The organism is Chromobacterium fluminis (assembly GCF_011602385.1).
Taxonomy (GTDB): domain Bacteria; phylum Pseudomonadota; class Gammaproteobacteria; order Burkholderiales; family Chromobacteriaceae; genus Chromobacterium; species Chromobacterium fluminis.
This window is the reverse complement of sequence record NZ_JAAOMA010000037.1, coordinates 1-48,630: the sequence shown is the minus strand read 5'-3', so window position 1 is coordinate 48,630 and position 48,630 is coordinate 1. Positions and strand designations below refer to the sequence as shown.

At 61.5% G+C, this 48,630-nt stretch carries 33 protein-coding genes and 1 tRNA gene; 24 read left to right on the top strand and 10 right to left on the bottom strand.

The window, feature by feature from the left end; translation table 11 throughout:
• Positions 1 to 596: 596 nt before the first annotated feature.
• Positions 597 to 1,871 carry an enterobactin transporter EntS gene (entS, locus tag HA052_RS20660; protein ID WP_166453381.1) on the bottom strand — a complete coding sequence of 425 codons (1,275 nt, stop codon included), beginning with the start codon at positions 1,869 to 1,871 and terminating at the stop codon, positions 597 to 599.
• Positions 1,872 to 2,341: 470 nt separating this feature from the next.
• Positions 2,342 to 3,943, bottom strand: coding sequence for a phytoene desaturase family protein (locus tag HA052_RS20655; RefSeq protein ID WP_166453380.1), 1,602 nt, complete (start codon positions 3,941 to 3,943; stop codon positions 2,342 to 2,344).
• A gap of 149 nt (positions 3,944 to 4,092) precedes the next feature.
• On the opposite strand from HA052_RS20655, the gene HA052_RS20650 reads away from it, so the two are divergent.
• The 5 genes from HA052_RS20650 to katG all read left to right on the top strand — a co-directional run bounded on the left by HA052_RS20650 (position 4,093) and on the right by katG (position 8,945).
• Entirely contained in the window at positions 4,093 to 4,518 is a 426-nt protein-coding gene (locus HA052_RS20650; RefSeq protein ID WP_166453379.1) for an Lrp/AsnC family transcriptional regulator, read from the top strand.
• A gap of 598 nt (positions 4,519 to 5,116) precedes the next feature.
• Positions 5,117 to 5,677, top strand: coding sequence for a DUF2975 domain-containing protein (locus HA052_RS20645; protein WP_141111338.1), 561 nt, complete (start codon positions 5,117 to 5,119; stop codon positions 5,675 to 5,677).
• Positions 5,678 to 5,686: 9 nt separating this feature from the next.
• Positions 5,687 to 5,920: a helix-turn-helix domain-containing protein gene (locus HA052_RS20640; RefSeq protein ID WP_019100941.1), complete on the top strand. Its 234-nt coding sequence runs from the start codon at positions 5,687 to 5,689 to the stop codon at positions 5,918 to 5,920.
• 12 nt (positions 5,921 to 5,932) lie between these two features.
• A complete protein-coding gene (locus tag HA052_RS20635) occupies positions 5,933 to 6,481 on the top strand; it encodes a methylated-DNA--[protein]-cysteine S-methyltransferase (protein ID WP_166453378.1) in 549 nt (182 codons plus the stop codon).
• A gap of 253 nt (positions 6,482 to 6,734) precedes the next feature.
• Positions 6,735 to 8,945 carry a catalase/peroxidase HPI gene (gene katG, locus HA052_RS20630; protein WP_166453377.1) on the top strand — a complete coding sequence of 737 codons (2,211 nt, stop codon included), beginning with the start codon at positions 6,735 to 6,737 and terminating at the stop codon, positions 8,943 to 8,945.
• Between the two features lie 146 nt (positions 8,946 to 9,091).
• Here the strand turns inward: katG and HA052_RS20625 are convergent, their stop codons facing one another.
• Positions 9,092 to 9,526, bottom strand: a complete 435-nt coding sequence (locus tag HA052_RS20625) for an outer membrane protein assembly factor BamE (RefSeq protein WP_166453376.1) — start codon at positions 9,524 to 9,526, stop codon at positions 9,092 to 9,094.
• A 43-nt stretch (positions 9,527 to 9,569) separates the two neighbouring features.
• On the bottom strand, positions 9,570 to 11,234 hold the full coding sequence (locus HA052_RS20620; RefSeq protein WP_166453375.1) for a YadA family autotransporter adhesin: 1,665 nt from the start codon (positions 11,232 to 11,234) through the stop codon (positions 9,570 to 9,572).
• A gap of 632 nt (positions 11,235 to 11,866) precedes the next feature.
• Here HA052_RS20620 and HA052_RS20615 point away from each other — a divergent pair.
• From HA052_RS20615 to HA052_RS20600, 4 genes are all read left to right on the top strand, one after another.
• Entirely contained in the window at positions 11,867 to 12,436 is a 570-nt protein-coding gene (locus HA052_RS20615) for a GNAT family N-acetyltransferase (protein WP_166453374.1), read from the top strand.
• A gap of 204 nt (positions 12,437 to 12,640) precedes the next feature.
• Positions 12,641 to 12,898, top strand: a complete 258-nt coding sequence (locus tag HA052_RS20610; protein ID WP_166453373.1) for a YjhX family toxin — start codon at positions 12,641 to 12,643, stop codon at positions 12,896 to 12,898.
• 68 nt (positions 12,899 to 12,966) lie between these two features.
• Positions 12,967 to 13,473, top strand: coding sequence for a GNAT family N-acetyltransferase (locus HA052_RS20605; protein WP_166453372.1), 507 nt, complete (start codon positions 12,967 to 12,969; stop codon positions 13,471 to 13,473).
• Positions 13,474 to 13,873: 400 nt separating this feature from the next.
• A complete protein-coding gene (locus HA052_RS20600) occupies positions 13,874 to 15,547 on the top strand; it encodes a GMC oxidoreductase (protein ID WP_206118981.1) in 1,674 nt (557 codons plus the stop codon).
• A 36-nt stretch (positions 15,548 to 15,583) separates the two neighbouring features.
• Here HA052_RS20600 and HA052_RS20595 read toward each other — a convergent pair whose 3' ends face one another.
• Positions 15,584 to 16,786 carry an FAD-dependent oxidoreductase gene (locus HA052_RS20595; RefSeq protein WP_166453371.1) on the bottom strand — a complete coding sequence of 401 codons (1,203 nt, stop codon included), beginning with the start codon at positions 16,784 to 16,786 and terminating at the stop codon, positions 15,584 to 15,586.
• A gap of 136 nt (positions 16,787 to 16,922) precedes the next feature.
• On the opposite strand from HA052_RS20595, the gene HA052_RS20590 reads away from it, so the two are divergent.
• From HA052_RS20590 to HA052_RS20545, 10 genes are all read left to right on the top strand, one after another.
• Positions 16,923 to 17,747 (top strand): AraC family transcriptional regulator, encoded by an 825-nt coding sequence (locus tag HA052_RS20590; protein WP_166453370.1) that lies wholly within the window; start codon positions 16,923 to 16,925, stop codon positions 17,745 to 17,747.
• A gap of 545 nt (positions 17,748 to 18,292) precedes the next feature.
• A complete protein-coding gene (locus HA052_RS20585) occupies positions 18,293 to 21,103 on the top strand; it encodes an ATP-binding protein (RefSeq protein WP_166453369.1) in 2,811 nt (936 codons plus the stop codon).
• Positions 21,104 to 21,223: 120 nt separating this feature from the next.
• Positions 21,224 to 24,451 (top strand): hybrid sensor histidine kinase/response regulator, encoded by a 3,228-nt coding sequence (locus HA052_RS20580; RefSeq protein WP_166453368.1) that lies wholly within the window; start codon positions 21,224 to 21,226, stop codon positions 24,449 to 24,451.
• 72 nt (positions 24,452 to 24,523) lie between these two features.
• Positions 24,524 to 25,177 carry a response regulator gene (locus tag HA052_RS20575; protein ID WP_166453367.1) on the top strand — a complete coding sequence of 218 codons (654 nt, stop codon included), beginning with the start codon at positions 24,524 to 24,526 and terminating at the stop codon, positions 25,175 to 25,177.
• A 651-nt stretch (positions 25,178 to 25,828) separates the two neighbouring features.
• Complete coding sequence (locus HA052_RS20570) at positions 25,829 to 26,416, top strand: fimbrial protein (RefSeq protein WP_166453366.1); 588 nt, start codon at positions 25,829 to 25,831, stop codon at positions 26,414 to 26,416.
• A gap of 40 nt (positions 26,417 to 26,456) precedes the next feature.
• Positions 26,457 to 27,197: a fimbria/pilus periplasmic chaperone gene (locus HA052_RS20565; RefSeq protein ID WP_166453365.1), complete on the top strand. Its 741-nt coding sequence runs from the start codon at positions 26,457 to 26,459 to the stop codon at positions 27,195 to 27,197.
• Positions 27,198 to 27,288: 91 nt separating this feature from the next.
• On the top strand, positions 27,289 to 30,009 hold the full coding sequence (locus HA052_RS20560; RefSeq protein WP_166453364.1) for a fimbria/pilus outer membrane usher protein: 2,721 nt from the start codon (positions 27,289 to 27,291) through the stop codon (positions 30,007 to 30,009).
• Positions 30,010 to 30,019: 10 nt separating this feature from the next.
• Positions 30,020 to 31,717, top strand: a complete 1,698-nt coding sequence (locus HA052_RS20555; protein ID WP_166453363.1) for a ShlB/FhaC/HecB family hemolysin secretion/activation protein — start codon at positions 30,020 to 30,022, stop codon at positions 31,715 to 31,717.
• 71 nt (positions 31,718 to 31,788) lie between these two features.
• The gene (locus HA052_RS20550; RefSeq protein ID WP_166453362.1) at positions 31,789 to 34,851 is read left to right on the top strand and encodes a two-partner secretion domain-containing protein; all 3,063 of its coding nucleotides are present in this window, start codon (positions 31,789 to 31,791) and stop codon (positions 34,849 to 34,851) included.
• Positions 34,852 to 34,962: 111 nt separating this feature from the next.
• A complete protein-coding gene (locus HA052_RS20545; RefSeq protein ID WP_166453361.1) occupies positions 34,963 to 36,081 on the top strand; it encodes a fimbrial protein in 1,119 nt (372 codons plus the stop codon).
• A 468-nt stretch (positions 36,082 to 36,549) separates the two neighbouring features.
• Here the strand turns inward: HA052_RS20545 and aguA are convergent, their stop codons facing one another.
• Positions 36,550 to 37,686 carry an agmatine deiminase gene (gene aguA / locus HA052_RS20540; protein WP_240937445.1) on the bottom strand — a complete coding sequence of 379 codons (1,137 nt, stop codon included), beginning with the start codon at positions 37,684 to 37,686 and terminating at the stop codon, positions 36,550 to 36,552.
• 228 nt (positions 37,687 to 37,914) lie between these two features.
• Between aguA and HA052_RS20535 the strand changes: the two genes are divergently transcribed.
• Together HA052_RS20535 and HA052_RS20530 are read left to right on the top strand one after the other, a co-directional pair.
• Positions 37,915 to 38,859, top strand: a complete 945-nt coding sequence (locus HA052_RS20535) for a LysR substrate-binding domain-containing protein (protein ID WP_166453360.1) — start codon at positions 37,915 to 37,917, stop codon at positions 38,857 to 38,859.
• A 173-nt stretch (positions 38,860 to 39,032) separates the two neighbouring features.
• Entirely contained in the window at positions 39,033 to 40,739 is a 1,707-nt protein-coding gene (locus HA052_RS20530) for an amidase (RefSeq protein WP_166453359.1), read from the top strand.
• Between the two features lie 339 nt (positions 40,740 to 41,078).
• Here the strand turns inward: HA052_RS20530 and HA052_RS20525 are convergent.
• Positions 41,079 to 41,154: transfer RNA gene (locus HA052_RS20525), tRNA-Ala, on the bottom strand.
• A 168-nt stretch (positions 41,155 to 41,322) separates the two neighbouring features.
• Here HA052_RS20525 and HA052_RS20520 point away from each other — a divergent pair.
• Genes HA052_RS20520 through HA052_RS20510 form a run of 3 tightly spaced genes read left to right on the top strand, consistent with a single transcriptional unit; the run spans position 41,323 to position 43,675 of the window.
• Positions 41,323 to 41,949, top strand: a complete 627-nt coding sequence (locus tag HA052_RS20520) for a glutathione S-transferase family protein (protein ID WP_166453358.1) — start codon at positions 41,323 to 41,325, stop codon at positions 41,947 to 41,949.
• Between the two features lie 24 nt (positions 41,950 to 41,973).
• The gene (locus HA052_RS20515) at positions 41,974 to 43,509 is read left to right on the top strand and encodes an anti-phage dCTP deaminase (RefSeq protein WP_166453357.1); all 1,536 of its coding nucleotides are present in this window, start codon (positions 41,974 to 41,976) and stop codon (positions 43,507 to 43,509) included.
• Positions 43,502 to 43,675, top strand: a complete 174-nt coding sequence (locus HA052_RS20510) for a hypothetical protein (RefSeq protein WP_166453356.1) — start codon at positions 43,502 to 43,504, stop codon at positions 43,673 to 43,675. The genes HA052_RS20515 and HA052_RS20510 overlap by 8 nt, the downstream gene beginning before the upstream one ends.
• 83 nt (positions 43,676 to 43,758) lie before the next feature.
• On the opposite strand, the gene HA052_RS20505 is transcribed toward HA052_RS20510, so the two are convergent.
• The 3 genes from HA052_RS20505 to HA052_RS20495 all read right to left on the bottom strand — a co-directional run bounded on the left by HA052_RS20505 (position 43,759) and on the right by HA052_RS20495 (position 48,272).
• Entirely contained in the window at positions 43,759 to 44,190 is a 432-nt protein-coding gene (locus HA052_RS20505) for a hypothetical protein (protein ID WP_166453355.1), read from the bottom strand.
• 610 nt (positions 44,191 to 44,800) lie between these two features.
• On the bottom strand, positions 44,801 to 45,424 hold the full coding sequence (locus HA052_RS20500; RefSeq protein ID WP_166453354.1) for a YopT-type cysteine protease domain-containing protein: 624 nt from the start codon (positions 45,422 to 45,424) through the stop codon (positions 44,801 to 44,803).
• A gap of 190 nt (positions 45,425 to 45,614) precedes the next feature.
• Positions 45,615 to 48,272, bottom strand: coding sequence for a cytochrome c peroxidase (locus tag HA052_RS20495; RefSeq protein ID WP_166453353.1), 2,658 nt, complete (start codon positions 48,270 to 48,272; stop codon positions 45,615 to 45,617).
• Between the last annotated feature and the right edge of the window lie 358 nt (positions 48,273 to 48,630).

Below are 48,630 nucleotides of genomic sequence, written 5' to 3'. Positions count from 1 at the left end.
GCGCCGGCGGCGTTCTGGCCCCAGAACCTCGATGGAGGATTTGTTAGTGTGAGTCATAAACACAGTCGTATGCCTATCCCTTAGTTTAAGGGGGAAACGGTGTCCTGTGTTTCAGGGGGCTCGTCCAGTGGGTAACTTGGCCCCATTGCTCTTGTCTGTGGATAAGCCTAGCTCCCTAAAAGAAAACATGTATCCGACGCGCCCCAGGTCCCTTCAAGCCTGCCGACGGGTGGCAGGCCCGAGGTCTTAAGCGGCTGCATGTTCGAGCAGCGCGACGTTAGCGCACTGCGAGTTCAGCCGCGCCTCGGGCCTGACAGGCCCCGGCGGGAAGCCGTAGGCCAGGTTTGCAGGGCGGCCTTTGGGGTGAAGGGGAATTTGGCCGAGCAAATTCCCCTTCCTGCCTGCCGGGCAGCCCCGGCAATCAAATCCATCATCCGCGTAGCGGAGTCAAAACCCTCATTTCACCTACAAATGGCTTACCTCTCCTAACAGGTTCCGGAAGGAAGCCCCCGCCCCCACAACAAATGCAAAAAGGGCGAAAACCCCAACCGAGGTTTCCGCCCTGCAAGCACATCAGCGTCCGCAAATCCTAGAAACTAGGACCCCGCCCCCTGCCGCGCCGGCACCCCGGCCGCCTCCGCAGCCGCGCCGCCGGCCAAACGCCGCAACGACCCAAAAGCCCCGCACATCGCCAGGCTGGCCGCCGCGGCCGCCGCGCCGAACCAGCCCACCGCCGTCAACGGCGCCAAGGCCCGCGCCAACGCGCCCAGGCCCAAAGCGCCCAGGCCGTCGCCCACCACATCCTGCGCGTTCCACAGGCTGTTCACCCGGCCCAGCAAATGGTCCGGCGTATTGCCCTGCACCAAGGTGAATTGCAACAAGGACGCGATGGAACCGAAATACCCCAGCAAGGCCAAGGCCAGCAGGCCGTAAGCCAGATGATGGACCAGGCCCAGGGACGCGATGCTCAGCGACGAAGCCAGCACGCAGCTCAACATCACCGCGCCGGGACGGCTCAAACCGCCCACCCAGCCGCTGGTGAACGCGCCTATCATCGCGCCCAGCGGCACCGCCGAATACATCAGGCCCACTTCGAAAGCGCCGCCGCCGTAACCGTCCTCCGCCAGCGAGGGATACAACACCCGCACCGCGCTGAGCAAGGTTTGCAGCGTGCCCACCGCCACCACCGCGCCCACCACCTTGTTCTGCCACAGGAACTGGAAGCCCTCCAGCAAGGAACGCAACGGATGCGCCGGCTCCCCGCCCTGCGGCTTCAAGGACGGCAAACGCGTCAACGGGATCAAGGTGGCCAAGGTGCCGACACCGGCCAACAGATAGTTCCAGTTCACCCCGGCGGCGGCGATGATCAGCCCCCCAAGCAGAGGCGACAGCACGCCGCCTATGCGCATGGTTAGCATGCTCAGCGCGCCGGCGGCCGGCAGGTTGTCACGGCCAACCAGCACCGGGATGGACGCCATCAGCGAGGTGATGCCGATACCGCTGAAAAAACCGTCCCAGGCCGACACCACGTAGAGCGCCAGCACCGAGGGATGGGTCATGAAGCCGTTGAGCGCCAGCGCCAGAAAGCCCAGACCGCACAGCGAGCGGCCCAGCAGGATCAGCCGGCGTCGGTCCATGCGGTCCGCCAACACGCCGCCGCACATCAGGCCGGCGAACATGCCGACGCCGTCCAGCGCCATCGCCGCGCCCACTTGCAGCGTAGAGCCGGTGAGCTGATGGATTTGCACCGGCACCGCCACCATCAGGATGCCGAAGGCGAACACCGAGATCATGCGGGCGATGAAGATGGAGCGGAAATGCGGGTTGAGCCTGAGCAGGCTGAAATCGACGAAGATGGGCGACTTTTTCATGACAGGTTTTTTTGATCTCGACAGAGGTGGAGGCCGCGCGACAGGCGCCGGCGCGGCCGGCAAGAGGGTGTGCCGTTATGGATGCCGCATGGTAACATCAGAAGTCTGTATTAGGAATCATTTGCATTTGATCATGTCAATCAGCCTCAGCCACGGCTGACGCTGAGCGCCGGCCAGCGACGCCGCCAACCCCGGCATCCCGGCCAATCCATTCAACTACGCGCCGCACCTGACGGTAAACCTGGGCTTCAAGCAACGGCGGGATCACGGCTTGTTTGTCGGCGGCGGCCTGAACCGGGCGGGCCGTTGCTACCCCGACATCACCAACGAGCGCAGCCGCACCGCCGGTCTGACCATGAATCACCCCTTCTAATGAGTCCCTCTTGATAGCCCTTTTGCCCGTCGGCTCGCGTCGCGGGCTTTTTCTGCCTGGCGCGCGGGCCCGCCCCGCAAGGTTTTGAATAGGCGTCTCACACCATGCGGCGCCCCAGGTCGCGCAGCACCTCGCGCGCCGCGTTGTGGCCCGGAGCGCCGGTGACGCCGCCGCCGGGATGAGCGCCGGCGCCGCAGGTGTACAAGCCGGGAATGGGGCCGCGGTAGTCGGCGTGGCCCAGCATGGGCCGCGCCGAGAACAGCTGATCCAGGCCCAGGGCGCCGTGGAAGATGTCGCCGCCCACCAGGCCGAAGGTGCGCTCCAGGTCCAGCGGGCTCATGATCTGCCGCCCCAGCACCGCGGCCTTGAAATTGGGCGCGTAGCGGGTGACGGTGTCTATCATCAGGTCCGCCACTTCCTCGCGGTGATCATCCCAACTGGCGCCGTCCGGCAATTGCGGCGCCACGTGCTGGCAAAACAGGCTGGCCACATGCTGGCCCGGCGGCGCCAGCGACGGGTCCAGCGTCGACGGAATCAGCACTTCCACGATGGGCCGGCCGGACCAGCCGCGCTCGCGCGCGTCGTGATGAGCGCGCTCCATATAAGCCAGGCTGGGCGCGATGATGATGCCGCTGCCGTGATGTTCCGCCTGCGTCTTGCCCGGCAAACAGCTGAAATCCGGCAGCTCGGACAGAGCCACGTTCATGCGGAAAGTGCCGGAGCCGCAACGCCAGCTTTGCATCCGGCGCAGAAAATCCGCCGGCAGCGCCGCCGGGTCCAGCAGCTGGGTGTAAAGCAGCCGCGGATTGAGATTGGACACCACCACCCGCGCGTCCAGCCGTTCGCCGCGCTCCGTCACCACGCCCACCGCCCGGCCCTTGTCCAGCAGCACCTCGCGCACCGCGCTGTCGGTACGAATCTCCGCGCCGCGCTCGCGCGCCGAGCGGGCCATGGCCTGGGTGATGGCGCCCATGCCGCCCAGCGCGTGGCCCCACGCGCCTTTGCGGCCGTTGACCTCGCCGAACACATGATGCAGCAAGACATAGGCCGAGCCCGGCGCGTACGGGCTGGCGTAGTTGCCCACCACGCTGTCGAAGCCGTAGACCGCCTTGATCGGATCGCTGTCGAACCAGCCGTCCAGATAATCGCCGGCGGACTTGGTGAACAGGTCCAGCAACTCGCGCTGCTGCGCCAGTTCCAGCTTGCCCAGCCTCCGCCCCAGCCGGCCGGCCTTGAGCAGCTCCGGCAAGGCGTTCAGCCAGCCGCCCGCCACCGCGTTGGGCGGCGTTTGCAACACCAGCTCGCGCAGCAGTTCGGCGGCGGCGTCCAGGTGCCGCGCGTAATCGTCCAGCCTGTCGGCGTCGCGGCGCGAGAAGCGCGCCACCTCGGCGGCGGTGCGGCCCGGCCCCACTTTCAGATAGCCGCCGTCGTCCAGCGGCAGAAAGTTGGACAAGGGCCGCTCCACCACTTTCAGGCCGTGGCGCGCCAGCTCCATGTCGCGGCTCACCTTGGGGTTGAGCAGCGACACGGTATAGGCGGCCACCGAATTGCGAAAACCGGGGAGAAACTCCTCGGTCACCGCCGCGCCGCCCACCACGCCGCGCCGTTCCAGCACCGTCACCTTCAGCCCGGCCCGCGCCAGGTAATGGGCGCACACCAGGCCATTGTGGCCGCCGCCCACGATGATCGCATCCCGCATCGCTCCGCTCCTCGTCTCAGGGGAAGCCTCATTCTCGAATCAAGTTCGGCAAATTGCAGCGCGCATAGCGACGAACTGTCGGATATTATTGATCGCATTGACGAAAAGTCCGGCATAGCGCCAAATCGCCCACCCCGCACGGAGCCGCCATGGACGCCACCGATCAGCAATTGCTCGCGCTGCTGCGCGAAAACGCCCGCGCGCCCACCGCGGAATTGGCGCGCCGGCTGGGCCTGTCCCGCACCACGGTGCAAAGCCGCATAGAGCGACTGGAACGCGGCGGCGTGATTTTGGGCTACAGCGTGCGCACCAGCGCCGCCCACGACGCCGCCCAAGTGCGCGCGCTGGTGATGATCAGCGCCGCGCCGCGCTTGAGCCCGTCGATAGAAAGCGCCTTGCGCCGGCTGCCCCAGGTCCGCACCCTGCACTCGGTCAGCGGCGTCCACGATTTCATCGCCGGCGTGGAAGCCCCCGGCGTGGCCGAGCTGGACGGGCTGGTGGACCGCATCGGCGCGCTGGACGGCGTGGAACGCACCAGCACCGCCATCCTGATGACCACGCGGATAGACCGCTGAATCGACCAGTGCGGTCAAGGCGTGAAACGGCCTCGACATTGCCGTTCTCAATCCAGCGCCGTCTCCCCTGCACGCCGCCAAGCCCCACGCCAGCAAAACGCACAGCAAGCGCGCGCGCCGGCCGCGGCCCAGCGTCTTAAGCATGCGCCGGCGCCAGACATTCGGCAGCCGGTCCAGGCCGAGGTTCCAGCCCGCCGCTTGCTTGATTTGCATCGCTCATCATCAAACCTCTTTCGTTCATCCGGCGCGCAAACACGCCAGGCCTCGCGGAGAGCACGCGAGGGCAAGCTCGCCTTCACGTGAAAGTTGATGACTGTATTACATAAATTAATTGCTGTTAAACAATAATAAATTGTTGTTGCTCATGTATCCAATGCGCAACACATCTCCAATCCGTCTAAAAGCCGCGCCCAGCCTGGGCTGCGGCTCACGACGCCCCCACACAGCGGCAAGCCCAAGGTGTGTGCTAACCGCAACCTTGCGCAAATCAAACTTGCACAGCAAAAAATTATCGTTTTACAATAACAAATAATTGTTTAGCGATACTTTCTCGACACCATTTTTCATCGTCTTTCCAACCAACCGCTAAGGAACCCTCATGAACTCCACACGATTGAGCCGCTATTGCGCCGCCATGGCCTACATCACCGTCTTGGGCATAGGCGCCATGCTGCTGTTCAATATCTTGTTCTGGCTCTTTCCCAAGTCCATTATCGACGCCGGCTTGACCATCTCCGTGGACACCGTCAGAGGGTTTTACGGCTCAAGCGAATTCGATCTCCCGAGCCTGCCGCTGTGGCAACGCGCCGGCGGCGCAGTCCTTTCTTGCGTCCCCCTGCTGATCCTGGCCCAAGGCCTGAACGCCTTGCGTCGCCTGTTCAAGCTTTATGCCCAAGCGGAATATTTCACGGAGCGCTCCGCCGCGCTGTTGTCCAAAGTGGGTTCCAGAGTCGCGCTTTGGGTGTTGGCGGACCTCGTCTCCCAGCCGCTGATCAGCGCCTGGCTGACCATGATGCGGCCGGAGGGGCAGCGGCTGATCGCCGTCAGCTTCCACGCCGAAAACCTGGAAAGCCTGTTCATCGCCGCCGTGGTCATGATCATTGCGCGCATTCAACGAGAAGGCATTACGTTGGCGTGCGAAAATAAGCAATTCATCTGAAAGCGACACATGCCCATCAAAATTCATCTGGACATGCTGCTCGTCCAGCGCAAGGTCAAATCCAAGGACCTGGCCCAGGCCATCGGCATCACCGAACAAAATCTGTCGCTGCTGAAACAAGGCAAGGTCAAGGGCTTCCGGCTCTCCACCCTGGAGGCGATCTGCCTGTATCTGGACTGCCAGCCGGGCGACTTGCTGCAACTGGTGCCGGCTGAGCCGGACGCGGTCGACGACGGCGAGTAAGCCGGCTTAACCATGTCCCAAGCCGTTCACACCGATGCCGCCCGCCAGGCCGGGCCCTTGCTCTTGCGCCGCTTCGACACCCCGCTCGGCGCCATGGTCGCCTGCGCCAGCGAGCTGGGACTGTGCCTGCTGGAATTCACCGATCGGCCTATCGTGAACGCGGAACTGGCGGCGCTGCGCCGTCTGCTGTCCGCCGAAATCGCCGAGGGCGACAGCCCGCTGCTGCGCCAGGGCGAACGCGAGATCGGCGAATACTTCGCCGGCTCGCGCCGCCGCTTCGAAGTGGCGCTGCATCTGCCCGGCACCGCCTTCCAGCAGGCGGTCTGGCAACTGCTGCTGAGCGTGCCCTACGGCCTCACCCGCAGCTACCAGGAACAAGCCGCAAGGCTAGGCCGCCCGCAATCCGTCCGCGCCGTGGCCGCCGCCAACGGCGCCAACCGCCTCTCCGTCATCGTCCCTTGCCACCGGGTGCTGGGCAAAGACGGCGCGCTCACCGGCTACGGCGGCGGGCTGGCGCGCAAGGCTTGGCTCCTGGCGCACGAGCGCGAGCGCGCCCTCTAACCATCCGCCCACGCCTTGCAAACCCTTAGAACCTGTTCAAGGTCCACTGTGCTTCCGCGGGATTCGTTAAAACCGCTTCTTAATTCCCAAAGCCAGGAACTATGCGGCGCGCCTAATGAACTAACTATCGCCAAAGCATGATTGATTGACGGAAGCCATAGGACTGATTGAAATTGCTCAATGGCTTCCAGCGGCAAGCTTCACTAAGCTGATCCCAGCAAGTCATTGAACCCCTTGACCTAAGGAGTCTGTCATGAGTAGCCCGTCCAAGTGCCCATTCCACCAAACCGCCGGCAATCCCGCTGTCGTGAACGCCCAATCCAACCGCGACTGGTGGCCCAACCAGCTCAATCTCAACATCCTGCATCAACACGCGCCAGCTTCCAATCCGCTGGAGCCGGACTTCGATTACCCCGCCGCCTTCCAAGAGCTGGACTACGCCGCGCTGAAAAACGACCTTAAAGCGCTGATGACCACCTCTCAGGACTGGTGGCCGGCGGACTGGGGCCATTACGGCGGCCTGTTCATCCGCATGGCCTGGCACGACGCCGGCACCTACCGCACCGCCGACGGCCGCGGCGGCGCGGGCACCGGCAACCAGCGCTTCGCTCCGCTCAACAGCTGGCCGGACAACGGCAACCTGGATAAAGCGCGCCGTCTGCTGTGGCCGATCAAGCAAAAGTACGGCAAGCAGATCTCCTGGGCAGACCTGATGATCCTGGCCGGCAACGTGGCGCTGGAGTCCATGGGCTTTAAAACCTTTGGTTTCGGCGGCGGCCGTCAGGACATCTGGCAGCCGGAAGAAGACGTCTACTGGGGCGCGGAAACCAAATGGCTGGCCACCAGCGCCGAAGCCAACAGCCGCTACTCCGGCGACCGCCAGCTGGACAATCCGCTGGCCGCGGTGCAGATGGGCCTGATCTACGTGAACCCGGAAGGCCCGGACGGCAATCCGGACCCGCTGGCCTCCGGCCGCGACGTGCGCGAAACCTTCGCCCGCATGGCGATGAACGATGAAGAAACCGTGGCCCTGGTGGCCGGCGGCCATACCTTCGGCAAAGCTCACGGCGCGGGCGATCCGGCGCTGGTGGGCCCGGAACCGGAAGCCGCGCCGCTGGAGGCGCAAGGCCTGGGCTGGATCAACCGCTTTGGCGACGGCAAGGGCGAATACACCACCACCAGCGGCATCGAGGGCGCGTGGAAACCCAACCCGACGCAATGGGACAACGGCTATTTCGACACGCTGTTCGGCTACGACTGGGAACTGACCAAGAGTCCGGCCGGCGCCCACCAGTGGGTGGCCAAGAACGTCAAGCCGGAACACCTGATCCCGGATGCTCACAACCCGGCGAAAAAACACCCGCCGATGATGACCACCGCCGATCTGTCTCTGCGCTTCGACCCGATCTACGAGCCCATCGCCCGCCGTTTCCATCAAAACCCGGCCGCTTTCGCCGACGCCTTCGCCCGCGCCTGGTTCAAGCTGACCCACCGCGACATGGGCCCCAAGACCCGTTACCTGGGGCCGGAAGTGCCGGCCGAGGATTTGATCTGGCAAGACCCGGTGCCGGCGGCCTGTCAACCGCAGATCAACGGCGCCGACATCGCCGCGCTCAAGGCCAAAGTGTTGGCCTCCGGCCTGTCCGTCAGCGAACTGGTCTCCACCGCCTGGGCCTCCGCCTCCAGCTTCCGCGGCTCGGACAACCGCGGCGGCGCCAACGGCGCCCGCATCCGCCTGGCTCCGCAAAAAGACTGGGCGGTGAACCAGCCGGCGCAACTGGCCCGCGTGCTGAAAGCGCTGGAAGCCATTCGCCAGGACTTCAACGCCGCGCAGAGCGGCGGCAAGCAAGTATCGCTGGCCGACTTGATCGTGCTGGCCGGCGGCGCGGCGGTGGAAGCCGCCGCCCAAGCCGGCGGCCACAAGGTCAGCGTGCCGTTTGCGCCGGGCCGGACCGACGCCAGCCAGGAACAGACCGATGTGGAGTCCTTCAGCGTGCTGGAGCCGCAGGCGGACGGTTTCCGCAACTATCAGAAGCAAGCCTACTCTTTGCCGGCGGAAGCGCTGCTGGTGGACAAGGCGCAGCTGCTGACGCTGAGCGCGCCGGAAATGACGGTGCTGGTGGGCGGCCTGCGCGTGCTGGGCGCTAACGTCGACAATGCGCCTCACGGCGTGTTCACCACCCGTCCAGGCGTATTGAGCAACGACTTCTTCGTCAACCTGCTGGACATGGGCGTGGCCTGGCAGCCCGCCTCCAGCGCGGGCGAGTTGTACGAAGGCCGCGACCGCAAAACCGGCCAGCTCAAGTGGACCGGCAGCCGCGTTGACTTGGTGTTCGGCTCCAACTCGCAGCTGCGGGCGCTGGCCGAGGTCTACGCTCAAAACGATGCGCAGCCGAAGTTTGTCCGCGACTTCGTCGCCGCCTGGAACAAGGTGATGAACCTGGACCGTTTCGATCTGAAATAAGCGCGGTTCGCATTCGGCAAGCAAAGCGCGGTCCATCTGGACCGCGCTTTTTTGGGGCCCGGCGCCGCCGCTGCGCGCATGAAAAAACGAACCGTCGGTCAAGGCGGTTCGTTTCATTTCGCTCGGCTCCGGGCCTCGCGCTGAATTCAGACAGCGGCGGCGATATCGGCGCAGGACTCCTGTCGCCAGATCACGGATGCCACCTTCATCCGCTTGTCGAACAACAGCTTGTACTGGCAAACCCGGGCTTGCTCGCCGCCCTTGGGGCTCAGGTTCAATACGTAATCCCACTCACGCACGCCAACCATGCCCTCCGCGAAGTGCGGGCGGCCGATCAGGCCGTAAACCTGCTCCTTGCTCAGGCCCGGCTGAACCTTGGCCAAATTTTCGAGATTGGGCACGCTGCCTTCCGGCTGCCAGCCATTGTGTTCAATGCTGGGCCATGTCGGGCTAGCCTGCTCGGCCAGATGGCCGTCGTCTGTGATCTTGCTCAGGCGGCTAGTGCCGCAGCCCATCAAGGCCGCGCCGGCGGCCGCCAGCAACAGGTAGCGGAGAGAGCCGCCGAATACCGGTTTTTTCATCATCTATCTCATTCAATATCAGCTGATTGATCTTGTTTGCCGCTTACCACTGGAAGCCCGCGCCCAGGCTGGCGCCGCCTTGACCACGGGTATTGGTGGAACCGGAGAATTTCACCACCCAGCGGCCGTTGTCGGACAGCGAGGACAGCCCCACCGCGATGGCGGACTCGCCGCCGGTGGTTGCCGTGGCCACGGCCAACATGCTCTTGCCGGGCAAGAAGGCTTGCGGCAGACCGGCTATGGCCATCGCGCCGGCCGCGGCGCCAAACGCGTCGCGGCGCGTATCGGACAGATCGGACCGGAGCTGCTTGAATTGCTGCTGATTGTTGAAGTTGGCCGCATTCAGCTGATCCACGTTCACCGCGTCCGTGCCCTGTGCGCCCGCCGCCACATTGTGAATGGTCACCGGTCTGCCGCCATCCCCGCCCACCAGAGTGACGTCGTTGCCGGTGGCCGTCGTCGTTGTCCGGCCAGTGGGGTCCGAATACTGCACCGGCCCGCTTTTCTGCAGACGATCGATCGCATCGCCGACATTGTTCACGGTATTGCCGTAAACGGTGTAGTTCGGGCCGCTCACCGCGCCGGTTTGAGCGTTGTAGGACGCGCCGCCGCCCAAGGCCGCCGCGGTGCCGGCGCCGACATTGTCCACCTTGGCGCTCACGCGCTGCACCGCCTGATTGGTCGCGTTCAGCTGGCTGCCGTTCACCGCGTCCGTGCTGGTCCCGCTCACCCGGCCGGCGGCGACATTGCTGATTTGGCGCTCATTGCCCGCGCTGCCCACACTCACCACGCTGGAAGGGGCCGCGCCGGCATAGTTGTAGGTCACGCCGTTCACCACGCCGCTGGCGGTGGGGTTGGCCGCCGCGGTCCGGCTGTTGGCGCCCAAGGCAACATCGTTGGCGTTGCTGGCCTGGGCGTTGCTGCCTATCGCCAACGCATTGTTGGCGGTGGCGGCGGCATTGTTGCCCACCGCCACCGCATTACTGGCGTTGATGTTGGCGCCCGCATTATTGCCGATGGCCACATTATTGCTGCCGAACACGTTCTGGCCGGCCTGACTGCCGGCGGCGAAGTTGCCGTTGCCGGTCACGCCGCGGCCGGCAGAAGTGCCCACCGCGGTATTGTTGCTGCCGCTGACATTGGAGCCGGCGGAGGAACCATTGGCGGTATTGTTGCTGCCGTTGATGTTCCAGCCGGAGAAGGTGCCGCTGCTGGTGTTGTAGCTGCCGGTCACATTGCGATTGGAGTTGTTGCCCAAGCCGGAGTTGAAATCACCCTGGATGTCCTGAGCCGAGTTGGCCCCGCTGCCAGTGTTGCCGGTGCCGGTGACGTTGCGGATGGTGTTGATGCCGGCGCCGACGTTGGCGTCGCCGGTAACGTTATAGCCGGAGTCGTTGCCAATGAAGGCATTATTGTTGCCCTGCACGCCGGTGCCCGCGTTCTGGCCAATCGAGGTGTTGTAGCCGCCGTTCACATTCACGCCGGCGGCGGCGCCGAACGCCGAGTTGTTGGTGCCGGTCATATTGCTGCCGGCGCCCACGCCATAGATCGAGTTATTGCTATTGGTCGCCACTCCCGGATCCACCGAGCCCGCGCCGTAGACATTATTGCTGCCGACGCCGGAGATCGTGTCGGCGCTCGCCAAGGCGGACCAGGAACAGACCACGGCCAAGCTGATTGCGCTCAAGGCCAGGGAAGGCAAGGACAAACTCTTTGCTGCAGATACTTTATGACTCATTTCACAGACCACATTCTTCAAGATTGATGGAATTCACCTAAGGCAAGTCTTTGCAGGCAAGCGCGCCTCCAGCTCCAGATTTCGGACGGGATAGGCGCAAAAACGCACATCCCGGCCTGAAACCCATGGCCGACCGCGGTTCGGTCCAGGGGCGCGGCGAGGCTCCGCCGGCGGCGCTGGCTTGTCCCTGCATCCAGGCACTCCGTTCACAACAAACCGCGCTCGAGAAGGACGAGTACTTGAAATTCCCTCTTCGGCGCGGCCGGGATCACGCTATGCCTTTGATTTTTATGAATCCTAACATTCTGTTAATATCTGTGAAAATTGAAATAATTGAATCGATTAATTCGTTTTAGCTATCAATCTGCTTAGTCGATAAAAAATTCAAACAGAATATCCGACGGCCGCGCGCCGTTCCGAGAACGTGTTTACGATCTCGCGAGCAAGAGCGAGACAAGGCGAAAACGGCTGAGAAAGCGGAATGTACGCGTGGTACATGAGCATCTCGAAGCCGGCACTCATCGCACAATCTCTCTACCGATGCGCAGCAGATCGTAAGCAGGTTCTGAGATAATGTCGTTTTTGCTTCCGTCATCCACACCATGCCCCGCCGCCCATCCCCCTTGCCTATTCGCCGGCTAAGCCCACGCGACATCCCCGCCAATTGGCTAGACGCCTTTCAGCGCCGTCAGGATGTCCGCCTGGTCTACCGCGCCGGCCCCGCTGGCCGGCAGTGCGTGGCCGAGCCCTTCATCGACGACTGGTCGCCGGCGGAACGGCGCGAACTGGCGCGGGAGATGGCGCGCATCGCCGCCGACGGCGCGGTGTTGGCGCTGGAAATCGAAGGCGGCCTCGCTGGTTTCGCCGCCGTAGACCCGCAGGCCTTGGGCCCGGACGGCGGCTACCGGCAACTGAAAGAGCTGCAAGTGGACCGCCGCTGGCGAAACCGGGGCCTGGGGCGCGCGCTGCTGGCCGCCAGCGCCGCCGCCGGCCGCGAACTGGGCGCGGACGCGCTCTACATCTCCTCGCACTCCGCCGTTGAAACCGTCGCCTTCTACGAGGCCTGCGGCTGCGCGCCCGCCCACTGGCTGCACGCGCCGCAACTGGCGCTGGAGCCTTTCGACTGCCAGCTGGAACTGGCGCTGGCCGCCCAGGCTGTTGATTTTATTTAGCTATCCGCATAGAATTTTGGCCTGCTCCTTTGATTGAGCGCCCTTCTTTTTTCTTCGCACAAGGCTTTGCATGTTGGAGATTGCAGCAATCCGATAACGCCGCCCGCTTTGCCGCTGGCCGTTATCAAAATGCCCCTTAGCTGGTAGCGCCCGCATCGCGGCGGCTGCCCGTTTTCGCATTTGATTGCCGAATGATCATCCAATATGAATATCTCCAAGCCGGAGCAAAGGACTTTGCACGTCCTAGCCAAAGGCGGCCGCATCGCGCACCTGCGCGACGACGCGGGCCGTATCTCCACCGTTGAATGCTATACCCGCGAAGGGTATCTGCTGTCCGATTGCACCCTGCTCGTGTTCCAGAAGCTCAGGGCCAAGCGCCTGATCCGTTCCCAAAACGGCCAGCCTTACCAAATCAACAAGGCCGGTCTGCGCGCCGTGCGCGGCCAACTCGACAACCAATGACCACCGCCGCCAGGCTGCCGAATGCACAAGGCGGCGGCGCTGGCGCGCTCCAATCCAAGGAAAACGCGATGACACTCACTCTGAGAAACGAACAAGCCCGCGACATCGACGCCATCTTCGAACTGACCCGGGCCGCCTTCCTCGCCGAAGAACACTCCAGCCATACCGAGCAGTTCATCGTCAACGCGCTGCGTCGCAGCGGCCAGCTCACGCTTTCCCTCGTGGCGCTGGACGGCGAACAGCTGCTGGGCCACATCGCCGCCTCGCCGGTGCTCATCTCCACCGGCGCCGCCGGCTGGCACGGCATCGGTCCGGTATCCGTGCATCCGGCACGGCAGGGCCAAGGCATAGGCAGCCTGTTGATGAGAAAAGCGCTGGCCGCGCTGCGCGAACTGGGCGCGCAAGGCTGCGTGGTGCTGGGCGATCCCGGCTATTACGCGCGCTTTGGCTTCCAGCCTCGGCCGGGCCTGATTTTGCCGGGCGTACCGGCTGAATACTTCATGGCGCAAAGCTTTGGCGCGCCGTCGCCGGCGGGCAGCGTCAGCTACCACCCGGCGTTCGAAGCCATCGCCTAAACGGTTTGGCGAGCCGGCCCGCGCCGCTGCGGCGGCCGGGCTGGCTGGGACAAGGCTCCGCGGGGTTCTGAAACCTGCCCGACACCACGGCTTTCTTTATCATCAAATGAATAAATTAATTGTTTTGAAAATGATTTAATGTCAATTAAATAAATGTCACAAATGACAGTATCGCCCCTCCGCCTAGCCAGACAAAAATCTTAGCGCTTACTTAATAAGCAAACTGTTTGGCCGCAATGGCCACCTTGAGCCTGTCCAAAACTTCGCGCCAAGGGAGAGACAAGGCGAAAACCATTGAGAAAGCGAGATGGCCAAGTGCTCCATGAGCATTTCGAAAAGGTACTCACCGTGTACGCGCAGCAGATAGTGAACAGGTTCTTAAACATGAAAGGGCGATCCCATGGCTTACACCCCGGACAATGAACAACCTTCTCCGCTCGCCGCGCAATTGAACCGACGCCAGCTCTTGCTGGGCGCGGGCGCAGGCGCCGCCGGCCTGATGCTGCCGGCGTCCTCCTCGGCTTTCTTCGGCACGGACGCGCTCCAGCTGGCCAAGTACCAGCGGCTGATTCCCGAACTATTCCAAGCCGTGCCGCGTCCACCCGCCTACACCCCGAATCTGGTGATAGGCTCCGGCTTTGGCGGCGCCGTCTCCGCGCTGCGCCTGGCACAGGCCGGCCAGCAGGTCACGGTGCTGGAGCGCGGCCATCGCTGGCCCAATGCGCCGCGACGCGACATCTTCTCCAACGACACCCTGCCGGACGGACGCGCGTTCTGGCACCGACGCCAGGCCAAGATGCTGATAGGCGTGACCACGTACTTCGACTCCTTCGGCGGCGTGCTGGACTCAACCGACTACCCAAATATGAATGTCTGGCGCGGCGCCTGCGTCGGCGGCGGCTCGGTGGTATTCACCGGGGTGATGATTCAGCCGGAACAACGCTATTTCGAGGCCCTGTTCGGCAACTGGGTCGGTTATGAGGAAATGAACAAGACCTACTACCCCAGGGTCCGGCAAATGCTGCGCTTGGACTCCATGCCGGCGGATATCTACAACAGCAAGCCCTTCCACCATTCCCGCATCTGGGACGCCCAGGTACGCAAGGCCGGCTACGCCACCACGGCCAACGATTCCATTTTCAACTGGGACGTGATCCGCCAGGAACTGCGCTGGCAATCCACGCCCTCCGCCACCGCGGGCTTGTCCAACCACGGCAACTCCAACGGCGCCAAGTTCGACCTCAACCAAAACTACCTGGCCCAGGCGCAAGCCACCGGCCGCGCCGCCATCTATCCCGGCCATGAGGTGCTCAGCATCGCCTGGGACGGCAGCCGCTACGAGGTTGACGTCGTCAAGCGCGCGCCCGACGGCCGGCAACTGGACCGCTACCGCCTCAACTGCGACCGGCTCTTTCTCGCCGCCGGCTCCATCGGCAGCTCGGAACTGCTGGTCAAGGCCCGGGCGCAAGGCACTTTGCGCAATCTCAACGAACACATCGGCCAAGGCTGGGGCAGCAACGGCGACACCATCGTCACGCGCAGCTTCAGCACGCTGTCGCTGGCCGCCCAGGGCACCCCCAGCGCCTCCCGCATCCACGATCCAAACAGCGGGCAGCCGCTCACTCTGGAAAACTGGTACGTGCCGGGCTTGCCGCTGGATTTGAGCACGGTGATCGGATCGCTGGGCATGGCCTTCGATCAAAGCAATCGCGGGCATTTCAGCTATAACCCGGCCACGGACCGTGTGGTGCTGAACTGGCCGCAGAACGGCAACCGCGACAGCGTGGCCGCCGCCAAGACGGTGAACGACAAAATCGCCGCGGCCACCGGCACCGTTCCGGGTTTTCCGGGGATCATAGCCGGCGTCACCGGACTAAACTGGACCGCGCATCCGCTGGGCGGCGCGGTGATCGGCAAAGCCACCGACGCCTGGGGCCGCGTCATCGGCCATCCCGGCCTGTATGTGATGGACGGCGCCTTGCTTCCCGGCAGCGCCGGCGCGGCCAACCCCTCGTTGACCATCACCGCGCTGGCCGAGCGCAACATCGAGCACATCATCAAAAACGGCAAGTAAGGCCCGCCGCCGCCAAGCCATGGCGGCGGCCGAGCCTCACTCTAAACCAGACCGTTGCAGCAAGCGCGCGCTGCCCTCGCGCGACATCCGCAAGGCGCGCTCGGCGCGCCGCCGCATGTCCCGCTCCCAGACGCGCAGCGCCGCCTCCGCCTCGGCCGCCGTGCTCGCCGGCGCCAAAGCCGCAGCCAGTTCCGCGCCGTCGCAGAGCGCGGTATTGGCCCCTAAGCCTCCGGCCGGACTCATCGCGTGCGCCGCGTCGCCCAATAAAGCCACCCGCTCGCAACGCCATGTCGGCACCTCGGCCGCCATACGGATGGCGCGCGCGCCCAGACACTGCGGATCGCCATTCGCGAAAACAGCCTGCAAACGCGGATGCCAGCCGCGCGTCGCCTGTTGGACCCGCGCTCGCAACGCCGCGCCGCTCAGACGCTCATCCGACAAGGCTCCGCCCAAGTCCTCGGCCCTCGCCACGCAGGCCCAATACCAGTAATCCGGCATCGGGCTCAGCCTGACTTCCGGCGCCATTCGCCGAGCCAGTTCCGGCAAAGGCGCGCGGAAGCGCATCGCCTCGATCACCGCCGTCAGGCCGTCGCCGAACACCACGCAGACGCCCTGGCCCAGCTCCGGCGTCGACGCCTCGGCCGGCAAGGCGTCCCGAGGCGTGACGCCGTAGAGCACCACCGCGCCCTCGTCCTCCGGCTCCCCGCCCGGAGCCAATTGCCGGCGCACCATGGAGGCCGCCCCGTCCGCGGCGATCAGCACATCCACCTCGAACTCGGGCTTATCCTCGAAGTCCAGCAACAAACCGTTGCGCGTTTCCCTAAAGCCGCGCAATGCATGGCCCCAATGGATTTGTTCTTCCAGGCCGCTGGCCAGGACTTCCCGCAGCGTCTGGCGGTTGGCGCTGAGGTCGCGCTGCGCCGCGTCGCCGTCCTGCGCCGACGGTCGCCAATGCGCCGGCTTCCGCTCCGACCAAACACGCAGTTGCGGGTCGATGAAACAATCGTCGCCGCCCAGCGAGCAGCTTTGACGGAACAACTCGAACTGCCTCGGCGTCAAGACCCGCCTCAACGCCTGCTGGCCGTCGCCGTCGATACGCAGCCGATAACCTTGCCAGCGGCTGTCCGCAGCGTGATCGCGTTCAAACAACGTGGCGGCGACGCCGGCGCGCGCCAGGCCCTGGGCCAGACACAGCCCGCCCAAGCCGGCGCCGACGATGCCAATGCGTAGGGATTGCATAGCTTCTCCTTTGCTTCTCATGTGGACACCCAGCCTGAACCGCCGCCGCGCCGGCGGCCGTCCAGGCCCTTACCGACGATTGTGCGCGCTACCGACAAAGCTGCTATAACGCTGTTTTGCCAATAAATGGTGAAAAATGGCCAAGATCGACATCACTCCGCCGGAAGACGGAACGGACCTCAGCGAATGGATCGGCGGGCCGCCGCTGATCGCCGTGCCCGGCAACGATAAAGAAGACAGCGACTACCGGCTGGGCAGCCGCGAATACGCTTGGCACCGCCATGCCCGCGGGCAGCTGCTGTGCGTGGAAACCGGCCTGATCCAAATCCGCACCCCGTGCGGCGCCTGGGTTTTGCCGCCGCACCGCGCCGGCTGGATTCCGCCCGGCGTGCCGCACCGGGTGCGCGTCAGCGGCGCGCTGACCGGCTGGAGCCTGCTGTTGAACCCGGACTGGAGCCGGACGCTGAGTCCGCAAGCGCAGGTGGTGGCGATCACCGAACTGATGCGCGCCGCAGTGCGCCGCGCGGTGACGTGGACGGATTATTCGTCATGGCGGCCGGAGCAGGAGCGCATCGCCGCGGTGCTGCTGGACGAGTTGCGGCAAGCGCCTCAGCAGGCGCTCTGCCTGCCGATACCGGAGCATCCGCGCATCGCGGAGCTGGCCCGCCGCCTGCTAACCGAGCCGGCCGGCAAACACGCACTGGCCGACTGCGCGGACGCGGCGGCGATGTCGCCGCGCACTCTGCGCCGCCACATCCTGGCGCATACCGGCATGCGCTTTGGACAGTGGCGGCAACAAGCGCTGCTGATACGCGGCATGGAAATGCTGGCACGCGGCGTCGCCGTGACCGCGGTGTCCGACGAATTGGGCTATGCCTCGCCCAGCAACTTCATCGCGATGTTCCGGCGCGCCTTCGGCGATTCGCCAGCGCGCTTTTTCGCGCGGCAAGAACCAAACTAACGGGATATTGATTGGGATCGGCGAGCCGAGGCCTCGCGAGCACCCGTTCAATCTCTAAGCCCGCTTCAGCGCCATGGCGATCCTGTCGCCGCTTGCCGCATTGATTTATAGTTTAAATGTATCCCAACGCCTTGGCGCCTTCCCATGGCCTAAGTCCATTTTTGATTCAGCAAGAACGCATGCCCGGCCAGCCTTGACCCGTTTCTATCGAGACTCTCTCAATTTATTTTGACTCCGATAGCGCGCGCCAACCTCTTAAAACAAGCTCTCAACGTCGACAGGCAAAATCCATAAGCAATCAAAACCTTGGTTCTATATGACAGTTCGGACATAGCGACCAGGCCAACCCTACTGGACAGCAATTTTCCACTAGGGGTCAACCCATGAGCCCAGCTGGCACGGCAATATAAATTTCATTATGAAACCATGTATAAAAATGACATCCAACTTGCAAGCCAGACTATTGATGTTTCGTACTTGAAAAACATTATTGCTTTCAGAAATTACTTATATTTCCCGGCAGCATACGCAATTACGATATTCCGATGGATATCAAGTGCTTAGTGCTTAAACCCTGGCCATTGCGGCTGTCTGCGGCCGCCAGTATTGTGTGGCTATTGGCTGGAGCGCTGCTTTTATGCACTATATGCATTTTAGCTATTTACCTGAATATCCAACTGAATAGTCATGTCGCGGTCCAACGTCTATCCATGAATGAAGCGGCTTACGCCGCAAAGGCTTTTTTCAATCGCCGCGTGGAATTCCTAAAAAACCTGGACAAGCCCGCCGCAGCTGGCTCAGACCGGCCTCCAGGTTCATTGAATCACCTCAACCGGATAGGCGAACCTCTGCCTCCGCCCGGCTTGACCTTGTCCTTAAACGATCAGCTCCAGGCAGCCAACTTGGGCGTCAACCTCTTGTTGTTATGGCAAAGCAAGGATCAATTGGCCGTGCACAGGCTGGAAAGCGGCTTTCCAATCGGGGAAGAAACGCCGGACACCGTGCTTAGACAGTTAAGCGATAATCCGACGCCGCTGTACCAAAGCACGACGGTGTGGCTGTTCGATCCCAAAGATCCTCAGCGCCGCATTTACATGGCGCGCCCTTTCATCTCCCCCTCTTCGCTGGACAGCGGAGAACAAGCCTGGCTTGTTTTGGAGTTCCTGGGACGAGACGTTCTGGCCAGCCAGCAGCCCTTTGCTGGCTATGAGTTCGCTTTGCTGGATGCTAATGAACATGAGGTGGGCGCTTCGGCCGCCGCCTCTTCAGGGCGGGCGCAGGACATGTGGCAACGGCTGTCCAACGCCTTGCCTATTGTGCCCAGCGTTCAAACCCGATTCCCGCTTGGGCCTGACTGGATGTTGGCCTATCGCTATCCGGAATCGGCTCTGCTCAACGATATGCGCCATGCCTTGTTAAAGTGCCTGGCCGTCTTAAGCTGCGTTATCGCCGGGCTTGCCCTGGGCAGCCTATGCGTACTGAACAGGTTTGTGCGGCCCGCGCTGCAGCGGCTGCAACAGCATGCGGAAGCGGAGGCTTTTCTGCGTTCGGTATTCAACGCGGCGCCTGTGGCGCTTTGCGCGCTGCGCAGACGCAATGGTCAGGCCGTTCTGGAAAACCAGTTAGCTCGCGACTGGCTTCCCGCGATTGATCCGGATTGGAGGTCGACGGAGTGGGTGGAACGCGTCTTTCTGCGGGCGCGCCTGCAGCAAGTCGGCGTTGTCAGCGAAGAGCTGGCCACCCTCGATGGCCGCCATTTGTTCGCCAGTCTCGTGCCCACTCGCTATCGAGGAGAGGAAGTGCTGCTGTGCGCGTTGAGCGATATCAGCTTGCGCAAACAGGCCGAACTGGCGCTGGAGCACGCCAAGCAATTAGCCGATGCCGCCAATGCCGCCAAGACCGCGTTCATCGCCACGATGAGTCACGAAATCCGCACCCCTCTATACGGCGTGTTCGGCAACCTGGAGCTCTTCAAACACACCCGCCTGGACCCGCAACAGCAAGGCTATGTGCAGGCGATCCAAAGCTCCTCCACCACGCTGTTGGGACTCATCAATGACGTCCTGGACCTTTCCAGGATAGAAGCGGGTCAATTGCGGCTGGAGATGGAAACATTCAATCTGTTTGAGCTGGCGCATGAGGTGGTGCACGGCTACGCCGCCTCCGCTCTGAACAAGGGCGTATTGATCTACGCTTGTATCGACCCGCGTTTGAGCCTGCCCTTGCGGGGCGACCCGCGCAAAGTACGACAGATTCTGAGCAACCTCCTCAGCAATGCGGTGAAGTTCACCGATAACGGCCGTATCGTCATGCGCTGCGGCTTGGTCAATGGAAACAACGGCAGTATCCGGGCCTCCATCCAGATCGCGGATACCGGCATCGGCATTGCCGCCGAGGATCAGGCCTCTTTGTTCAAGCTGTTTTTCCAAGTTGGCGAGGGTCGCCGCAGGGCGAGCGGCACCGGCCTGGGTCTGCCGATCTGCCAGCAACTCGCCACCCTGATGGGAGGCGACATCACCGTAGTGAGCGAACCGGGCCTGGGCAGCAGTTTCACTCTGTGGCTACCGCTGAAACCGCTAGCGGACAGCCCTTCACGACAACAGCCTCTGACTCAGCACGCCATCTACGTCAGCGCGCCAGTGCGAGAACTGGCCGACAGCCTGTGCGACTGGCTGAATTTCCTCGGCGGCAGAGCGCTGGCCTGCGCAAGGGAAAACTTGCCGCGAGACAAACTGTGCTTGGAAGTGCGCTTGGACATTGATCCGCACCGGCGTGCCAACTGGCCCGGCGTGCGGATATGGCATGGCGACGAATCGTCGCGCTCTAGCGCCGAATGGGTCTCCTTATACGCTCCGACAGTGATCTTGGATACTGTGCTTTCCACGCTAGGGCTCGCCCCCGCCCCTCCGACAGGGGCCGGCGCCTCAACACCGGGCAGCTTGAATCTCAGAGTCTTGGCGGTGGAAGACAACGACATTAATCGCATGGTTTTAAAGGAACAACTGGAAACCTTGGGCTGTCGCGTGCAGTTGGCCGCCAATGGCCAGGAAGCGCTGCAGCGATGGAATGTCCACGAATTTGACCTGGTGCTGACGGACATCAGCATGCCGCGGATGGACGGCCGGGAGCTGGCGCGCAGAATCCACCTGCAAGCGCCGGGCTTTTTGGTCGTGGGAACGACGGCCAGCACTTTAAAAGAAGAAGCCCAACTTGCACGCGAGGCCGGGATGGCTGCGGTGATCATCAAGCCAGTCAGTCTGTCCAATCTGTTTCGATGCTTAAACTCATTGAAGCAGAGGAGGGAGTACGGCGAACTTTCCTCCCCAGGCTATCTCTCTTCCAGTGGCGTTGTCTGAGCGTCAGCCCAGCCGGCGAGATAACGCTTGGCCGCAGGCTGTTTTACGAAACGACGCCGCCAGCACTTGCAAGCCAATCCAAGCATAGACCCGCGCAAGATGTGTCAATGAAACGGAGTCATGGAAAATAATACGCAATCCATCGGTAAGTTGATCAGAACATCCTTACAGCTCAATGTGAGTCTGATCTTGGTCCTGTCCTTGGTTCTACTCGCCTTAACCGCCAGCTACTGGGCCGCGACCTTACTGCTGGATGAAAAACAGAATATGGCCCAGGTACACTTCGCATGCGTCGCCAACGGCATTCGAGAGCATGAAACCTTTCTTAGCCGCGGCGCGCGGCGCCACTCCGACATCATGGGCAAACGGCTGGGTAAACTGTTGGAAACGACACACACCCCTATTGCGCAGGCTGGCGATTACCTGATGGTGGAGGGGCGCAGCTCCCCATATTCAATGCCGTTTACTCTGGGTTACCGCGTAGATCAGTGGCCAGAGCCACCAAACGGCCTGTATGCCTTAGGGGCCTTAAGCGCGGATTACTACAGCACTTACTGGTCGCTGGCCAAAACCGAAGCCCCCCAAAGCTTTCTATTGGCCTTGGATGAAGCAACCAGCCTGGCGGTTCCGACAGTGGACAATACCGCAACCGAAATGGCGCTGACACACACCAATTTTCCAACGATAGCCTCCGCCATCCGCCAGTTTTTACTGCAACAGCGGCATGACACCACCAAGGTCAAGTGGGTAAGCGGGAAAAACGTCCAAGGCCTCGATCCAAACACTCTGCTTGCCTATATCCCGGCCTATATCAGCGAAAATTTTTGGAAAAAGGGCAGCCGCTCCCAACTTATGGCGGTTTCAACGCTGGAGATCCAAAATGTTTGCTGGGGCGGCACCAACAAGCGCCGGGTATTTGACGACATCAGTCTGATTGCGCCCGACGGACGGGTACTGTTAGGCAAAACCTATTCATTGTCGACGTTAAAAGCGGGACTGAATTTTAGCCAAGAGGGCCTGCTGCTTTATTTGCCCACTAAAACCAAGCCGAATTGGTCCGCGGTATATCGATTGCAATACAACCATTTGCTCGCTCTGACAAACTGGCATGTCCAAGTCTTTATGATCAGCGTGCTATTGCTGGCTTTGAGCGGCGTACTGGCGGTACGCTGGTATCGGCTTCGAGTATTGGCGCCGGCACAAGCCTCGCACCAAGCCGTGCTGGAAAGCGAGGCCTTCAATCGCGTGGTAACGCAAACCGCGCCAACCGCCTTGTTTGTTCTGGAACTGCCTCTTCTCCAACCCTTGGTGGTCAATCCGCTAGCGTTGGAGTGGTTTGACAAAGAGCGAGACTACCCGCAGCTGATCGCATTCTGGGGCGAAATAATAGACGGAAAAGATGTCTCTAACCGCACCGCTTGTCTTCGCATTGGAGAGCGCTATTTGCAAGCCAGCTTTGCTCCAGCCCGTCATCGCGGCAAGAACGCCATCTTATGCTCCTTTAGCGATATTTCTCATTACAAAGCCAGCTCAATGGCGCTGGAGGCGGCAAAGCGGGTATCGGATAGCGCGAATGAAGCCAAAACCCATTTTCTGACTACCATCAGTCATGAAATTCGCACCCCGCTTTACGGCCTGCTGGGTACGATAGAAATCCTTGACATGACCCCGCTAAGCCCGCGTCAGCGCGCTTACTTGAGCACCATGCAAGACTCGTCTTCTCTATTGTTGCAATTGATCAGCAATGTATTGGATGTTTCCAAGATTGAGTCCGGGCAAATGGCATTGGAGTCGCAATCATTCTCCCCGCTTAGCCTGTCCGAAGAGGTTGTGCGCGCTTTTGCCGCCATGGCTAAAAACAAAAGACTACGGTTGTATGCCAATCTTGATGAGAACACCCCGGAGCTAGTATTGGGGGATGCCACGCGCATTCGCCAGATTTTAAATAACCTACTCAGCAACAGCATCAAGTTCACCGAATCCGGCTGGATTGTATTGCGCCTGAAAGCCACCGCCGTGCCAAACGACCGCGTCAATTTAGCCTGGCAAGTGACCGACACCGGCATAGGCATCACTCAGGAACAACAAACCCGGCTGTTTGAGCCCTTCTATCAGGCTCAAGCCCTGCCTGGTTTGATTGCGGGAACAGGACTAGGCTTATCGATTTGCCGGCAACTTAGTCAATTGATGGGAGGCTCCCTTCGAGTCGTCAGCGATCTGGGGCTGGGCAGTAGCTTCACCCTGTCCTTGGAACTGGAGCAACAAGCGCCGGCCCCCACGCTTACGGACTACCCCCTGAGCCAGACTACCGTGTTGCTGCGCGCTCATCTGAAAGAGCAGGGAGAAAGCCTGATACGCTGGCTGACCCGACAGGGCGCCAGCACTCGCTGGCTGGACCCGATGGAGCCTGTGCCGAAAGATTCCGGATTGATTCTATTAGATCTGGACCCTGCGGATGAATGGCCTAGCCACCCACTGAGCACACGCGTCATCGCCACTCCGGAAGGACCGCTGCAGGCGCAACTGCAGGGAGATAGTTGGTTGGTGAACACGCACCATCTCAACGGCATCCTGCAAGCGGTATGGCTGGCAAAACACGGCCTGCCCGGCGAGGACCAGCCGGAAGCAGTCAGCGATACTGCCGCACTAGGATTGAACGTCTTGGTCGCCGAGGATAACCCGATCAACCAACTCATCTTGAAAGAGCAGCTGGAGTTGCTGGGTTGCCGCGCCTGTGTCGTGGGCAATGGCCATGAAGCCTTGAAACACTGGAATATGCGTCCGTATGATCTAGTGATGACCGATGTCAACATGCCGCTGATGAATGGGTACGAGCTGGCCATAGCCCTCCGGGGCCAAGGCGTGGACATTCCCATCGTCGGCGTCACCGCGAATGCCATGCGGATTGAGGAAGAAGCGTGTCTGCGCGCAGGCATGGATGCCTGGTTGGTTAAGCCCATCAATTTACACGGCTTGCGCACCGTATTAACGCGGCTAAGCCAAAAAGCTTTAGAAAAGCCCGCTTCCCTCTCTGCGCAAACCATCCCCATCCCAGATGGCTTGAGGGTGCCAATGGCCATGCGCGAGCTATTTTTGCGCACCATGCACACAGACCTAGGCGTGCTATACACGGCTTCAATGTCCAGAAAACCACATAAAGTAGCTACCATCTTGCATCGCATTAATGGCGCCCTGGCGGTAGTCAACGCGCAAACGCTAATGAGCGCTGGCCAAGCATTGGAAGCACAACTCACGGAGTTGTATGAATTGAATGACGAGAACATCGCCAAGCTGGAGCAGTTTCAAAACCGTTTGGAGGCTGCTTTGCAAGGGCTAGCGGCTTCTTAAACAACAGAGATGATAAAGGCCCCGCTTATTGATTGAGAGATAGGCATTGGAATCAAATTCACTGGAAACACCATGAGCAAAATAAAAGTATTGATAGCCGATGATCATCCTATCGTTCTGATGGGCATTCGTGAAGAAGTGGAGCGCAATACCCTGTTGGAAGTGGTGGGAGAGGCGCACAACTCCACTGAATTAGTTGAAACACTGATTAACTTGCGGCAACAAAATGAACTGCCTCATATCGTCATCGTCGATTACAGCATGCCCGGCGACACCAACTACGGCGACGGCATGAAGCTGATAGAATATCTACTACGCCATTTCTCCAATGTACGGCTTATCATTTATACAATGGTTTCCAACCACTTGATCGTTTCAAGCCTGCAAGATCTGGGCGTGACGGCGGTGGTTCTGAAAAGCCAACCACTATCTGAGCTACGACGCACGCTGGAGCAAGTGGTGAATAGAGGGTCGGCACTTCCCCCTCCCAATAGGGGAAATATTGCCGAGGATACAATAGGCAGCAAGGTGGAAAAATTATCCGCCAGGGAATTTGAAGTTTTACGTCACTTCGTGGCAGGCATGACGCTAAACCAAATAGCAAAAATGCTAAGCCGAAGCGAAAAAACCATCAGCGCTCAAAAAGTTTCCGGCATGAGAAAACTGGGTGCTCGAAGCGATCAGGACTTGATCACTCTCTGTTTGGAAATGGGACTGTTTCGCTAAAACGCATGACTCTGAGAATATGTTCACGATCTCGCAAGCCAAGGCGAGACAAGGCGGAAACCGCGGAGAAAGCGGAATGTGCCGATGGTACATGAGCATTTTGAAGCCGTTATCAACACCGTATCGCCGACGCGCAGCAGGTCGTAAACAGGTTTTAAGGGCACCTTCCCGCCAGGTACTCATAGCCTGCACAAGCGCATGAACACCCATACCCGGCTCAGACGCATCGCGTAATCTCGCGGAGCTGAGCAGGCTCGCCGATGCTGCGACCTCATGAAAATCTGCCTTGCTCAATGACAAGCCAGGCGGCTCCATACCCACACTCGTTTTTCAACGATAGCCCTTCCTACCCCCGGATCGCCTCGACTGAGAGGCGGCGTTGGCTTGCTTGGTCTCCAAAAATCTAGGCCACGATTTCTTCACTTTACTTTTTTATTAAGAAATTCCTTATTCTGCGGCCCAAACCTCAGCTTTAAGAAACGCCTTATTCTATTGTACGAAACACCTATAGATAATGCCCTTACTGATCGGCGGATGTTTCTGCCATTGGCGACAGACCGGAGTGATTTGATGTGGCGGCCTGTCTCGCGGGCGGTGGTCAGGAAACATGGTCACGGCTGTGATTTAACTTAATTAAGTGTGGAGTGTTTTATGAATAAACTGGCAATCATTGTTTCGCTGGCCTTGGGCGTGGGCATGGCCTCCCAAGCGTTTGCCGCCAACCGCGGCGAGATCGTATTTAAGGGCAGCGTAGCCACCAGCACTTGTCTGATCGATGGTCAGGAAGACGGCTACAAAGTGGTGGACTTCAATAACCTGACGCCTGATCAAATCCCGACCGCCGGCAGCGCTGAAGTCCCGTTCAGCCTGACCGTTTCCGGCCAGTCCGATGTATGCAACGCCTCCCGCGTGCAAATCGCCTTCAACCCCAACAACCAGAACGTGAACAAAGAAACCGGCCGCTTAAAGCTGAGCGGACCAAGCGCGGCGTCCAACCTGGAAATCGAACTGTACAAAGGCTCTGGCGGCAGCGCGGTCAAGATCCCTCTGGGCTCCACCAATAGCGCGGACATGCCGATCGCCACCTTGACGCCTGGTGTGCCGGGAGATGGCCAACCTGTGGTGCAACGCTCCGCCAATATCCCCTTGTCGGCCAAGCTCCAACGCGTCAACACCGGCACCGTGCCGGGCAGCGGCGCGGTATTCAGCCAGATCGACTATGTACTGGCTTACCAATAATCGGCGCGTTTATCTGACTGTCAGCTAGGGAGGAGCGGCCATGGCATGGATGGCGCGCAAGTATGCGGGAATGGCGGCTGTGTGTGCTGTGGCGGCTTTTTGCTGGGCGAGCGCCGCGGAAGCGGCGCTCGTGATCCGGGGGACGCGGATTATTTATCCCGCCCAGGAACGGGAAGTGAGCATTCAGCTGGAGAACAAGGGCAAGGACCCGATCCTGGTGCAGTCCTGGCTGGATTTGGGCGACGCCACCGTCGCGCCCAGCGATATTCAGGTGCCCTTCACCCTGTCGCCGCCGATTGTCCGCCTGGACGGCGACAAGCGGCAAGTGGTGCGCATGGTGTACAGCGGGGACGTTTTGCCGCCAGACCGCGAATCGGTGTTCTGGATCAACTTCCTGGAAGTCCCGCCCAAGGCGGCGGGGGACAACTACCTGCAATTTACTTACCGCACTCGGCTGAAAGTGTTTTTCCGGCCCCAAGCCTTGACGGGCGAGCCCGCGCTGGCGCCGCAAAAAATGCAATGGCGAGTGGTGGCGGAAAACGGGCAGCGTTATCTGGAAGCCCGGAATCCCACGCCGTACTTCGTCTCTCTGTTCCAGGCCAAGCTGACCGCTGACGGCGCCAAACCGGTCGAGGTGGCGGTTGACATGGTGAAGCCTTTCTCCTCCGAGCGGTTTTTGATCAAACGGCAAGCTCAGGCCTTCAAGACCGGGGCCTTGTTGCAATTTCAGGCCGTCAGCGACTTTGGCGGAACCATAGACGCGGAGGCACGGCTGCAATAAGTCCGACGCGCCCGTTCCCAAGATTTCCATCCCCAACCGCCGACAAGGGCTTGCCCCTGCCGCGGCGGCACAGCGCAATACGAGGCAATTCATGATCGGCTTGAGCGTAAGCGACAAAGCCCGGGCGCGTGCGCCCAAAGCCAAGCCCCTGGCTTGGTGGGCAGTGGGTGTGTTCGGCGGCGTGCTGGCCGGCGCGACGCCCTCCGCCGGCGCGTCCGGCAATGCGGGTAGGGCCGATTTGCCCGACTCCGCGGAAGCCCACGGCGCCGCGCTGACCGCTATCCGGCCGCCCGCAACCCCCGCCTCGGGCAATGCGCGAGGCCTGGTGTTCGACTCCGCCTATCTGTTTACCGGGGCGGGCGGGCCGCCGCTGGACCTCAGCCGCTTTGAACAGGAAGGAAAGACCCCGCCGGGAACCTACCGCCTGGAAATCAGCGTCAATGGCCGCTGGCAGGGCATGGAGGACATCGAATTCGCCGAAACGGCGCCCGGGACGGCCGCGCGCCCCTGCTTCCGCAGAGAGCAACTGGAACGGCTGGGCATCGATATGGACAAGGCCGCGCGCGGCCAAAGCGGGTCAGACGAGCTCAACCCCATGCCGGACGCCTTGTTCTGCGGCGATCTGGGCCAGTACGTTCCAGGCGCCAGCGTCAATGCCGACATGGCCGAGCAAAAACTGTCCTTGCAAGTGCCGGCCATCTTCGTGCATTTCGCCTCCGCCAGCACCTATGTTGGTCCGGAAAAATGGGAAAGCGGCGTCACCGCCGGCCTGCTCAACTACAACGCCAACCTGTACAGCAGCGAAAGCCTGGGCAAGCGCTCCAACAGCGGCTACCTGGGCCTCAACGGCGGCCTGAACCTGGGCGCGTGGCGGCTGCGCCACAACGGTTCCTTGTCTTGGGGGACAGGGCGCGCCGCCCGCTATCAAAGCGGCTCGGTCTATCTGCAAACCGATGTGCCGGCTTGGCGTTCGCAGCTGGTGCTGGGCGAAACCGCCAGCAGCGGCGAGCTGTTCGACAGCCTGTCCTTCCGCGGCGTCCAGCTCAGCAGCGACGAGCGCATGATGCCGGACACCCAACGCCATTACGCGCCGGCGATCCACGGCACGGCACGGACCAATGCCAAAGTCAGCGTGAGCCAACGCGGCTATCTGATCTATGAAACCACCGTGGCGCCCGGCGCCTTCACCATCAGCGACCTGCAGGCCAGCGGCGAGGGCGGCGACCTGCTGGTCAAAGTCACCGAGGCCGATGGCCAGGAATACACCAGCGTGGTGCCCTATGCGGCGACGCCGCAGCTCTTGCGCAGCGGAGTCCAGCGTTACAGCGTGATCGCCGGCCAGGTCAAACAGCCAGGCCTGACCGACGATCCGCTGTTCGCCCAAGCCATTTACCAGCGCGGCCTGGACGGCATGTGGACGGCTTACGCCGGCGCGGTGGCCTCCCGCGGTTACGCCTCGGGGCTGTTTGGCGTGGCGGCCAATACCAGCGTCGGCGCCTTCGCCGTCGACCTGACCCGAGCCGAAAGCCGCTTGTCCGGCGACCGCCGCATCCAGGGCAACAGCCTGCGGTTGTCGTACAGCAAGAAGCTGAGCAGCACCGGTACCAACTTCTCGCTGCTGGCCTACCGCTACTCCACCTCCGGCTATCTGAGCCTGATCGAGCGCATCGTCGCGGAAGATCAATACCAGCGCCGGCGGACGCTGGACGCGATCGTGCGCCAGCGTCACCGCTTCGACGTCAACATCAGCCAGCAACTGGGCGGCGGCTCCTTGTACGCCAATGGCTCCATGCAACAGTTTTGGGGCAGCGACAGCAAGGAGGTCAACTTCTCGGTGGGTTACGGCGGCAGCGTGGGCTCCGTTAGCTACACCCTCTCCGCCCAACGTTCGCGCAATCTGGCCCAAGGCCCGACCACCCAGGAACGCAGCCGGACCACCTATGCGCTCAATTTGAGCCTTCCCCTGGGCGACAGCCGGCGTTTGCCCACGCTCAGCGGTTTCCTTTCCCATGACTCCGACAGCGGCTTGCAGACCACCACCAGCCTGGCCGGCACGCTGGGCGACGACAACCGCGGCAGTTACTCCGTCTCCGCCAGCCATTCCGAACGCGGCGGCGGCGGCGGCAGCGCCGGCCTGGGGTATCAGCTGCCTTACACGCAGTTGAACGCCAGCGTCAGCGCGGGCCGAGGCTACAACCAGTATTCCGCCAGTGCCGCCGGCGCCCTGGTGGCGCACCCCGGCGGCGTGACCCTGGCGCAGACATTGGGGGAAACCCTGGCCGTGGTGCGAGTGCCGGACGCGGAAGGCGCCTTGGTCGGAGCCACCCGGGCCCGGGTGGACGCCCGCGGCTACGCCGTGGTGCCCAGCCTGACGCCTTATCACCTCAACACCATAGAGGTGAATCCCAAGGGCATGCCGCTGGATGTGGAGCTAAAGCAATCCACCGGCAAAGGCCTGGCCCCGCGCGCGGGTTCCGTGGTGATGCTGTCCTACGCCACCGAAGTAGCGCGCGCCACCCTGATCGACAGCCGGATGCCGGACGACAAGCCGCTGCCCTTCGGCGCCGCCGCGCGCAACGCCCGTGGCGACAACGTCGGCGTGGTCGGACAAGGCGGCCGTCTCTTCGCCAAAGGCTTGGAGCCCAACGGCTGGCTCATCGTCGAATGGGGCGGCACGCCGGAACAGCAATGCCGCATCGACTATCAATTGCCGGAAAAACGCGCCGGCCGCCAACAGCGCTACGACATGCTCGTCGCCCCCTGCCTGCCGCAGGCGCAGGCGGCGGCATCCACATCCCAGCCTTCGCCATAACGATAAACCGATGAAGAACCGATCCCACCTCCCGTCCCGCGCGCCCATCTTGAACCGCCGCGCCCATAGCCTGCTGTTAGCGGCCGCCCTGGGCCTGGCATGGAGCGCGCCCGGCCTGGCGCAACGCCCGGACGCCGGCCAGTCCTTGCGCGACATTGAGTCGGCGCGGCCGCAGTTGCTGCCTACCCCGGCCCCGCAGCTGGAGTTGACGCCGCCAGCCGCCGAATCCCCGGCCGCCCAGGACGCCGGCCCGCGCCTGCTGGTGACCGGTTTCCGCTTCAGCGGCAACAGCGTATTCGCTCAAGACACGCTGGCCCGGCAACTGCAAGCCTTGGCCGGTCAGGAACTCAGCCTGGCTGAACTACACGCGGCGGCCAACGGCATCACGCGCTTCTATCAGCAACACGGCTATCTGCTGGCCCAAGCCTATCTGCCGCCTCAGGACATCGAAGACGGCTGGGTGCGCATCGAGATTCAGGAAGGCCGTTACGACCAGGTGACGCTGGACAACGCCTCCGCCGTGCGCAACGAGGTGCTGCAAGCGCCGCTGCGCCCTTTGGCGGGCCAGCTGGTGGAGCGCGACGCGCTGGACAGCGCCCTGTTGCGCTTGAACGACCTGCCCGGCGTCAAAGTGCGCTCCACTCTGCGGCCCGGCAGCCAGGCCGGCAGCTCCGAGCTGCTGGTGCAGGCCCTGCCCGGGGAACGATTGAGCGGCGGCGTCGAACTCGACAACTACGGCAGCAAATACACCGGCGAATACCGGCTGGGCGGCAACCTCAACCTCAACAACCCTCTGGCGCTGGGCGATCAGCTCAGCCTGCGGGCAATGGGCAGCGACGGCCGCCAGCAATACCAACGCCTGTCCTATCAACTGCCTGTCGGCCCCTGGCTGACGCGGGTGGGCGCCGCTTACTCCAATATGGAATACCGGCTGGGACGGGACTTCACCGCTCTGGAAGCCCACGGCAACGCCCGCATCCAAAGCGGATTTCTCTCCCAGCCGCTGTGGCGCGGCCGGAACGCCAGCGTCTACGCCCAACTGATGTATGACGACAAGCGGCTCAAAGACGACATCGACTTGCTTGACAGCCGCGGCGCCAAACGCGTGCGCCTATGGACCGCCATGCTTAGCGCCAACGGCCAGGACGGCTGGGGCGGCGGCGGCATCAGCCAGGCTTCGCTGGCTTACGCTTACGGCCGGCTCGGCATTGACGACCCGATAGCGCGGTGGGCCGACCGGCTGACCGCCGATACCCAAGGTCATTTCGGCAAGCTCAGCCTCAGCGCCGTCCGCCTGCAACGGCTCAGCCAACGCTTCAGCCTCTACGCCCAATTCAACGGCCAATGGGCGGACCGCAACCTGGACTCCTCGGAAAAAATCAGCTTGGGCGGCCCCTACGCGGTGCGCGCCTATCCAGCTGGCGACGCCAGCGGCGACCAAGGCTGGATAGGCAACCTGGAGCTGCGCTACGCCGCCTGGCCCGGCATGGAAACCGCCTTGTTTTACGACTATGGCCAAACCCGCGCCAACAAGCGCGATTGGGGCTATCGCAACCCCGTCCTGAGCCGCACCGCGGCCGGACTGGGCCTGAACTGGCTGCGCGACAGCCTGAGACTGAATGTGAGCGCGGCCTGGCGCGTCGGCAACGACGGCGGCCAGGACACGCGCAACCCCGCTATCTGGGCGCAGGCGACCTGGCAACTGTGACGTCGCCGCGCTGGATACACCCTCCCTCACAAGGGAGCCCGCATTTCGCTTATCAACAAGATGGAGTTGTCATGAATAAGAATTACGCTCTGATTTGGAATTCCCTGCGCCAGTGCTGGAGCGTTGGCAGCGAACTCAGCCGCGCTCGCGGCAAGCCGGGCAGCGGCAGCCGCCTGCTGGCGCGCGGCCTGCCGGCTCTGGCCCTGCTGCTGACCGCGCACGTCCAGGCGGCCAACTTGCCGGACGGCGGCAGCATCAAGACCGGCAACGGCAACATCCTGGTGTTCGACAACGGCAAGCAAATGTCCATCAATCAATCCAGCGACAAACTGGCGATCGACTGGAACAGCTTCAATATCGGCAACGGTCACAAAGTCACCTTCAACCAGCCCAATAGCGCCTCCATCGCCCTCAACCGCGTAGTGGGCGTGGACGGCAGCAACATCATGGGGCAGTTGAACGCCAACGGCCGCGTGTTCCTGGTCAACCCCAACGGCGTGCTGTTCGGCAAAACCGCGCAAGTCAACGTGGGCGGCCTGGTCGCCTCCAGTCAGGACCTCTCGGTCGAACGCTTCATGGCCGGCCACTACCGTTTTGAAGGCAACTCCGCGGCGGAAGTCTCCAACCAAGGCTCCCTCGTCGCCCAAAATGGCGGCGCGGTGGCGCTTCTGGGCGCGCGCGTCAGCAATACCGGCGTGATCCAGGCCAACCTGGGCAAAGTGGCCCTGGCCGGCGGCAACGCCTTCACCTTGAACTTCGACGGCTCCGGCTTGGTGAATCTGCAAGTGGACGCCGCCGCCGTGAACGCCCAAGTGCACAACGGCAACCTACTGCGCGCCGACGGCGGGGAAGTATTGATGACCGCCCGCGCCAGCGACAACTTCCTGCGCAACGTCGTCAACAACACCGGCGTGATCGAAGCCCGCACCCTGCAAAACCGCGCCGGCAAGATCGTGCTGGACGCCGGCGACAACCAGCGCGTCAACGTGGCCGGCACGCTTAACGCCAGCGCTCAAGGCAGCTTCCTGGGCGACGGCGGCCAGATCGAAGTCAAAGGCAAGGCCGTGACCGTTGCGCTGGCCACCAACGTCACCACCGCGGCCAGCAACGGCCGCACCGGCACGTGGAAAGTCAGCGCCGAGCAACTGGATCTCAGCCCCTCCGCCTCTTCCCCGGTGTCCAGCGGCCTCTACAGCGACACCGTCTCGCGCAACCTGGCCAACACCCATATCGAGCTGGTCAGCACTCAGGGCGACCTCAACGCCAACGGCAAGATCAATTGGTCCAGCGGCAATAAGCTGACGCTGCGTTCCGACCGGCAAAACGTCAACCTGAACGCCGACCTCTACGCCAGCGGCGCAGGCGCCGCGGTGGATCTGACCGCCCAAAAGCAGGTCATGCTCAACGCCAACCTCAGCCTGAGCGGAGCCGGCGCCTCGCTGGCGCTCAACCACGAAGACACCACCGGCCAAGGCCGCGTGGTCGCCGCCGGCAAGCGCGTCACCCTGTCCGGCAAGGGCGCCGGCTTCGAATCCAACGGCAAGCGTTACACCGTGATCCAGGACGTGGCCCAACTGCAAGCCGTCAACACCAACCTGAACGGCCTCTATGTGCTGGGCAACGCCGTCGACGGCTATAACCGCGTGTTCAACTCCATCGGCGGCAGCGGCGGCGCGGCGTTCTCCGGCGTGTTCGACGGCCTGGGCAACAACATCACCCGCCTGAACATCCAAAACGCAGGCCCGGCACTGGGCTTGTTCGCCAACAACGCCGGCATCATCGGCAACGTCAACCTGATCAACAGCTCCGTAACCGGCTACGCCAACTACACCGGCCGCGTCGAGATCGGCAGCCTGGTGGGCCGCAACACCGGCACCGTCCACAACGCCACCAGCAACGCCACCGTCAACGCCAACGGCAGCCCGATGAACATCGTCGGCGGCCTGATCGGCGCCAACACCGGCAAGGTGTTCAGCTCCGCCTATACCGGCAACGTCTACGGCAACGGCTACACCCAAGTGCTGGGCGGCCTGGTGGGGGAAAACCGCGGCGTCATCACCGCCTCCCAAACCAATGCGCGCGTATACGCCTATAACATGCCGCGCAATGAAATCGGCAGCGGCGGCGTGGGCGGCCTGGTGGGCCTCAACAACGGCGGCCAGATCATCGGCTCCAGCGCGGCCGGCTCTATCGACGCCCGCGCCGGCGTCAATGTCGGCGGCCTGGTGGGCTACGCCAAAGGCGGCCTGATTGCCGACTCCCAAGCCAGCAACAGCGTATACGCCACCTACGACAGCCGCATCGGCGGCCTGGTGGGCCACAACGAAGGCGGCCAGATCGTCAAATCCAGCGCCAGCGGCAAGATCACCGGCGTGGGCAGCTCCGCCATCGGCGGCCTGGTGGGCCTTAACCAACGCGGAGAGTTGGAAGACGTCAGCGCCACCGGCGCGGTGTACGACACCTCCGGCGCCAGCCTGGGCGGCCTGATCGGCACCAACAACGGCGGCAACATCCGCACCGCGGAAGCGCGCGGCGCGGTAACCGGCGGCCATAACAGCCGCGTGGGCGGCCTGATAGGCAGCAACAACAGCGGCAACGTCAGCTATGCGCGCGCCAGCGGCAAAGTCAGCGGCTGGACCAATAGCCAAGTGGGCGGCCTGGTGGGCTACAACGGCGGCAACCTGGAATCCGTGGACGCTTCCGGCGACGTTTCCGGCGGCAACACCAGCCGCGTCGGCGGCCTGGTGGGCGTCAACAGCAATAGCGAAAACGCCGGCCGCATCACCACCGCCCAAGCCACCGGCAATGTGCGCGGCGAATACCGCAGCATCGTCGGCGGCCTGGTAGGGCTCAACCAGAGCGAAATCCAGAGCTCCGTGGCCAGCGGCGCGGTCAGCGGCGGCGTGGAAAGCATCCTGGGCGGCCTGGTGGGCATGAACGAAGACGGCGGCACCGTCGACTACTCCACCGCCACCAGCAAGGTCAACTTCGTCAATGGCTGGCGCCAGACCTATGGCGGCCTGGTGGGTTGGAACTACGGCCTGATGCGCGCCAATGAAGTGATGGGCAATGCGCTGCTGGTGCCGCTGTACGGCGTCAATCAGGGCACCATCTCGTCTTACTACTACTTCTAAGCTCCGCCCGGCCGCCGGTCTATCCGGCGGCCGCTTGACCAGGCTGTAATCCGGTTCGCGCCGCCTCCGCTGGAGCGGCGCGGATCGTCATCGGTTCCCAAGGAAGGAAAAATGGCCCACGCAATCCGCTCCACCCCACAAGCGCGGCTTATCCAGCGCGCATGCGCGGCCTGCCTGACCGCCCTTTTGCTTAGCCACGGCGTCACAGCCCACGCGGCGGCGGCGGCGCGCAACTGCACGCTCGCCAACACCACGCCCGGCCCCTGGAACGGCTTGAGCGGCAGCACCATCACCATTACCGCCGACACTCCGCCGGGCACCGTGCTGGCCAAGCGCGGCATTGCCGTGCGCGGCGAATATCAAGGCCAGGTCGGCGGACCGGACATCGTGCGCATCCACGGCGCCTGGACGAACGGCAACGGCGGCCAGCTTGGGTCCCATGAAACCATTCCCACCAATATCGCCGGCATCGGTTTGCGCTGGAGCTACCAGGCAGGGAACGGAGAGCCCTCTCTGCCGTACGACCCCACTATGGAGCGCGTGTTGACCTCGAAACCCGCCGAACGCACGAGTGGCGGCACATTCGACACCCTAACCTTGCAGCTGTACCAGGAGCTGATCTTGACCGGTCCCACGCCGGGCGGCACCGTGGGGAACGTGCCCGGCGCCAGCGCCTCCTTCTACATTGACGCCACCCGCAACGGCAACGTAACAAGAGATTGTTATCAGCAGGCCTCTTTTGGCGAGCTGTTGAACATCAACGTGCCCGTAGCCAACACCTGCGAACTGCAGACCGCCAACATCACCGTCCCAATGGGACAGTACACCCCGGCGGACTTCCCCGCCTTGGGCCAGCCATCCACCCGAGCGCCCCAGCAATTCTCGCTGCAGCTCAGCAAATGCGCGGCGCAAGCCCGGCCCAAGATTCAATTCAGCGACGCCAACCAATTCGGCAATAGCAGCCGGCTGCTCAGCATCAACGCCACCCCCGAAGGAGGCGTCGCCGCAGCCCGAGGCCTAGGGCTGCAACTGAGCCGGAGTCTGGGCGGCGCGGAAAGCGACATCATCACGTTTGGGCCGGAAAACGATGCCGGCACGCCTAGCTTCGACATGGGTTCGCCCCTGAACGGAATGGTCAGCATGCCGCTGTACGCCAGCTATGTGCGCACCGGCAATGTCACCGCCGGCCACGCCAATGCCAAGGCCGTTTTCATCATCACCTATCCCTGAAGCCGTGCCCTCCCTGACCGCCCATGCGCCATACCGTGGGCTTGGTCTGAGAACGTGTTTACGATCTCGCGAGCTAAGGCGAGACAAGGCGAAAACGGTTGAGAAAGCGGAGTGTACCGACGGTACATGAGCATTTCGAAACCATTTTCAACGCCGTATCGCCGACGCGCAGCAGATCGTAAACAGGTTCTGAGGCAGGGTTTCAACCACGGAAGGTCTCGCTGGATCAAGAGCTCAGGGAATGAAAAAGGCGAAAAACGGAATGACTGCGGAAGGGGGCGGAAACGCGAAACCGGAAGGATAAGCTTGGCCGTTTAGCCCAGACAGGCCTCCGGTCACATAGCGTGATCGGAATCATATCTCGGCCGACCTTGGGAACCATCAGCTGACCACGCACAAAATTCCGCACAAGCTCGGCGCATGGCAAACGGAAACGGCGGGAATGCACCCGCCGTGCACGATAGTGCCTCAGCCAGCCTTGCCTGCCGGAATCTGCTGAGTGATGCAGTGAATATTGCCGCCACCCAGTAGTACCTCGCGCGCCGGGACGCCGACAATTCGGTACTCAGGGAAGATCTCCTGCAAGCGGCTGGCTGCCGCGGCATCGGTACGCTCATCCAGCAGCGGGAAAATAATCTGTCCGTTGCTGATCAGGAAATTGACATAAGAAGCGGCCATGCGCTCGCCAACCTCACGCGGCACCGCCTGCCCGCTAGCCACCACGCCAGCCGTTTCATCCTGCTCATAGAACAAGGGGCCCGGGGCCAGCATCTTGTGGATCTTGAGCTGGCGGCCCTTGGCGTCGCGCGCTTTGGACAGCACTTCGTAGGCGGCCTGCGAACGCGGATACTGCGGATCCTGTTCATCGTCGACCCAGTGCAGCACCACCTCACCAGGACGGGCAAAGCAGCACATATTGTCGATGTGGCCGTCGGTTTCATCCATGAACACGCCTTCCGGCAGCCAGATGAAGTGTGTCACATTCAGATACTCGGAAAGCAAGGCCTCAATCTGGGCTTTGGACAAATCCGGATTGCGATTGGGATTGAGCAGACATTCCGCGGTGGTGAGCAGCGTCCCTTCACCATCGACATGAATCGAGCCGCCTTCCAGCACCAGCGGGGCTTCATAGCGATCAAAGCCATGCTGGGCCAGCACCTGGCTCGCCACTTCACTATCCTGATCCCAAGGATGGTACAGCCCGCCATTGAAGCCGCCCCAGGCATTGAACTTCCAGTCCACGCCACGCAGATGGCCCGCCTGATCGATCACCATGGTCGGTCCGCTGTCGCGCATCCAGCAGTCATCGCTGTTCATTGCAACCAGGGTGACTTCGGACGGCATGACGGCGCGCGCCTGTGCCATGAACGATTCTGGCACGGCCATGAACACGGGCGTAGTCGCCGAAATGGCTTTGGCGATGGCAGCAAAAGCCTGTTGCGCCTCGCGTCCGGCATGGCGCCAGTTATCCGGGCGCTGCGGCCAGATCATCCATACCGCCTGATGCTCAGCCCACTCGGCCGGCATGTGAAAACCGTCGGCGGCAGGTAGGCTATTGTGCGTTTTATTGTTCATTTTGATCACCATCGGCTTGATAAATGCCATCAGAAGTATTCAATAGATCGTGCATTTGCGGATGACAGACTCGACACGTCTCCCGATCTGCGCGATGCGGAGGCTAGACCAATGCACATTCGCCGGGCGGATCAACGTTCTGGAACTGCAGATTTCCTCTGCAATGAACGACGAAGTGATTGACAGGCGTAGTCTATGAAGAGCCAAACTATTCGGCAAATGAACAATACGAATGCTTTCATAAATACGGTGAATGGTGTGAAACTGCATCAACTGGATCTGAACCTGTTGCTGGCACTGGATGCCCTGATCAGCCTGCGCAGTGTCACACGGGCGGCAGAGAAACTGTTTGTCAGCCAGCCTGCGATGAGCCACTCGCTCAATCGCTTGCGGACATTCTTCGACGACCCGCTGCTGGTGCGCTCGCCGCACGGCATGCTGCCGACGCAAAAAGCACTCTATCTGCAACAGGGCGTCCATCAGGCGCTCAGCCTGCTGCAAAGCCATTTCAGCCAGCCGGAGGCCTTTGACCCAGCAACATCGGCGCGCCGCTTCACCCTGTGCACCACGGATTATGTAGAGTGCGTGCTGATTCCGCCCCTGGTGAAAAAACTGGCGGAGGCCGCGCCCAACGTTCATATCGACATCACCATCCTGCGGGAAGACATTCCGGAACTGGCGCTTGCCGACGGCGAAATCGACTTCCTGCTGGGTTTTGACGAATACATGTCCATCCCCAGCTATCTGTGCCGGGAAACCTGGCTGAACGAGCCGCTGATCGGCATCTTGCGTCATGATCACCCGCTCCAGAACGATAGGCTGACACTATCGGATCTGATTGCCTTGCCGCATGTCTTCCACGCGCCGCTGGGCAATCTGGGGTCGCCAATGGATGATTTTCTTGCCGAGCGCGGCTTGCAGCGCAAGATTTCGGTACACAGCCAAAGCTATATGGCTGCAGCCGCCATCGTCAGCAACACCGATCATTTGTTTATCCTGCCCAAGAAAGTAGCGGCGATGATGGCGGGTTACTGGCCGTTAAAGATGGTGGCGTTGCCGGAAGAGTTGCCAGGCTATCACCTTAACTGCATCTGGCACCCGGTGCAGGATAGTCATCCTGCGCTGCACTGGCTGCGCGATTTGATGCGCAAGCTCATCGAATCCGATGATGCGGCGCTGCCCCGGTATTCGCCGCATGAATAAGTGCATCAAAATGAATCATTTTCCCGTATAACGCTATCTCTTGTAGATTAGCCGCCATATTGCAGAACAGCCCATGCGCGCGCCGGCTACCGTGCGGCATGACCCGCCTGCGCCTGCAGGAAAACGGTCACCGCGATGGGCATGAAATCCGTCTTCTTAGTGGAGGTAGTAGCATGATCGAGGTGACCGAGCTATCCATTGCCGAGCTGCGCGCAGCGCTCGAATCCGGGCGTTCGACAGCGGTTGAACTGGTCAAGGCCTATCTGGCGCGGATAGAGGCCTACGATGGCCCCGCGACCGAGACCAGACTCAATGCGGTGGTGGTGCGTAATCCGGAGGCGATCAAGGAAGCCGAGGCATCCGATGCCCGTCGCGCTCGTGGTGAAACGCTGAGCCCGCTGGACGGCATCCCCTATACCGCCAAGGACAGCTATCTGGTGCAGGGACTGACCGCCGCTTCAGGCAGCCCGGCGTTCAAGGATCTGGTAGCCCAGCACGATGCCTTCACCATAGCGCGCCTGCGCGCAGCCGGCGCCATCTGCCTGGGCAAGACCAATATGCCGCCAATGGCCAACGGCGGCATGCAGCGCGGCTGCTACGGTCGCGCCGAAAGCCCCTATAACGCCAACTACCTGACGGCGCCGTTCGCCTCCGGCTCTTCCAATGGCGCCGGCACCGCTACGGCCGCCAGCTTCGCCGCCTTCGGCATGGCCGAGGAGACCTGGTCGAGTGGCCGCGGCCCGGCCTCGAACAATGGTCTGTGCGCCTATACGCCGTCTCGCGGGGTCATCTCGGTACGCGGCAACTGGCCATTGACGCCGACCATGGACGTTGTCGTGCCGTACGCCCGCACCATGGCGGACTTGCTCGAAGTGCTCGACGTCATCGTCGCGGACGACCCGATCAGCCGTGGCGACCTATGGCGCCTGCAGCCCTGGGTGGAGATTCCCAAAGCCTCGGAGGTCCGGCCAGATTCCTATTCCGGCCTGCTGGCTCAGCCCGACACACTCAAAGGCAAGCGCTTTGGCATACCACGCATGTACATCAACAAGGACGAACTGGCCGGCACCAGCGAAACGCCAGGCATTGGCGGCCCCACCGGACAGCGCATTCATACCCGCGCGTCCGTGATCGATCTCTGGGAAGCCGCGCGTCAGGCGCTGGAAGCCGCCGGAGCGGAAGTCATCGAAGTGGATTTTCCGCTGGTTTCCAACTGTGAAGGCGATCGTCCCGGCGCGCCCACTGTATTCAACCGCGGCATCGTCTCAGCCGAGTTCCTCAATGACGAGCTGTGGGAGCTGTCCGGTTGGGCTTTCGATGAGTTCCTGCGCGCCAACGGCGACCCCAAGCTCAACAAACTGGCTGACGTGGATGGTCCGAAGATCTTCCCGCACGATCCGGGCACCTTGCCAAACCGCGAAGGGGACCTGGCCGCCGGCATGGACGAGTACGTCAACATGGCCAAGCGGGGCCTCAAGTCCTATGACCGGATTGAAAGCGTGCAGGATGGTCTGCGTGGTCTGGAAAAGACCCGCAAGCTGGATCTGGAAGACTGGATGGATGCGCTAAAGCTGGACGCCGTGCTGTTCCCCACCGTGGCCGACGTCGGCCCGGCAGATGCGGACGTCAATCCGCGCTCAGCCGACATCGCCTGGAGCAACGGCGTCTGGGTAGCCAACGGCAACCTCGCCATCCGCCATCTTGGCGTCCCGACAGTTACCGTGCCGATGGGAGTGATGGCTGATATCGGCATGCCGGTGGGGCTGACTTTTGCCGGGCGCGCCTATGATGACAACGCGCTGCTGCGCTTCGCTGGCGCATTTGAAGCCACCGGCAGCAAGCGCATGATCCCGCCGCGCACACCACCGCTAGGTCAATGATCACCCGCGAGGGCAGACCAGGACGGGTATTCAGCCGGTAGCAGTGGCTTGGAAGCCATCATTGGTTTCCTGGAGGGGGATTACCGCTCTGGCCGAACCTGCATCCATGGGGAGTGGCGCTGGACGACGACTTCACTTGAATAAGCACACAATAGCAAGGACAAACCCGCCGTTAGGCGGGTTTGCTTGGATAGTGATGCGCAGCTCAGTGTTATGTGCACGGACCTAATGCCAATGCTTACGAACGCTCTCGTGTAAGGCCCGATCGCCTATCTTTGCAGCAACTGCAAAAAAATGCTCTCTAGTTTCACGCAGGAAAAAACAAGAAGGGGGGGGAATTGGTGGACCGAAGGAGGATCGAACTCCCGACCTCTGCATTGCGAACGCAGCGCTCTCCCAGCTGAGCTATCGGCCCAAATCGACAGCCATCATATGACAAGGGCCTTGCGCTTGCCAAGCCCGACCCCATGGCGGCCGGCCAAGCTGGCGCATCCTCGCCACAACTCTTCATTTCAATGGCATGCCCGCCTCCGGCGGGACTACACTGCTCCGGTCCATCCCAACATCATCGCCGGAGATTTCCATGCTGCGCATCCTGGGCCGCACCAGTTCCATCAACGTCCGCAAAGTGCTGTGGACCTGTCATGAAATCGGCATCGACTACCAACGCGAAGACTGGGGCCGCGGCTTTCAGTCCGCCAGCAGCCCGGAATTCCTGGCGCTCAACCCTAATGCGCTGATTCCGACAGTGGTGGACGACGGCCTGGTGCTGTGGGAATCCAACACCATCTGCCGCTACCTGGCCGACTCGCGCCGGGCCAGCCACTTGCTGCCCACCGATCCGCGCAGCCGCGCCCAAGTGGAAAAATGGATGGACTGGCAGGCCACCGAGCTGAACGGCTCCTGGGGCTATGCCTTCCACGGCCTCAGCCGCCACAGTCCGGAACACCAGGACCCGGCGCTAATCCAGGCCAGCATCCAGCAATGGGGCCACTATATGGCCATTCTAGACCGGCAGCTGGCTTCGCAGAATACACCCTATATCTGCGGCGACGATTTCACCCTGGCCGACATCGTGCTCGGCCTGTCCATCCACCGCTGGCAGCTAACGCCTTTCGACAAGCCGGAACTGCCGCATACGCACGCCTATTATCAGCGCCTGATTCAACGGCCGGGATTTGTGACGCATGGGAGTGTGGGGGTAGCTTAATAATCAGAATTCAGAGGGCATCACATGTCTGATATTATAAATTTCAATGAATCTGAAATTGTCATTGCTCTTGTGGGAGCAATTGGAACTGATTTAAAGAAAATTATAGAACCAATCAAAAATAAGCTAAAGTCTTACAATTACACCTCTCATGACATAAGAGTTTCTAAGCAAGTTATTGATTTTATATACCCAAATCAAGATAACTTACCAAAAAAATTTGAACACATCTCATATTACATGGACAAGGGCAATGAAATTAGGAAACTAGCGAACGACAATGGAATTTTAGCTGGAGGGATTTCTCTTGTCATTAATGAGGCTAGGAAAAAAGAACAAGACGCGGCAGAACAACCTGGCCCTTTAAAAAACACAGCATTCATCATTAACTCTATCAAAACACCTGAAGAAATCATACGTCTCAGAGAAATATATCAAACTGGATTCTATGCAATATCAGTTTACTCAGAAGAAAAAAGGAGAAAAAAAACTCTTATAGACATGGTGATGACTGAAGAGCAAGCTGAAGCTCTTATTCGTCGAGATGAGGAAGACCCAGATTCTTATGGTCAAAAAACTAGGGATGCATTCCATCTTTCAGATTTTTTTGTTAGCTACGATGGAAATGAGGATATTGTAACAAATAGCATTCACAGAATTATTGATATAATTTTTGGCGATCCATTTAAAACACCCACGTTTGATGAGTTTGCCATGTTTATGGCATTTTCGTCAGCTTTGAGATCTGCCGACTTGTCCCGTCAAGTAGGAGCAGTTATAGCTAAAGACCAAACTATTATCTCAACTGGATCTAATGATGTTCCTAAATTCAAAGGAGGGGTCTATTGGCCAAGTATCACAGCAACAGGTGAAGTTGTCGACGATACAAGAGGTAGGGATTACAAAAGAGGAGTAGACTCTAACTCTATAGAAAAACAAGAAATAATAAGTAGTATTATTAAAAAAATAGAAAACCAGATAACATCACGCCATATAAAAAATAAAATAGCCCGTAAAAAAGTATTAAACCGAATAAAAAAAGTTCTTTATGGATCAAAAATAAAAGATATAACAGAATATGGCCGGGTCGTTCACGCTGAAATGGATGCCATTTTAAACTGCGCTCGCAATGGTATATCTACTTCTTCTACAAATTTATACTGCACAACATTTCCATGCCATAACTGTGCAAAGCATGTCATTGCATCCGGGATTGAAAGGGTTGTTTACATCGAGCCCTATCCAAAATCAAAAGCAATGTGTTTTCATGACGACTCTATTTCTTCGGTAAAAGATGACTACAAAACAAAAGTAATATTTGAGCCTTTTGTTGGAGTTGGCCCAAGACGATTCTTTGATCTATTCTCGATGCAGATGAGCGATGGCTTTCCGATAAAACGCAAAAACAGTAGTGGAAAAGTCTTCCCATGGCCAGGACAGTCCCTTCCGCCCTTGCGTATGCAGATGTATCCACTAAACTACCTGGAAAAAGAAACTATTGTTGTTGCCCACTTTGCAAGTATACTTATCAAGTTTTCTTCTGGAGGGTCTCATGAATAAACCAGTAAAGTCAGCTCAGGATGTCTTGAAAGCGGCAAGTCAAAATATTGAGCAATGGCCTTCTTGGAAACAAGATTTAGCAAGAAAAACTCAAGACAGCACTACATCTAGTGTCAGTCGCTTTGCTCCTTCTGCTGCATATTCATGCCAAAAGCGGGAAAAGTAGCATTTGCTGTGGTCATTACGCAGCAGTCTCATAACTCTACTTAAAAGCCCGGCACCGCCGGGCTTCTCACTTCTCTGGTTGACTTAAGTCTTCCTCACCTTCCCCTCCAGCTCAAAACTCGCCTCCACCGCCAAGTGATAATCGTGCTGGCCATCGACATGGGCGAACACATCCAAGCCGCGCAGCCCCAAAGATAGAACACGTTCCAGGTGGTTGAAGAAGGCCACCCAAACGCCGCGCTGCTGCTCGTTGGCAAAGTCGATGTCGCGGGCGATGCGACCGAGCAGGCCGGAGCCGACCAGCAAGGGATTGTCCTTCAGCCATTGCAGCAGATGGGCGGCGTATTCGCGGCCGTCGGCGCCGGCCTGTGGATAAGAGTCGTAGCTGGGCTCGATTTGCCAGTAATGGGGATAAGTGCGGCCGGGGATGAAGCTGACGAAGGGCAACAAGGTTTCGACAGCTTCTCTTGATACGCCTTTATAGCGGCGGCGCGGGGGAAAATACGGGTTACTCATGGCAGGACCTCCTTACTCAAAGCTCCGAAAGCCTCCCCGTTTGCAGACGAGGGTGGCGGGCACATGACAGGGCTGCAAAACCGGGAGTAAGGACCGGCAGGCCATAGGCCTCCCCGCCATAGCCCGCCCTTGAAAAGGTCGTGCCAATGACGTTCGGACACATCAACCGCAGCTGACATGTCAGGCCTAACTCCCACGGGTTTGCAGTCCCGGTGCCACTATTACGCGGCACAAGGCGGATTGTTGCCGTTGTTCCAAGAGGGGTCAAGGGAGCGGCGACTGGATTCACACTTGCACAAGCCAATGTGACGTTAAGAAAACCACGTATTCGACGCGCCCCTGCTCCCTTCAAGCCTGCCGACGGGTGGCAGGCCCGAGGTTTTAAGCGGCTGCTTGTTCGAGCAGCGCGACGTTAGCGCGCTGCGAGTTCAGCCGCGCCTCGGGCCTGACGGGAACCGGCGGGAAGCCGAAGGCCAGGCTTGCAGGGCGGCCTTTGGGGTAAAGGGGAATTTGGCCGCGCAAATTCCCCTTTCCGTTTGCCGGGCGGAACCGGCCCTGAATCATTATCCGCGAAGCGGATTCAAACTCTCAAAAATCGTAACTTCGCAAATCACCCCCGCATATGCAGCCCGTAGTAAACCGTCTCGTTCCAGTAGCCGGTGGTGAGGCCCGCCAGATATTGCGCCGCGCGGAACAAGTCCGCCGCGCTGCAGCAGCCGGCGCTGACATTGCCGCGGTAGAGCCCGCTATTGGGATCGAACACCCAGATATAGTCGCTGCCCTTGTAGACGCCGACAGCGTGGCCGGAAGCGCCGCCGTTGTGCATCAGGTTGAGGAAGAGCGCGTCGCCGCGCTCCATCCGGTTTTCGATGATGTCTTGCCAGGCTTGGGCGCTGGCGCCGTGGGCGTTGTTGCAGTAGTGGCAGAAGGTGAGGCCGAAGGTTTCCGCCTGGCTGGCGTCGCCCACCCGGTTATTGGCGGCCACCGAGGGGTAGACCTGCTGTTCCAGATAGGAGGCGAAACGGAACAGGTAGGCCCCGTTGTCGAACTGCTGGTAAAGCGCGTCCGCCTGCTGGGTGGTGGGCAGGTAGTCGCCGGCGCTGCTGCCCATATTGAATTTCCCCACGCGGTCCTGGATATGTTTGAGCCACAGGCAGACCGCGGCCTCGCACACTCCGGCGGCGTTGGCGCCGTTCCCGGCATTATTGAAAGCCCTTCGCAACGACCACGCCATCGCGTCCCCCCTCTTGCTATCCGTCGGTTTTCAGTTGGCAAAACACGCGCCTGTCATGACGCGATATTTTGAGATAAACCGTAAACGGCGTTTACGCCAGTGCATTCAGGAAAGCGCGGCCCGGCGCTGAGGCCGGGCGATGGCGATTTAACGCTGCATTGCCGACGCGCAGCGGATCGCAAATAGCTTATCAGCGCCGGAACAACTCGGCCTCGCTGGCCGGCTGCAGGCGCGGCGGGCCAGACAGCGCTTGCAGGAAAGCGTGCAATGCCTGCTTTTCCGCAGCGCTGAGGCCCAGCGGCTTGAGCAGCGGCGAGGGCTTGGGCAGAGTGTATTTTTCCACGCCGGCCGCTGCCACCAGATTGCCGCCGTTGTTGTAGAACTCGATCACGCCGGCGCCGTCCTCATCCAGCGGCATGTCGCCGGTGTGCATGTAGTCGCCGGTGTAGAGCAGATCGCGCAGGGTGGGGGTGCGGAATTTGCCCAGATCGGCGCGCAAGCCGGTGACGCCGCCACGCCCCAGGTCTTCCTTGTCTCGGCCGATGAAGTTGAGGCCGGTGTTGTGGAACTGGTTGTCGGACAGCAGCGGGCTGTTGTGGCAGTTGATGCAGCGCGCCTTGGTGCGGAACAGATGCAGACCCCACAGCGCCTGGTCGTTCAGCGCGGCGCGCTCACCCTTGAGGAAGCGGTCGAAGGCGCTGTCCTGGCTGATCAGCGTGCGTTCGAAGGTGGCGATGGCCTTGGCCATGCGGTCCAGGTCCACGCGGCTGTCGCCGTAGGCGGCGGCGAACAGCGGCGCGTATTCCGGCGCGGCGACGATCTTGGCCACGGCCTGGCCCAGCGGCTGGTGCATTTCCAGTGGATTGACCACCGGACCCTTGGCTTGCTCTTCCAGGCTGGCGGCGCGGCCGTCCCAGAACAGCGCGCCGACGTAGGCGGTGTTGAGCAGGGTCATGGCGTTGCGGCCGCCCAGTTGGCCGATGTGGCCCTGGGACACCGGACGCGGATCGCTCCAGCCGTGTTCCGGCGCGTGGCAGCTGATGCAGGCGATGCGGTTGTTGCGGGACAGCCGGGGATCGCGGAACAGTTTGTCGCCCAGCGCCGCCTTGGCGGCGCTATAGGGGTTGTCGGCCGGAAACGGCGCCGCCGGCAGCAAGCCCAGATCGCGGAAACCGGCTTGCGCCGACGCGTCCAGCGTGGGAGCGGGCCAGGACGCTTGGCGGTCCGCACCGGGCTGGTATTGGCCGTAGCGGGTCCGCCATTGCGCCAGTTGGGCGGCGTCCGGCGCCTCGCCGTCGCTGTCCGGCAGCGGCGGTTTGGCCGGGCGGATGGAGAGGGCGACCAGCAGCGGTTGCTCGGCCTGGCCGGCGAGATGGGCCGCGCTCTGTTTCCCGCCGTTGCGGTCCAGGCCGTAAAGCTCGCCGCTCGCGTCGCGCGCCCATATTCGGGCGGCGGCGTTGGCGGCGGGGTAGTCCGGGTCCTGTTGCAATTGCAGCCAGCGGATGGCCTCGACCACGCTGGGCAGCCGCCAATTGTCCTGCTGGCACAGTCGCTGCTGTTGCAGCGCGGCCAGCGCCGGATTGAGGCTGGCGGCGCCGGCCGGCCGCGGCCGGGCTTGCCACAGGATGACGTCGCGCCAGCTGTCCGGGTGCTGGTTGTCGTCGACGCAGGCGGCCTGGGCCGGCGCGGCCAGTTGGCCGTCGGCGCTGACCGGGATGTAGGCCGGCGGCGTCGGCGGCTTGTCTTCCGGGTTGGGGTCGTCCGCCAGCTTGGGGCCGCGCACCAGGCGCAGCCGCGCCGGCTGGCCCAGGCTGAGGCTGACGCTGGACAGGGTGCGGTGGGTGTCGTCGAAGGCCACCGCCACCGCGCCTTCGCCGCGGCGGCTGGTGGCGGTCCAGTAAAAGGCGGCTTCGGCGTCCGGGAAGGCGTGGCGGTCCAGCGCCGGCAGGCCGCGTGAGCGGTCGTACTGGCTCCAATCCAACAGGGTTTTCAGTTCGCGCTCGGTGGGCAGCCGCCAGCCGCGCTCCGCGGCGATGTCGTCTTCGCTGTCTTCGAAGCCGCAGAGTTTTTGCTTGTTCACGGCTTCGGTGTAGGTGACGGCCAGGCAATCTTCCTGGCCGGGCTCGCACTGGGCCGGGCGTTCCGGATTGCGGCTGGCGCTGGCGTAATAGCTGTGGAACTGGCTGCGCAGGCCCTGCACGGACTTCACTTCCCAGATCAAGCCGGTCTGCTTGTCTTTCACGCAACCGGCGCGTTCGCCCGCGTCGCTCAAGGGCGCGCCGTTGGTTTCGGCCAGCGGGGCGAAGCGCGGACCGGGCGGCTGTTCGCGCAGCGCGGCCAGGCTGAGGCGGAAGTGGCTGGCGGCGTAGTCGGCGGCCACCACGCTGCGGGCGATGCCGGCGCTGTCCAGCAGGGTTTGCAGATCGCCGGCCTGGGCCAAGCTTTGGCTGCGACGGAAGCGGGCCGCGGTGTCGGCGCTGATCTGGATGCCGTTATTGGGGTTGTCGTCTTCGTCCAGCGTCAGCAGCAGCTGTACCTGGCGCAGCACTTTGGGATCCGCCGGGTTTTGGCTGCCGGCCAGTTGCAGCGGAGTCAGCTGGGGCGCGCCCAGGCTGCGGCCCAGTTCCAGCTGGCCGATGCGGAAGACGACGGTTTCCCCGTCCAGATAGCGGAATTCGCCGTTGGCGGTGGTTTTGCCGACATGGCTGCCGCTGTCGTAGTCCAGGCCCGCTACCGGGCTATCGACGAAGACGCCGGTGCGTACTGGCTGAGCGGCGGGGCCGCCGGAGCAGGCGGCCACGGCCAGGCTGCCCGCCAGAATAAAGGGAAGAACAAGGCGCGAGTGCATTTTTGTAATTAATAATCATTTTCATTTCAAGACGGCGATTATGCGTTTGTCGAGTTGTTCGTACAAGAAGCATGTCGAGGATAGGCAAACCGGAGTCGCGCCTGACCGTGCGCGCCAAGGTGTTCTGCCAGAAAAACCGCACCGGCCGTCATCATCTGACCGATATCGAGGTGTTCTGAACGGCAAAGAAGCTGTTCAACGACTCCAACGCAAAAAAAGCAGCCCAAGGGCTAATGCCGTTCACTTAGCGGATCGAACTTGTTTGATCGGGTAACGGGACGGCTGCTTTTTCACAACGCGAGGGCATTCACGCCCTCGCCGTTGTTTCGAAAGTAGCAATTCACCCAAGCGCTCGCGC

What these genes read in the sequence shown, in the direction of transcription:
- HA052_RS20560 (WP_166453364.1), top strand. Translation starts at nt 27,289, where the DNA reads ATGATCGGCTTGAGCGTAAGCGACAAAGCCCGGGCGCGTGCGCCCAAA.
- HA052_RS20530 (WP_166453359.1), top strand. Translation starts at nt 39,033, where the DNA reads ATGATCGAGGTGACCGAGCTATCCATTGCCGAGCTGCGCGCAGCGCTC.
- HA052_RS20565 (WP_166453365.1), top strand. Translation starts at nt 26,457, where the DNA reads ATGGCATGGATGGCGCGCAAGTATGCGGGAATGGCGGCTGTGTGTGCT.
- HA052_RS20580 (WP_166453368.1), top strand. Translation starts at nt 21,224, where the DNA reads ATGGAAAATAATACGCAATCCATCGGTAAGTTGATCAGAACATCCTTA.
- HA052_RS20625 (WP_166453376.1), bottom strand. Translation starts at nt 9,526, where the DNA reads ATGAAAAAACCGGTATTCGGCGGCTCTCTCCGCTACCTGTTGCTGGCG.
- HA052_RS20590 (WP_166453370.1), top strand. Translation starts at nt 16,923, where the DNA reads ATGGCCAAGATCGACATCACTCCGCCGGAAGACGGAACGGACCTCAGC.
- HA052_RS20595 (WP_166453371.1), bottom strand. Translation starts at nt 16,786, where the DNA reads ATGCAATCCCTACGCATTGGCATCGTCGGCGCCGGCTTGGGCGGGCTG.
- HA052_RS20605 (WP_166453372.1), top strand. Translation starts at nt 12,967, where the DNA reads ATGACACTCACTCTGAGAAACGAACAAGCCCGCGACATCGACGCCATC.
- HA052_RS20510 (WP_166453356.1), top strand. Translation starts at nt 43,502, where the DNA reads ATGAATAAACCAGTAAAGTCAGCTCAGGATGTCTTGAAAGCGGCAAGT.
- HA052_RS20650 (WP_166453379.1), top strand. Translation starts at nt 4,093, where the DNA reads ATGGACGCCACCGATCAGCAATTGCTCGCGCTGCTGCGCGAAAACGCC.
- HA052_RS20610 (WP_166453373.1), top strand. Translation starts at nt 12,641, where the DNA reads ATGAATATCTCCAAGCCGGAGCAAAGGACTTTGCACGTCCTAGCCAAA.
- entS (WP_166453381.1), bottom strand. Translation starts at nt 1,871, where the DNA reads ATGAAAAAGTCGCCCATCTTCGTCGATTTCAGCCTGCTCAGGCTCAAC.
- HA052_RS20640 (WP_019100941.1), top strand. Translation starts at nt 5,687, where the DNA reads ATGCCCATCAAAATTCATCTGGACATGCTGCTCGTCCAGCGCAAGGTC.
- aguA (WP_240937445.1), bottom strand. Translation starts at nt 37,686, where the DNA reads ATGGCATTTATCAAGCCGATGGTGATCAAAATGAACAATAAAACGCAC.
- HA052_RS20545 (WP_166453361.1), top strand. Translation starts at nt 34,963, where the DNA reads ATGGCCCACGCAATCCGCTCCACCCCACAAGCGCGGCTTATCCAGCGC.
- HA052_RS20600 (WP_206118981.1), top strand. Translation starts at nt 13,874, where the DNA reads ATGGCTTACACCCCGGACAATGAACAACCTTCTCCGCTCGCCGCGCAA.
- HA052_RS20635 (WP_166453378.1), top strand. Translation starts at nt 5,933, where the DNA reads ATGTCCCAAGCCGTTCACACCGATGCCGCCCGCCAGGCCGGGCCCTTG.
- HA052_RS20575 (WP_166453367.1), top strand. Translation starts at nt 24,524, where the DNA reads ATGAGCAAAATAAAAGTATTGATAGCCGATGATCATCCTATCGTTCTG.
- HA052_RS20505 (WP_166453355.1), bottom strand. Translation starts at nt 44,190, where the DNA reads ATGAGTAACCCGTATTTTCCCCCGCGCCGCCGCTATAAAGGCGTATCA.
- HA052_RS20655 (WP_166453380.1), bottom strand. Translation starts at nt 3,943, where the DNA reads ATGCGGGATGCGATCATCGTGGGCGGCGGCCACAATGGCCTGGTGTGC.
- HA052_RS20585 (WP_166453369.1), top strand. Translation starts at nt 18,293, where the DNA reads ATGGATATCAAGTGCTTAGTGCTTAAACCCTGGCCATTGCGGCTGTCT.
- HA052_RS20495 (WP_166453353.1), bottom strand. Translation starts at nt 48,272, where the DNA reads ATGCACTCGCGCCTTGTTCTTCCCTTTATTCTGGCGGGCAGCCTGGCC.
- HA052_RS20550 (WP_166453362.1), top strand. Translation starts at nt 31,789, where the DNA reads ATGAATAAGAATTACGCTCTGATTTGGAATTCCCTGCGCCAGTGCTGG.
- HA052_RS20570 (WP_166453366.1), top strand. Translation starts at nt 25,829, where the DNA reads ATGAATAAACTGGCAATCATTGTTTCGCTGGCCTTGGGCGTGGGCATG.
- HA052_RS20500 (WP_166453354.1), bottom strand. Translation starts at nt 45,424, where the DNA reads ATGGCGTGGTCGTTGCGAAGGGCTTTCAATAATGCCGGGAACGGCGCC.
- HA052_RS20555 (WP_166453363.1), top strand. Translation starts at nt 30,020, where the DNA reads ATGAAGAACCGATCCCACCTCCCGTCCCGCGCGCCCATCTTGAACCGC.
- katG (WP_166453377.1), top strand. Translation starts at nt 6,735, where the DNA reads ATGAGTAGCCCGTCCAAGTGCCCATTCCACCAAACCGCCGGCAATCCC.
- HA052_RS20515 (WP_166453357.1), top strand. Translation starts at nt 41,974, where the DNA reads ATGTCTGATATTATAAATTTCAATGAATCTGAAATTGTCATTGCTCTT.
- HA052_RS20645 (WP_141111338.1), top strand. Translation starts at nt 5,117, where the DNA reads ATGAACTCCACACGATTGAGCCGCTATTGCGCCGCCATGGCCTACATC.
- HA052_RS20520 (WP_166453358.1), top strand. Translation starts at nt 41,323, where the DNA reads ATGCTGCGCATCCTGGGCCGCACCAGTTCCATCAACGTCCGCAAAGTG.
- HA052_RS20615 (WP_166453374.1), top strand. Translation starts at nt 11,867, where the DNA reads ATGCCCCGCCGCCCATCCCCCTTGCCTATTCGCCGGCTAAGCCCACGC.